We start from the raw sequence: 57,671 nt of genomic DNA on the forward strand, positions 1-57,671 counted from the left end.
TATTGTGCCAACTGCACCACCTTCACTGGCAATATAAATTGCCGTGTTATCAGGAACAAAATTATTAAAGTGATCGGCTGCAAATACAGTTAAGTCTGTAGTCACCCCAGCTTCATTTAGTGATTCTGTATTAAATGTTTGTACTGCAAGCGTAAAACTATCCTGATCTGGCACACCAGTGGTAATGGTTATGTCATTTGACACAATAGAGATCACATTATTTTGTGATGTATCGCCACTCACAACTTGATGTGATGCAATAACAGATAAAACTCCTGCGGCTCTTCCTGAGCGGACATTTACAGTCACTAAACCTTCATTATTGGTAAACTGAAATGCACTGTCTAGCAACGCGCCGCCGGGGTTTTGCGAAAGAGCAAAATCAATCTGCTTTTGACCAACAGGGTTACCATTAATATCTAAAAGTTTAAAGGTAAGCTCTGAGTTTTCAGTGAGAGTCTGACCGCCAGCTCCTTTAATAGCTAACACTTGATTGGTCACACCCATAAACGCGATTGAACCCGTTTGAGCGGCAGCTACATTAATATTAATTGTTTTAGTCGCAACATTACCACCAGTAACCACGGTTGCTGTAATCGTATCTACACCATTACAACCATCCGCTTTATAAGTTGCGCTTGCCGTACCACCAATGCTAGTTACCACACTATCAATAGTGGCTCTAGGAGTAGATTCTTCTGCACATGCCGAGGTAAATTGTACTTCAAGTGGAGTGGTGAATAAGTTATTGCTACCATCTACAATCTGAGCGGTAATAATAGTAGTAGAACCTGCAGACAACACATCACCAGTTGCAATACCCGCGCTTAAATTTACATTTACTTGAACAGCGTTAATTTCAAATAAAGCACTCGCAACGCCGCCCTGAGCGGTTAACTCAACTTGGCCAACACCTGAGCTACTGCCAGGCAATAAATTCAAAATAGCAACACCAAACGCATCCGTTTTAGCCGTTAAGCTTTCAGGTAATAAAATACCTAGCGTTGTTGTCGCTTGAACCAGTACATTACTTGCTGGCGTATTACTGCCAGGTTTTGTGATTTTTGCGTATACAATAGCTTGTTGCCCAAGTAAATTACTATTTTGAGAACAGTCAGATGGATCAAGCTCTATAGAATCTCTGTCTATATTTAACCAGCTATCAGGGCAGTTTTGTAAAATTTTAATGTCAATATTTGCGGTTGAGTCATTCGATTGAGGCTCATCACCTGCCGTGTAAAAGCCAAGTTTACTTGTTGCGTCTTCGTAGCTAGCAACAATGGTTCCTGCTCCTTCAACACTACCCGCGCTAAGCTCGATAGTTGCAACACCGCTGGAATTTGTTAAAGCGCTACCTGTAGCCGGTATAAAAGAACCCAGTGTTGTGGTAAAGCTTACCTCTTGACGCACAACAGGTTGACCATCACTTCCGGTTACCGTTGCAACCACCTCTAGCGGGTTATCGGCAGTAACAATTCTATCTTCAAAATCAAGTTCAACTTGAATTGCTTGTTCGACAACGTCTCCACCGGTGCCTCCAGTATCACCGCCAACGGTTCCACTTTCTTTTTCCAGTGAGCCACCACCGCCACAGGCGATGAGTAATGTGCTGAGCCATATAATGCTGAGCAAACGAGTTAAAGGCATAGGTTTCTCCGTTGCGCTATTACTAAGTTAAACTTATTTACTTAATGTTAACCTATAACTTAGTCTAAAATCTCAGTTTTTTACTCCTTTTTTTGATAAAAATTTTTAAAAAGTTGACGTTTTTTCTGTAAAAAAAATTACATGCTGTTAGTCTATGCCAAATTTATAAAAAATAGATTGGAAATATGTCTAAAATCCGTTCAATGAGTTTAACTACTCGCATCATGATTGGTATGGTGCTTGGTGTTGCAGTAGGCTTTATATTTCAGGCTATATTAGCTGGTGAAGACGATTACCTAATTCCTCTTGGGTTATTCTCTTTGCCAATTAAAGCCTTTTTTGTTGATGGCCTTTTTCATGTAGGTGGGCAAATATTTATAGCCAGTTTGAAAATGCTGGTTGTGCCTTTAGTATTTGTATCGCTGGTATGTGGTACCTGCAGTTTAAGCGATCCGAAGAAATTAGGCCGTTTAGGCGGTAAATCAATTGGTTTATACTTAGTTACAACGGCAATAGCGATTACAGTCGCGATTACCTTAGCGCTACTATTCAACCCGGGTGAAGGCATTGGGTTACCCTCTCAAGCAAGTTATGATGCCAAAGAAGCGCCTACTTTAGCTCGCGTAATTATTGATATGTTCCCTACCAACCCTTTTGAAGCAATGGCAAAAGGAAACATGTTACAAGTAATTGTGTTTGCTCTATTATTCGGTATTGCAATGGCACTTAGCGGAAAGGCAGGTAAACGTGTCGCTACTGTATTTGAAGACTTAAACACCGTTATCTTAAAACTGGTTACTTTGCTAATGAACATTGCCCCTTACGGCGTATTTTTCTTAATGGCTAAATTGTTCACTACCATTGAACTAAACTTAATTGTGAGTTTAGCTAAGTACTTTGGCGTGGTTGTATTAGCCTTATTACTACACGCATTTGTAAACTACACCCTACTGCTAAAAATACTCACGGGTCTAAACCCGCTCACTTTCTTGGCTAAAATGAAGCACACTTGTTTATTTGCTTTTAGTACCTCAAGTTCAAGCGCGACTATGCCTATTACACTTGAAACGGCAACTAAAAAGCTTGGCGCTAATAATTCGGTCGCTTCGTTTACTATTCCGCTTGGTGCAACCATTAACATGGATGGCACCGCAATTATGCAAGGTGTGGCTACGGTATTTATCGCTCAGGTATTTAGTGTTGACTTAACTATTTCTGATTACTTAATGGTGATACTAACTGCAACGCTTGCCTCTGTTGGTACGGCGGGTGTACCTGGTGTTGGTTTAATTATGCTAGCCATGGTACTTAACCAAGTTGGCTTACCTGTTGAGGGCATCGCCATTATTATTGGTGTAGACAGATTGCTTGATATGACCCGTACAGCAGTAAACGTAACGGGTGACTGTATGGTTACGTGTGTCGTCGCTAAAAGCGAAGGTGAACTAGATGAAAGTATCTTTAACGACCCAAATGCAGCAAAAGATTTAGAGGACTACCACAAATCTATTGATTAGTATTTCTGACAATAGTCATAAAAAAAGCCTTGCTACTTCGTTAAGTAACAAGGCTTTTTTGTTGGGTTTAAGTGATTAAATTATTAAGGGTTTAACGCCTTAAACTTTGACATTAAACTTACACCCGCTTTATTCACACCATGGCTCAAACCCATTGCCAGCTTGTCACTTAATCCTTTTTTAATCTTGTATTGCACCTTGTATATTTGATGTTGATGTTGTTGCTCTAACAACGCATCATCGCTGGTTTTAATAGTATCGACTAACCCTTTTTCAATTGCTTGGGTTGCAAACCAATGTTCACCCGTTGCCACTAAATCCATATTTAAACTTGGGCGCTGAGTGCTCACAAAAGTTTTAAACAATACATGAGTTTGCTCTATCTCTTCGCGGAACTTTTCACGGGCTTTATCGGTATTTTCACCAAATAAAGTTAACGTGCGTTTAAATTCACCCGCCGTAATTTGCTCAAACTCGACATCATTTTTCTTTAAAATTTTATTAAAATTTGGAATTTGTGCAATAACACCAATAGAGCCAACAATTGCAAACGGTGCTGCAATAATATGATCAGCCACACAAGCCATCATGTAACCACCACTGGCGGCGACTTTATCTATAGAAACAGTCAACTCAATACCGGCTGACTTTAAACGTTGTAATTGTGATGCGGCTAAACCATAGCCATGTACCACGCCACCACCACTTTCAAGGCGAACTAACACTTTATCTTTTTTTGCATCCGCTATCGAAATTATCGCGGTCACTTCTTCGCGCAAGCTTTCTACTTCATGTGCGTCCATACTGCCATTAAAGTCAATAACATAGAGTCGTGATTTAGGCGCTTCTTTGTCCGCTTTTTTTTGCTCTGCTTTTTGTTGTTTTTGATAGGCTTTTAACTCTTTTTTACCTAGCGTATTATTTAAAAAGCTTTCTTTTATATTGGTCAGCTGCTCTGATAGGTCATCAATTTCAATCTCACCTTTTTTCGCTTTTGGCTTAACAGCCGAGCTTACAATTAAGGTTAAAATCACAGCAATAGCAATAACAAAGGTAATGGTTTTTGCAAAAAATAAGCCGTACTCGTATAAAAATTCCAACTGTGTTCTCCGTTTATAAATTTCAGCCAATTTAGCATGCTTTAAAATAAAAAAAAGCCACTATACAGTGGCTTTTTAGACTTAATTGAGTGGTTGATTATTAATTAGTCACAATATCAGTATCTGATACAGATAATAAACGTCCACGCGATGCTAGATAAGTTGCAATTTGCAATTGCATTTCTGCATTAGCTGCTGCGCTGCCCGCTGCTGTAGACGACTGTCTTTCATCTTGCGCCGGTGTTAATACCGAGCCATGATGACCTGTGTTAAATTTAACTAAATAGCTAGCGCCCATCTCTGTTGGTGCTTGAGATGTACTCACTGTTTCTAACCCCATAAAGTTAGCTAGAGGCAGTGTACCTGCAATTGGGTTGTTAGCAGTCATCGGCGGAATAACTTGGTCTGGCTTGTTACTATCAGTGCCATCACCAACAACAACATTCATATACACAGGTGTTTGTAGTGCTTTAACGGTTGCTGCGTAGTTAGTCGGATCGCCGCTATCTAATGCTGTTTGTGCTGCAAATACAAACTGCGTCATCACGCCCTTGATGTTAGCCAGTTTATCAGCTTCTCCCGCCATCGTTAGCGATGCTGCAAATTCATTAAAGCCACAGCTTAAGAAGTCCTGCATGTCTGGTAACAAGGCGCCACAGTTTGATAACGCACCAGCATTTAAGAATGCATTAAACTCGTCAGCTTCAGCAGTTCCAGCTTGAGAAAGTACAGAGCCTTGAATAAATGGACCAAACGCGGCTGACTCTAATAAGAAGCTAGCAATACCGCCACCGCCGCTTGCCAATGCAACAGCATTAACTTTAAAGAGTGGGTCTACTTGATCAGCCAATGGGCTATTCGCTTGTGCAATAAATGCAGGCGCTACAATTGAGCCCAGTGAATGGCCAATATAAGATACATCTCTAGAATTGAGTGAACTATCACCACTGAAGTTTAAGCCTAAACGTAAACCAAGTAAGTCAGCACTTGACTGGCGTAAGCTGTCTCTAGCGACCAATAACGAGCTTAGGTTCATGTAACTAAGTACAGAGCCTGATGTTGCGTTAAAGTCATCTGTGCCATCAACATCAACATCTATTCCACGCTCGCCATGACGAGGATGGTCAATTGCAACCGTTGCGAAGCCTTGAAGTGAAAGCTGTGCTGTTAGTGTCAACATGCTTTCTTTTTGTGTGGTAATACCGTGTTGCATAATAACCACTGGCCAGCCATTTTCTGGCATAGCAGCAAAAGGCTCTAAACCTAAGCCTGTTCGGTACGCATTAACAACCGGTAAAATAGGCTTAGTAATTTGTACTGGCACAGTCGCCATACTTTGCATTTTAGGAATAACGTTATACTTGGTTAAATGACGCGTGCTATCTAAACCTAAATCACGAAGCTGTCCATCACTTAACGCTGCACATGTTGCATCGTTAACGCTAATAGGATCAGTTGGGAACGCTTCACCCGCTTGCGCTTTATAACCCATGATAGCCACTGCGTTATCACACATACCTTGCCAGTAAGTATCATTTAAATCACTGATTTCTTTACCCTTCGGCGTACCTAAATACATAGGTAACTGAATACTGCCCTTTTGGTACTGTGCTACTTGGAATACGTCAGGCACCGTTACACCTTGTATTGCAAACGCTTGTTGTACATTAGCCATAGGCTGTGTTGGAATTTGCAACGCAGGCGTTGGAATTGTTGGCTCTGTTAAGCTTGCTGCTAAAATCTTTTTGATTGTGCCAAGCACAGGACCTGCTGATTGCATTGTCATGGCAGCTGAGTAAATAATATCGTCTTTGGTGATATTTCCTGAGCTTACCACTACGTTTTCGTAGCTGTTAACAGCCCCTTGCAGCGCAAGTTGTGATGGCGTTACTAACGGCGCTTCTTGTTTAACAGTCGCATATGTTGATGATGGCTCAATTGAGCGACCTTCTGAATCTTTAAGCCCCGTCGTTAATACGTTAATGTATGAGCTACCGGCCTTAAATGGCTTAAGTGGAATAATAGCAACCGCGTCTCCAGAGCCTTGTGTAACAAAATCAACACCAAAGGTTAATTCGCCCACTAATTTACATGCAGCACCGGCTGGTGCTTGTGAGCATTCGGCATCTGTTAGGCTTGCACCCATGATCACTTCAAAAATACGTACTGAGCCTGGTGAAGCTGCAGACGTTTCATCTAGGCTAATGCCCGGTGGAAACGTTAAATCTATTTTAAAAGGAACTTGCGTAGACCAGCCATCAAGTGCCCCTAGTGCAAGTTGCGGATCTGCATACGCAGCGCGAGGGATAGAAACATTTTCGTCATTTAGCTCGCCAGGAATGTTTAATGTGCCATCGCGCGTACCGCTCATCAATAAATCATTAGGAACCGAAATTACACCATTTGCAGGGTCAAATTTTACCGTAGCTTTTGGAATAACTGTAACTGAATCGTTTTTAACATCTTCTAACGTTTCTCCGCCGCCACAGCCTGCTAATGCAGCTGCAACTGAGAGCGAGAGTAGCATTTTTTTCATAGTGTTCTCCGCACAAATCTTATTTTTATAGTGTGTTTATAGTCAGTGTAATTAAGTTAAAATAATGTAGCTAGTATATTAATGAGACATTAGACCAGTTAAACTTAACGTAAACTTTCTAGTTTCGCCACCTAAATTTGTAATAAATTCGATTACTTGTCGATTTGCTATGTTAAAATCAAAAAAAATTTAAACATTGGTACTTTTATGCATACCTATCAAGCAACTGAAAACGCACTTAAAGATAAAGTAATTTTGATAACAGGCGCAGGTGATGGTATCGGCCGTGTTGCAGCAATTACTTATGCTAAACATGGTGCAACCGTTATTTTATTAGGAAAAACAACTAATAAACTAGAATGTGTGTATGACGAAATCGTCAATGCAGGCTACCCACAGCCAGCGATTGTGCCTATGGACTTAAAAGGTGCAACTAAACAAAACTACCGCGACCTTGCTGCAACTATCGAAAGTCAATTTGGCCGCCTTGATGGACTATTAAATAACGCTGGTATTTTAGGTACTTTAGGGCCGTTGGAGCACTTTTGTTCATCAACATTCGAAAATGTAATGAAAGTAAACGTAACTGCACAAGCGATGATCACCAAAGCGTTGTTCCCTGTAATGCGTAAGTCAAAAAGTGCTTCAGTGGTATTTACCTCATCGGGTGTAGGTCGTAAAGGAAGAGAATTTTGGGGACCTTACGCTATTTCTAAGTTTGCGGTAGAGGGTATGATGCAAACATGGGCGTGTGAAGTTGAAAAAACGCCAATCCGTGTTAACTGCATCAATCCAGGCGCAACACGTACATCAATGCGTGCAAGTGCATTTCCAGGTGAAGATCGTGATTTACTAGCAACACCTGAAGATTTAATGCCAACTTACCTGTATTTAATGAGTGAAGACTCAAAAAATATCAATGGCCAATCGTTAGACGCACAAGCTAAAAAGTAATATTTAGTTTTAAACGTAAAAAAGCCGCTATAAAAAGCGGCTTTGTTGTTTTATGCTTTAATTACTTACGTTTAGTCGGTTTTACACGTTGATTGTGCTTTTTAACCGCCTTGCGAATTTGGTTTATTTTAGCGCGCTTGTCTTTACGCTTTTCAGGAATAACCGACAGCTTAGTTTGTGTTTCTTTGCCAAGCTTTACTGTTTTACGTAAATAGTTAACCGTATCTAAATCATACTCAATCCAGCCACCTTGCGGTACACGCTTATCAAGCTCTAATTTACCGTAACGAATACGAATAAGACGTGATACTTCCACATCTTGTGATTGCCATAAACGACGCACTTCACGGTTACGACCTTCGTTAAGCGTTACATTATACCAACGATTAATACCTTCACCGCCCATAGGCTTGATACCAGTGAACTTTGCGGGGCCATCTTCAAGTTCTACGCCACGTAGTAAATTTTTCATTGTTTCGTCAGTGACTTCACCAAATACACGTGCTGAATATTCGCGTTCAACTTCATAGCTTGGGTGCATTAAGCGGTTTGCCAATTCACCGTCATTGGTAAACAGCATTAGGCCTGAGGTATTCACGTCTAATCGGCCTACTGCTATCCAGCGATCGCCATCAATACGAGGTAAGCGGTCAAAAACGGTTCTACGGCCTTCAGGGTCTTTACGCGTACTTAACTCGCCTTCTGGTTTGTTATACATAATTACACGACAAATTCTGTCTGCTTTTTCTTCTATTTTAACGGTATGGCCGTCAACACGAATTAAATCGGTTTCTTCAACCCTGTCGCCTAACTTAGCTACTTTACCATTTACACTCACACGATTTGCATCAATGTATTTTTCCATTTCACGGCGTGAGCCTACACCTGCACGGGCTAGGACTTTTTGTAACTTTTCACCTTGTATACTCATTCGGATGGTTCTCTCACAGAAGGATCACTTAATAACTGGGTAATTTTACTTCGCTGTTGCTCTGGCAATGCGGGTAAATCATGAAGTCCCGTTATCGAAAAATAATCTAAAAATTGTTTAGTCGTTGCATAAAGTGCCGGTTTACCGGGTACTTCTTTATGCCCAACTACTTTAATCCACTCTCTTTCAAGCAGAGTTTTAATAATATTTGAGCCAGTTGCTACACCCCGCACTTGCTCAATTTCACCACGGGTAATGGGTTGCTTGTATGCAATTAACGACAGGGTTTCGAGTAATGCTCTCGAGTATTTAGGGGCACGTTCTTGCCATAAATTACTCAACCATGGGCTTAAACTACTGCACGCTTGAAAACGATAGCCACTGCCTACTTCAACTAAACGTATTCCACGCGTCTGATAGTGAACTTGAATGGCCTCTACAGCATCATTAATGCGCGCCATAGAAATTGCTAAGTCGTTTAAAACCGTGTCCTTAAGATGACGTTTTGATACGGGTTTGCCTGCCACAAAAATCGCCGCTTCAATGATTTCAATTAATTGTTCATCACTAATTCGCCGACCAACCATAATCACTCTAAAGTTAATAAAAACACACAGCCATCTATTATGACAGAACAACGGCAAACTAGGAAAACATATTAATAAAATAACATTTTATAGGTATAAAAAAGCCAGTGAAAAACACTGGCTTGGTATCAAGTGTATTTAATAATGTAATTTAGCTATTTTTAAATTGCTCAAGTGCATCGTCCTCTGCAACAGAATCACCATGCTTTTTGATATAGCTATTAAACTCTTTTTTACTTACTCGTTTATCTTTATTGCTGTCCATGTAACCAAAATGATTTGAAATATCATCATCGTCAGCTTCAGAAACTGAAATAAAACCGTTGCTATCATTATCTAAGCTTTTAAAGTCATTTTCTATTTTATCAAACTTCGCAATATCAGCCTTAAATGCAGACTCACTCACTTCACTATCTGTAGCAACTTTCCCAACATTTAGCTGCATATAAGCATCATATTCATTACGGCTTATTTGATTATCCATATTTGTATCTATATTTGAAAAGTGCTGCCAAATACTATCATCGTCGGCTTCTGTTTTAGAAATAAAGCCATCGCTGTCGTTATCTAAGCTTGCAAAATCACTGTCGATTTTTTCTAAACCTTGATTTGAAGAACAAGCGGCTAAACTCAATGCGGCTAAAACAGTAGAAGCTATCGTTAATTTTTTCATCAGACGTATCCTTGTATTAATAAATTTCAAATCTAGTGATACAAATACGATGCCAAAAAAAATAAACGATTAAAATCAAACAATTAAACAATTAAACAAAAACAACTTCTATTGCGATATTTAATAATGCAATTTTTGCAAGCTACTCTGGTAATTTTTGCAAAAAAAAAAGCTCGGTAATAACCGAGCTATTTATATCTAATACGGTAATTTAGATTGCAGCGTTTTGGTAACGCTTAACAAAATCAGTAACGCTTTGGCCATTACACTTTAATGAATTTAAGTTACCAATTTGCTTACGTACTGGTTGTAAGCCTTGCTTTAATGCAGTCATACATAACTGTGTTTCTTGGTGTGAATCTTTTGCAAATACTTCTACTTTAGACACAACTGATTGCGTTGCTGCTTCTTTTTTTGCAATGTCACGGATGTCTTGACCGTTACATAGGATACTTTTTGAATAACGCGATAAATATACACCGTGCTTTGCTGCCATTTTACGAGCAGCCGAAAACCCCTCATTGGCGCTTACTACACATAAGTTAGACTCTAATTTGTTGTCTTGGCTGTAATACGTATTGCTTTGCGCAGTAGCAGTTACAGAAACAAAAAGAGAGGCGGCTAAAAGTAATTGAGTTTTCATCAGGTAGTCCTATTTGAACGAGTTAAACAAACGATTTTTGCGCATTATATAGACAACTTTTAACATATCAATTGAATATTTTATTTATTTTATTATTTAATATTGCATTTACAATGTTTAAACATTAAGCAAAAATTGATCAACATTTGTGCAGCTATTTTCTCGTTTCAGTCATGTTATGTCGCTCCAAATACTGATACAATTTAGCTAACAATGAAAATAAATTTGAAGGTAAACTTTATGAAAGTGATTTCTTTTAATATCAATGGCCTGCGTGCTCGCCTACATCAGTTACAAGCTATTATTGATAAACACCAGCCAGATATTATTGGTCTTCAAGAGATAAAAGTGCACGATGAAGCATTTCCGCTAGACGATGTACAAAAAATGGGTTATCACGTTTATTTTCATGGACAAAAAGCGCATTACGGTGTGGCAATGTTATGCAAAAAAGAGCCTAAGTCGGTATTAAAAGGCTTTTCCACCGACACAGATGAGTCGCAAAAGCGAATGATCAGCGTTACCGTAGAGCAAGAAAATGGCCGTGACCTGCATGTCATGAATGGCTACTTCCCGCAAGGCGATAACATCAACCACGAAACTAAATTCCCTTATAAACGTCAATTTTATCAAGACTTAATGACTCACCTAAATAGTCATTACACGCCTGATCAAGATGTAATTGTAATGGGCGATATTAATATCTCTCCAACCGATTTAGATATTGGTATTGGTGAGGTAAACGCAAAACGCTGGTTAAAAACCGGAAAATGTTCATTTCAACCCGTTGAGCGTGAATGGCTAGCAACGTTATTAAACTGGGGCTTTAAAGACACCTTTAGAGAGCAAAACCCAGAAACTAACGATCAATACTCATGGTTTGACTACCGCTCTAAGGGTTTTGTTGATAATCGTGGACTAAGGATTGATGTGGTTCTGGCAACGCATGACTTAGCAGCTCGCTGTATCGACACCGGTATAGATTACGAATTACGTGCTATCGACAAGCCTTCAGATCATGCCCCTATTTGGTCTGAGTTTAATTAACGATTATGCTAAGTGTGCAATTACAGGCATTACTGTGGATTGGTGTTATTGTTATTGGCTTTTTAAGTGTTAATAAATCAACATACGCCAATTTATTTAATACGCCAGCTAGGCAAACTGGCGTGTTTGCCTGCGCGCTGGTGCTCGCTTTACTATGGCGTATAAAAGCCGGTATTTTACCTGGGCTTGATCTTCATATACTGGGCATTACTGCTGTTACGCTGATTTTAGGCTGGCGTCTGGCTATTTTAAGTTGTGTATTAGCAACAGCCCTGCTAACTGCTTTTGGACAAATAGCATTCGAGCTGATTGCGGTAAAATTACTAATAAGTGCGTTTATTCCAGTATTATTAAGCTACTTTGTATTTATGCTTTGTTACCACTACTTAGCGCGGCACTTTTTTATCTATATATTTGTTTGTAGCTTTTTAACGGCTGGTGTCGTTGCTTGCGTTAACATTATACTCGGGGGTGTTTTTTATTTCGCAATTGGCGAATATAATTGGCATCAGCTAACAGAAAACTACATTTATCTCAGTCCTATTTTAGCGTTTCCTGAAGCAATGCTAAACGGTATGGCAATAACTGTTATGATCACCTATCGCCCGCACTGGGTAAAAACTTTTTTTGATAAGGACTATTTAGGCTCATGAGTCTTCATTACCATTGCCCTATTTGCAAACTTCCATTGGCACTTAATGAAAAAATATTACGCTGTGATAATAACCACAGCTTTGATTTTGCCAAAGAAGGCTATGTAAACTTACTCCCCGTGCAAAATAAAAACTCTAAACAGCCCGGTGACTCTTTAGAAATGGTACAAGCAAGGCGTTCTTTTTTAGAGCAAGGCCATTATGCATTTTTACAGACAGCCTTAGCTAATTTAGTCAAACCGCTCAATGCAAATATAGTGATTGATTTAGGGTGTGGCGAGGGGTTTTATACCCATGCTATAGCAAATAACACGCAAGCTACTGTGTATGGTGTTGATATATCTAAGTCGGCGGTAAAATACGCAGCAAAACGATACAAACAATGTCAATTTAGCGTGGCATCAATAAGCCACGCGCCCTTTAATGATCACCTTGCTGATGTGTTAATTAGCGTGTTTGCCCCTTTGTTTGACGATGAACTTTCTCGCCTTGTTAAAGAGGATGGCTGTTTAGTGGTGGCAAGCCCTGGGCCTATGCACCTCAAAGAGTTGAAAAAATATATCTATAATACGGTAAATGAACATACTGAAGTTGCTACGCCAACAGGCTTTAAACAATCATCGCAACAGCTCATTACAGAGCAAGTGTCACTCACATTTAGCGACGTAAGAAATTTAATAATGATGACACCCTTTGCATGGAAGTTCAGACCCGAGCATTGGCAGGCACTTGAACAAAAACAGCATCATAAGGTTACCTTGTCATTTTATATTAGCCAATTTGTTAAAACTGCTCTTTAGTAAAGGTTTTATCCATTTTATCAAACATGTCTTTTAACAATTCAGCAAGCTCCAAATAGCGGGGCTTGTTTTTCCCCATTTGTGCGTCGTAACCGTTGGCGACCATTTTTGCAAACAACTCGTTGTACCATTGCAGCATAGCGGGTTCTAATTCTGTTTCCGCACGTTTACCTAGCCATAAAAGCCCTTGTAACGGCAAGGAGATAAAAAATAGACTACTGGCAATAGCTTGAGGTAAAAAATCAGGGCCTAAATAATTAAGCTGAAAAAACAAAGTTAGCATGGCTAAAATAGGCATTACCGTAATCGCAAGCTCGGTTGCTCTGATCACTTTAAACTCGGCAAATAATGGCGCGACCTCTTTACGCATAGGCCATGTTTTAGCATAAGCGCGCCCTAATTGAACTTGTGATATCACACTTTTTTGCATTATAAATCCTCACAATCACGGCATTTAACACTTGTAAAAGCATCTTGCTTATAAAAGTGTAACACAACTCTCACTTTATCGGTAAAAATGCTTAATTTCATTAGTAAAACTCACAAAAAGCATAAATTATAGAAAGAATTCCACAAAGCCCTTTTAATAAAGTCAACTACACTTTAGTCTATACCCATTTAAGCTTACGATGCTTATATATCAACCAAGTGTACTGATTAATATTTAAATGGAAAATGAATCTATGCCAACTCTCCCAAAAAAACCAAACCATGTTTTGGTACTTAATTGTGGAAGCTCAAGTTTAAAGTTTGCAATTATTGATGCAAACACAGGAAAAGACATTATTTCAGGTTTAGCTGAGCGCCTAGGTGCAGATGCTCCCTCAATAAAATATAAATTTAAGGGAGAAAAGACCACTATTAAACTTGCTGCTAATCAGGCACACGCGCATGCCATTGATACGCTGGTTGATTTAATAAAAGATCACAATCTTGATGAGCAACTAGTTGCTGTTGGTCATCGTGTTGTGCATGGTGGTGAGCATTTTACCCAATCAGTATTAATTGACGAACGCGTTATTGCAGGTATCACGCAAGCAGCTACGCTAGCACCTTTGCATGGCCACGCTAACTTACTGGGTATTTCATCAGCGCAAGCATCATTTAAAAACTTACCGCAAGTAGCCGTGTTCGATACGGCATTTCATCAAACAATGGATGAAGTCGCTTATCTTTATGCCCTTCCTTATCAGCTTTATAAAGACTTTGGTGTTAGGCGATATGGTTTTCATGGCACCAGCCATTTTTATGTGGCAGGGCAAACTGCGAAGTTATTAGCACTTCCTATTGAAAACAGTAACTTTATTAGCGCTCACTTAGGCAACGGCTGTTCAGTGTGTGCGATTAAAAATGGCAAAAGTGTTGATACCAGTATGGGGTTAACCCCGCTTGAAGGGCTTGTTATGGGTACGCGCTGTGGCGACATTGATCCGGGCCTATTTAACTTTTTAACCACGCAACTCGATTACACTGCTCAGCAAATTGATGACTTACTCAATCAAAAAAGTGGTTTATTAGGCATAAGCGAGTTGTCTAACGATTGTCGCACCATAGAAGAAGCAGCTATTGCAGGCAACCAGCAAGCTATGCTGGCACTTAATATGTTTTGTTACCGCCTCGCAAAACAAATAGCCGCTTACATGGTCCCGCTGCAACAGCTAGACGCAGTTATTTTTACCGGCGGTATTGGCGAAAATTCCGATATTATCCGTGATAAAGTACTTAAACAATTGGCCTTTTTAGGTATTAATTTAGACCCACAAGCAAACCTTGACGCACGTTTTGGCCAAGCTGGGTTAATTAGTACAGCTGATTCACGTAGCAAAGCGGTTGTTATGCCCACTAACGAAGAATGGGTGATCGCACTTGATGCCGCAAACATCACCAAGGAGTTATAATATGGCTCGTCGTATTATGTTGATCCCCGTTTCTACTGGGGTTGGTTTAACCTCAGTATCGGTGGGTTTGGTAAGGGCGCTGGAACAAAAAACTGTTAAAGTTAATTTTTTTAAACCTATAGCCCAACCACGCGCGGGTGAAACAGGCCCAGAAAAGTCAACACAAATTGTTACCCAAGGCTCGCCTATTGATCCACCCACGTCATTTGCGCTGGATTACGCCGAGCAAATGATTGGCGATGGCAAAGGCGATGACCTGCTAGAAGAAATTGTAGAGCGTTTTCAAAGTAAAATTAACGATGATGAAGTGGCTATTATTGAAGGCATGGTGCCTACTCGTCGCCAACCGTATGCGGGCAGAGTAAATCGCGAAATCGCACAAACTTTAGGGGCTGATATCGTTTTTGTACTTACCCCTGGCAATTACAACATTACTCAAATTGAAGACCGACTTGAAATAGCCGCTGGCAACTATGGTGGCATTGACCACCCTCGCGTGCTTGGCTGTATTTTTAATAAAGTAAACGCCCCCCTTGATGAGGAAGGTCGTGCTCGCGCCGATTTAGTCGATACCTATAAGCCAGAAGCGCTTGATAACGAATTAAACCGCTTAGCTTCTTTACCTATTTTTAGAAAAAACCCGTTTATGTTACTCGGCGCTATTCCGTGGGATTTTGAACTGGTTGCCCCACGTGTTAAAGATTTAAGTGCCTATTTAAAAGCCACTATTATCAACGAAGGCGATATGGTACACCGCCGACTCAGACGAATTACATTTTGTGCCCGCACAGTATCCAATATTTTAAACTATTTTACGCCAGGTGCGTTATTGGTAACCCCTGGCGATCGCTCAGATATACTCGTTGCTGCTTGCTTATCGGCCATGAATGGCACAAAACTAGGTGCAATTTTACTTACCGGTGGTTTTGAACCTGAGCCGCGTATTATGGCGTTATGCGAACAAGCTATGCAAACTGGTCTGCCAATTTTGGCAACCGAAGGCGATACCTGGCGCACCTCTTTATTGCTGCATAACTTTAACCTAGAAGTGCCTAGCGACGATGAGCAGCGCATAGAAAAAGTAAAAGATCATAACGCTGCACATATCGATTCTGATTGGCTGGACACATTAGCAAAAAGTGTGGGAAAAACCCGCAAGTTATCCCCGCCGGCCTTTAGGTATTTATTAACCGATAAAGCCCGTAAAGCGGATAAAACGATTGTACTGCCTGAGGGTAACGAGCCTCGTACCATTAAAGCCGCTGCTATTTGTGGCCAGCGCGGCATTGCTAAAACAATTTTACTTGGCGATCGCGATGAAATATTACGCATTGCGGAGCAACAAGGGATTGAACTGAACGAGCATGTGACTGTAATAGAGCCAAGTAGTATTATTAATGACTACGTAGCACCTATGGTCGAAATTCGTAAAAACAAAGGCTTAACTGACGTTATTGCAAAGGAACAACTGCAAGATAACGTGGTACTGGGCACCATGATGCTAGAGCAAGGAAAAGTAGATGGGCTGGTTTCAGGGGCAGTCAATACCACAGCCAATACCATTCGCCCGCCTCTACAGTTGATTAAAACCGCACCGGGTTCATCATTAGTCTCATCAGTGTTTTTTATGTTATTGCCTGATCAAGTGCTTGTTTATGGTGACTGTGCTATTAACCCTGATCCTAATGCTGAACAACTAGCCGACATTGCAATTCAATCTGCCGATTCTGCTGCCGCATTTGGCATAGAACCTCGTGTAGCAATGATAAGTTACAGCACGGGTAATTCGGGCAGTGGCGCTGATGTAGAAAAAGTCCGCGAAGCAACAAAAATTGCCCAACAAAAGCGCCCAGATCTCATTATCGATGGGCCATTGCAATACGATGCGGCTATTATGGAAAGTGTAGCTATAAAAAAAGCGCCAGATAGCCCGGTTGCCGGTAAAGCAACCGTGTTTATTTTCCCTGATTTAAATACGGGTAATACCACCTACAAAGCAGTGCAACGAAGTGCCGATTTGATCAGTATTGGTCCTATGTTACAAGGGATGCGCAAACCTGTTAACGACTTAAGCCGTGGCGCATTAGTTGACGATATTGTGTATACCATTGCTTTAACAGCCATTCAGGCGGCGCAAGTAGAAGCGCTTAATTAAGGCCTGTAATTAACTTGCCCTTTTTATAGTCTAGCCATTTTTTATTTAATAATTAACTGGTTAGGCTATTTATACCTCACAACCCCCAAGCTTATCCACAGAAATTGTGGACAATTATTTTTTAGCTAATAAAAATATAGCACTGCCTAAACTTGAGCCTTTAATTTAGCTTCAATACTCTATACTATAAAGCTATTATTTTGCTGCTGGCGATACGTTTAATGTCAAAACAAACATTACAATTACACAGCACCGTGTTATCTATTCATAGTTTAGCCCTTGATGCTGACATACCGCCTGCGCTGTTAAAACAACCGTTATTTTTTATCTCAAAAACGCATGATGAACTGTCAGTTGTTTGCCCTGTCGACTTTATTATTGATAGCCAAGATACTGAATCTAATTGGCAAGCACTGGAAGTGATAGGCCCTTTAGGATTTTCGTTAACTGGCATTATGGCAAATCTGTCAGGCGTATTAGCCAGAGCTGGCGTGTCCATTTTTTCGATATCCACATATGATACCGACTATATTTTAGTAAAAAAACAAACGGTCACCAAAGCAATTACAGCCCTTAAAGCCGATGGCTACAACGTGGTAACTGAATAAATAATGAAATCTGAAGACGTTAGCTATTTAACTAAAAATAAAATTGGCCGAAACGCGATACAAATCACGAGTCCGTTCAGTGGTAAAGTGATGCCAATGGAAGAGCATCCACAACCCTTTTTTCGTTTTGGCACACTCGGCCCAGGTATTGTTGTTAGCTTATCGAGTCATAAAGTATTAGCGCCCTTTAATGGCACCTTACTGCAAGTAAAAAGTGCCGGTTGTGAATTTATTTTAAAAGCCAACAACGGCTTAAAAGTATTAATAAATCTAGCGGTGCCCGATTCACAAACTCTTACGCATACTCATATTGCTCAGCTTAACGGCAGCAAAATAACCAAAGGCCAACGCCTTGCCTATTTTGATTTACGTGAGCTCGACTCGCCTATTTTAGCCAGCCTTATAATTCTCAATGGCCATAATTTAGGCACTTTTCATTATTCTCACCCGCAAGTTAATGCCGGTGTAGATACCTTATTAACTATTATTAAAAAGAAGTAGATTTATGATCACTCTCTATGGCATTAGCAACTGCGATACAATTAAAAAAGCAAAAAAATACTTAAGCGATAACGACATTGCATTCACTTTCCACGACTATCGCAAAGACGGCGTTAATAACGACATGGTAAGCGACTTTGCAGAACATATTGATTGGGAACAATTGGTTAATAAACGTGGCACAACGTACAGAGCGCTCACTGATGAGCAAAAACAAAGCTTGACTAAACAAACCGCTATAGATCTACTCGTTGAACAACCGGCGATGATAAAACGTCCTGTTCTTGTTAATAACGGGCAATATCACTTAGGCTTTAAAGCAGCACAATACGATGAGATTTTTAAATAATGACCCATCCAGTAATTACCCTAGCCCAAGCCTTAATTCAGCGAGAGTCGGTTACACCTGAAGATGCTGGGTGCCAACATATGATGAATGAACGCCTAAGCGCCATTGGCTTTGATATTGAATCGCTATTTTTTACCGATACCCTAAACACATGGGCACGAAAAGGCACGCAATCACCGCATTTTTGTTTTGCCGGTCATACTGATGTGGTGCCCACTGGGCCTGAAAAAAACTGGCAGCACCCGCCTTTTGCAGGCCTAATTGAAGACGGCTTATTGCATGGCCGTGGCGCTGCCGACATGAAAGGCTCATTAGCAGCGATGATTGTGGCAACCGAACGCTTTGTGACTAAGCATCCAGATCACAAAGGCTCCATTTCGTTTTTAATTACCTCAGATGAAGAAGGCCCGTTTATTAACGGCACTACCCGCGTTATTGATACTTTAGAGGAGCGCGGTGAAAAAATAGATATGTGCCTTGTAGGTGAACCCTCTTCTCGCGATGTACTCGGTGATGTGGTTAAAAATGGCCGCCGTGGTTCACTCACGGGGTTTTTAACTATAAAAGGCGTGCAAGGTCATGTGGCCTATCCACATTTAGCACAAAACCCAATTCATTTAGCCACGCCAGCTTTAACCGAGTTAAGCCAAACTGTGTGGGATATGGGTAATGACTTTTTTCCAGCCACCAGCTTTCAAATCTCTAATATTAATGGCGGTACGGGCGCAGGCAATGTGATCCCTGGGGAGCTAGAGGTACAATTTAATTTTAGATTTAGTACCGAAGTTACTCATCAACAACTACAACAAAAAGTAAATTCCATTTTACAAAAACACAATTTAAATTATGAACTCAATTGGATTGTGAATGGCTTGCCGTTTTTAACCGATCACGGCCCATTGGTTGATGCCACCGTAGCCGCCATTAAATCGGTAACGGGGTTAACCACTAACTTAGAAACAACAGGTGGCACCTCAGATGGTCGTTTTATCGCACAAACGGGTGCTAAAGTTATTGAATTAGGGCCACGTAATGCCACTATTCATAAAGTGGACGAGTGTGTTAGCACCGACGACCTAATCGCGCTGGCCGATATTTACGAACAAATATTAGAGCACCTGTTAACTTAATGACTGCAAATAAAGAACTCATACAATGCATCACTGGCCAAAGTGATGCACATTTAGTTGCCATACAAAATCACTTTTTGCATGCCGATATTGTAAATGACTTTATTGCACTGCAAACTGCGGCTGCATCAGCAGGCTTTGATTTATGTATTGCATCAAGTTTTCGGGATTTTAACCGTCAATCAGCTATTTGGAACGCTAAATTTTCCGCTAAGCGGCCGGTATTAAACAAAGCGCAGCAACACGTTGATATTAATTCGCTCAGTGATATTGATAAATGCATTGCCATTATGCTTTATTCTGCGCTACCGGGGGCGAGTCGCCATCATTTAGGGACTGATTTAGATATTTACGATAAAAGCGCAGTGAGTGACGATTATGTTTTGCAATTGAGCCCTAATGAATATCAGCAAGGTGGGCCTTTTGCTAAACTAAGCCAATGGCTAGACACTCATCTAGCAGAATTTGGATTTTATCGACCTTACCAGTTCGACTTAGGCGGGGTAGCTCCTGAGCTTTGGCATATTAGCCACATAGCGCAATCAGCGCAGCTTATTCGTCACCTTACGCCAGAAGTGTTGCACGACTGCATTAAAAACAGTGATTTATTAGGTAAAGACGCTATTTTAACCCACTTACCTGCATTGTATGAACGCTTTGTGATCAATGTAAGTCCACCAGTTAAACAGTTTTAGTCTTTTTATTTAAAGTAAAAACTAATACCGCTAGTAAAATGATACTGCTGGGGAGCATAAATTGTACAGTTAATGTCTCTGATAAAAACACTGCCCCTGCAATAGCCGCCAAAACGGGTACGCATAACTGCACTATGGCTGCATGCGTGCTCTTTAATAGTGGCATAGCCACATACCAAATACTGTACCCTACGCCAGATGCGATGGCACCTGAGACTATTGCAAGTAACGCCCCTTCGATACGTATATTTTTAAGCTGGCTCATTCCCACCACAATTAAAATAGGTAGCACTAATAAACTACGAATAAAATTAAAGGCAGTGGCTCTTAGCGGCGACACACACGCCTTGCCACGAATACTGTAAATTCCCCACGCAATGCCACTTATACTCATTAATAATGCAGCCATCAGCGGTGGGGCTGTTTGCGAGGGCAGCATTAAGTAAACAAATGCCGCAAACGCCACTATAAATGCAAGCCATTGCACAGCACTTAAACGCTCTTGTTTATATATGCCCCAGCCAATCATTGTAAATTGCACCGCCGAGAATAAAATAAGCGCCCCCATGCCGGTATCAAGCTCGATATAAGCAACAGAAAAACACAGCGCATATATCAATAAGCTAGCACTGCTTCGCCAACTGCCAGTATCGTTAATAATAGGATTACTTAACTGCGCTTTTTTATTTAACTGCCTAGTATAGAGCAGCATAATAATGGTCAAACACACTGCCCCGCTCAGTAACCTAATAACGGTAAAATTCCACGCATCAATGTAGCCTTGCGCCAACGCTAACCGACACAATAACGAATTTGCAGCAAAGGCAACTAACGCGATAATAGTAAACAGTGTTGCTTTCAAATTAATTCCTAACGTATTGATAAATATGTACCGTATTTATATACCGATTAAATTAACGTCCAATGTTGTAAACGTTACCATGGTTATTTTTTAAATGATAAAGTTTTTATTAAGGGTTTTTGTTCTATGTTTATACACTACGCTTTTTTACAATCTTTCACACTTGTATTTATTGGCAGTATGTTAACCTTACAGAATAAATAAGAAGGAGTGCGCGTGCGTCACATTTTAATTTTTAGTCTTTGCTTTATTGTAAGTGGTTGCAGCACCATTGGCTTTGACGATCTCTTTAATGATTACGCCACTAATACCACCCCTATTAGACAAGCCATTACGAATAATAATATTGAGAGTGCACGCTCCTTAATAAGCAAAAACAGCAAAACACACAGTAATTATTTATTGAGCCAATTAGAACAAGGCCGTATCGCGGATTTAGCCAATAACCCCGATAACGCACAAGTTCATTTTGAAACTGTCTATCAACAAATGCAATCTAAGCGCCAAGCTGCAAAAATACAAGTAAGTGCTGGGCTTGAGCAAAGTAATGCGCTGTTAACCAACGACTCAGCTATTGGTTATACACCGCCCGCCTACGAAATGAGTATGTTGCATAGCTACAAAGCGCTCAATTATGTTTATAAACATGATATTGAAAGCGCCTTAGTTGAAATACGCCGTGCTAATAAAGTACAAGTTGATGAACTATTAAGTAATCAAAGCGAATTTGATAATGCGGTTGCCCAAGCACAGCAACACTATCCCGATATGGATAACTTAATTCGCTCGGTCAAAAATGGCTTTCAAAATGCGTACACGTTTTATTTATCAGGGTTACTATATGAAACGGCAAAGCAAGGTGATGATGCCTACATAGACTATAAAAAAGCACTCGAAATACAACCTAACAATCCGTATTTACAACACGATGTACTGCGTCTTGCTAAGCAGCAAGGTTTTGCCGATGACTATAACCAATTTAAACGCCAGTTTGGTGAAGTTAACAGCTTAGAAAAAAACCAAGGCGAAGTGGTTATATTATTCGAACAAGGCCTGATACCAAAACAACACGAATTTAAATTACGATTACCCATTTATACTTCACAGGGAGACGCCCGCTTTTATAGTCTCGCCATGCCCATTTATATAAATAATGCTTATGTAAGCACCGTTAACAACGTCAAAATTAATGACCATGTATTATCACTAAGCCCGCTAGTGCACTTAGAGGCACTGGCCGCTAAAACGTTAGAGCAGCAAGTTGCTGGGCGCGTATCGAGGCAAATATTGCGCTTAGTGGCGAAAGAAAAGCTGCGCGCTGAGCTTGCCCGCAGTGGCGGTGATGTGGGGAATATTTTAGCAAACTTATATAATCTTGCATCTGAGCAAGCCGATACCCGCAGCTGGCTTACCTTACCCAATCAAATTAGCCTTGCCCGCATTGCAGTGGCTGCAGGCGAACATACCTTAAATGTTGGCTCACAACCGCCAATAAATTTTACCGTTAGTAAGCAAAGGTTAACGTTAATCTACCTAACCTCTGTTAATAACTATTTTAACTCCCATGTAGTGCAACTTTAGGAGCCATCATGAAATATATACTCCCCATTATTGCGTTGTTTATGCTTAGCGCATGTAGCAGCCGACCTGTAACCTCAGGCATTGGAGTTGAACAAACTACCAATGCCTACAAAGAGCAGCTCAATGTTAACAATCCACAGTTAGCAAAAAAGCTATTAATTAGTAATGTAAAAACTCGTCAAACAAATAACCTAACCGACGTGGTAGTCACCTTGGCAAGTACCTATAAAAAGTCACAATATTTACAGTATCAATTTAACTGGTTTGATAAAGATGGCTTTGTAATTAAAGGTAACCACTCGCCGTGGCAAGCCCTCACATTATTTGGCTTTGCTAAAACTCAGCTTGCAGGGCTCGCGCCTAGCCCTAATGCTGTTACTTTCTCTCTAGCTGTAAGAGAAGTGTCTACTGAAGCACAAGAATTTAAAGATTAAAGGAAACCATGATGATCAATAAACAATTCAAATCACTCTCTGGCTATGCAATTTTAGGCTTAGCCGCACTCACACTAACAGGCTGTGCTAATAAAGCAGTCGTTAGCTATGGTGATGCCCAAGCCGTAGAAACCACAGATATAAACTTTGGCTCTACCGACCTACAAAAAGTAGCCTCGCAAATGACCGACTCACTGCTAAGTTCGCCAGTGGTTGGTACTATGACTGCCAATACCCGCCCTGTGGTATTTGTTGAGCGTATTAAAAACAAAACCAGTGAACACATAGACACTGAGTCAATTACCGACTCAATTTCGACTCAATTACTTCGCAGTGGAAAATTTAGATTTGTTGATATGACTCGTGTAGAAGCGGTTCGTGAACAACTTACATTTCAAAATGAAGATGCACTGATCAATCCAAGCACTGCGGTGGCCTTTGGTAAACAAATTGGTGCGCAATATATGCTGTACGGTAACCTATCGAGCATTGTTAAATCCAATGCTGACAAAGCCGATGTGTACTACAAATTTACAATGCGCTTAATGGATATGCAAAGTGGCCTTGTTGAATGGGCTGACGAAACTGAAATTCGTAAAACCCGTGAAAAATCTACCTTTGGTTGGTAACTAACAGGAGCGAACCATGAAAACGCTTAGCTTATTTTTATGCACTTTATTAATATTTAGTGCCCCCACTTTTGCCAAGTATGAACGCAATAAAGCCGTTCCTGTGCAGCAAGTACTATTTGGTAAAGTGAAGTCGGTGCGCAACATTACAGAGCAACAATTGGTTCACGATAAAAGTAACGGTTGGAAAACCTTTGGCGGTGCCCTATTAGGTGGAGTTATTGGTAACCAGTTTGGTGGTGGCAGCGGTCGCACGGTTGCAACTATTTTAGGATCAGTGATTGGTGGTAATGTTGCGCATAATCAGCAACAGACACAACGCTATGAAAACCTCCAATTAGTTGAACTACTTATACAAGTAGAAAATGGTGAACAATTTATGGTGGTACAAGACAGCGATCCCGCTATGCGTTTTCACCAAGGTGATAATGTACGCCTTATTTATTTAACCAACAACACAGTGCGCGTAGATAGCGCTTATTAGAGTCTATTTATGTTTCGAGCTTAATTCTGAAAGTTCCAACAAAAAACCTAACTTAGGTCACTAAGTTAGGTTTTTTTAAATGTATTCACTTTTATTTATTAAGCGGGTTCTTTTGCCCACAGCTGCTCGTTTTCATGCATTTCATATAAACCATGTGCACGGTTAATCAGTAAATTTGCAAAATCAGCTTGGGTTTTATCTCGCGCACCCGCGGTAATAATTTGATCGGCCTTTAACTGCCACTGCAGTGAAAAATAACGCATTGCATCGCGTGCATCTTTTGCTGCAGATGCTTCAGCATGATCGGTTGGTAAACGACCAGTGATCACCCAGTAGCTTTTACCGTTTTGCGCTTTAAATTTCCATAGCGCGCATAAAGGCGCTAAAAAACGGCTTTCTTTTTCAAGCAATGTTTTGGGCATAATGCCTTTTTCAGCTAAATGTTTTTGCGCATTTTGAAAACATTCGCGCTGCCATTGAATTTCTTGTTGCTGAAGTTCAGCTTGCTGCTCTGGTGTTAATGGTTTTTGTTCTTGTTGCTGCATTTTAATAACCTTTTTACTTCTTTGTTTACACTTTAAGGGCATAACAAATAAGGCGCAAGCATAAATAGCGTGCTTAACACCTTATTCGCAGCTGTTTGCTGGGTTTTTAAGCAAACCGATTATTTTATGTTGTGATCAAACGACCCCACATCACCGGGGAACACCACTGGCGATTCAACACCCTGTTTATTCACGCTAGCAACGCCAAAATAGTAGTTATCAATAACCACATTTTTAAGCGTAAACTCGCTAACATTATCAACCCATTGGCTGTATTGCCATTGTGGCTCACTCGTATAGCGCCAGTAAATTTTGTAACCGGCAATATTTTTATCATCCGATGGTTGCCAAGAAAGTGTGGTACTGGCGCGTACGGCACCACTAATTTTCACTTCTTTCGGTGGCGCTGGTGCCCATGCCATTGACGCTAGGCTCACCGCATTCAATGACGTGAGTTTTGCGGCGTAATCAAAATCAACCCCATCAATGGTATCACCGTACACTATGCCATTTTCGGTGCGTAGGTCTTGATGTTGACGGTCGTAATGCTCGTTAGTTTCCATTATACGTACAGCCGCAAAGCCCGCATCATTAAATGGGCGATGATGCCCTCCTCGAGCAAATCGGTCGAGTCTGTATACCAGCATAGTGTCTAAATTTTCAATGTATTTATCGGCAATGGTGTCTATGTAACGCGCTAAATTACGACTCGCTGAGTCAACTTCGCCACCTGTAAAACGACGAGTACGCGCTTGCTCTTTGGTTTCAACCACTCGCGTCCCTTCAGAAAAAATACGTGCAGTGGTGTTATCGGTTACGCCATTAATACCGGTAATATTACCAATCATGTCGTTATTTAAAACACCATGAACCTGCCAATTATTTTTTTGCGCATAAGCGGTTAAAATTTTACCGCCAAATAAACCTTGCTCTTCACCTGAGAGCGCCGCGTAAACAACCGAGCCATTAAATGTATATTTCGATAAAACACGCGCTGCCTCAATAACACCGGCAACCCCTGAAGCGTTATCATTTGCCCCTGGCGCATCGCTGGTAAAATCCATTACATCACTAACACGCGAGTCTATATCACCCGACATCATCACCATACGATTAGGCTCAGTACTGCCGCGCTGAATCGCAATTATGTTAACCACTTCTACAGGATTAGGAATACGCTTTTCTCCTGAAATGGTTTGTTTTACTTCTATTATTTCTAAGCAGCCACCACATTGTGCCGAAATCGCTTCAAATTCTTTTTTTATCCAACGCCTTGCCGCGCCAATACCACGTGTATCAGACTTAGTCTCTGATAGCGTATGTCGCGTACCAAAACCCACCAGCGTTTGAATATCACTCTCAATACGCTGCGCCGAAATTTCTTGTGCAATTTTATGCAATGATGCTTGTTGTGTAGACTCGCCAGCAAAGCTTGTAAGCGTTACAGAACTTAATGATGCCAACACACCATACTTTGTAAGTCGATTAACTAACTTTAAACCTAAATTAGACATAGCATTGTTATCCTCATAATGAATGCCACCAACATGACAGCACAAACCAATAACCGCAAACCTTTTGAGATAGACACTAAAAATCACACGCTTAATTACATATTATTAACACCTTGAATTTTACTTAGAATTTAACCCTCACCAAACAATTCCCCTGTTCAAGCACCCTATTTTAATAAAAATAATCACTTATACTGTTTTGACCGTATATAGTGCTAAACATAATTAATCAGCTATCATTTTATAAAGGCTAATTTAATCAATAAGGTGCTGAAATAACATGAAGAAACACGAAGAATTACCAGAGGATCATGTTGATCCCCTGATGCAGTATTTACATCATGCTATTCGCTTTGCAATTAAAATACTGGCAGTGCTCATGGTGCTGGTTATTTTTTGGAGTATTGCTGATGTAGTGTATGTTTTATACATGCGGTTAAGTTCTCCGCCTTATTTTTTATTAAATATTGAAGACATTCTGCAAACCTTTGGTGCCTTTATGGTGGTGCTAATTGCGGTAGAAATATTTACTAACATTCGGTTATATTTGGGCTCAAGCTCGCTGCCTGTTGAACTGGTTATTGCTACCGCATTGATGGCTGTGGCGCGTAAAATTATTGTCCTCGATTTAAAATTAGTGACCTCAGAGCAAATTGTTGGCCTTGCGTTAGTTACCTTAGCACTGGGTATATCGTATTGGCTGGTAAAAAATAAAACCGGCCACACCAAGCTATAAACGGTTAACTCAACTTGAGTTAACCGACGCACACCTCATTCTCACTGCGCCTTTGTGTTTTACAATGGTATAGTGGGACATCTTTATAAATATTTAATTAAGCAGTTAATATGTATCGACTATTTGAACGGATGACTAAACCGTTCCCAGAGCGTTCTCCATCTCAGCCTCCTAAAACCCTATTTGCATTTTGTCGTCACTACACCAAAGGCATGGAATTGTCGTTAGTGCTTATGTCGCTCAGTGCCGCATTACTCGCTATTTTAGAGGTGTCTTTATTTAGTTATATGGGCCAACTGGTTGACTGGCTTGGCGAATACACACCTGAAGAGCTGTTTTCGCAGCAACAATCCGCGTTAATAAAAATGGGGTTAATGCTTTTAGTCGTCATGCCTGTAGTGGTGTTTTTTAGATCAGCTATTTTACATCAATCGCTATTGGGCAATTACCCTATGTCGATTCGTTGGTTGGCACACCGTTATTTACTGCGCCAAAGTGTCAGCTTTTATCAAAACGAATTTGCTGGGCGTATCGCTACAAAAGTATTACAAACCTCATTAGCCGTTCGTGAGTCAGTCACTAAATTGCTTGATGTACTGATGTACATTGCTGTTTATTTTGGCTCAATGGTGTTTTTAGTGGCCGCCTCAGACTGGCGTTTAATGTTGCCATTATTAGTGTGGCTAGCATTGTATATTTGCGTGCAAATTTACTTTGTACCCCGATTAAAAAGTATTGCCAGTTCACAAGCTGATGCACGCTCAGAAATGACCGGCCGTATCGTCGACAGCTACACAAATATTTCAACCATTAAGCTGTTTTCTTACACCCAACGCGAAGAACAATACGCCAAACAAAGTATGGATGTATTTTTACAGCCTGTTTATAAACAAATGCGCTTGGTCACCAGCTTAAACGTGGTCATTCAAAGCTTAAACTATTTGTTAGTGTTTTCGGTAGCAGCAGTGTCTTTGTATTTATGGTCGTTAAGCGCCATTAGTGCAGGAGCGATTGCCGTGGCATTGAGTTTATCGTTAAGGCTTAATGGTATGGCCCAATGGATCATGTGGGAAATTAGCAGCTTGTTTGAAAACATTGGTACCGTAGCCGATGGCATGCGCACTCTTTCTAATCCTATTGCGGTTGCTGACAAACCAGAAGCCGAAACGTTAAAGGTCACCCAAGGGGCAATCGACTTTAATAATGTACATTTTAACTACGGTAAAGCCGCGAATGAAAATAACCGTGGCCCCGTAATAAACGGATTAAACTTAAACATTAAACCCGGTGAAAAAATCGGCTTAGTGGGTCGTTCTGGCGCGGGTAAATCCACATTAGTTAACTTGTTGCTGCGCTTTTACGACACCGACAAAGGCAGCATTAGTATTGATGGCCAAAATATCACGGATGTAAGCCAAGAAAGCCTTCGCCGCTATATTGCTATGGTTACCCAAGATACATCCCTACTGCATCGTTCAGTAAAAGATAACATTTTATACGGCAGACCCGATGCCACAGAAGCCGAAATGCTCGATGCAACTAAGCAAGCCAAAGCCCTTGATTTTATAACCGATTTAGAAGACAGCAAAGGCAACAAAGGTTTTGATGCGCAAGTAGGCGAACGAGGGGTCACTCTGTCAGGCGGTCAACGCCAACGTATTGCCATTGCACGCGTACTACTTAAAAACGCACCAATCCTCATACTTGATGAAGCCACCAGCGCATTAGACTCAGAAGTCGAAGCGGCTATTCAAGCAAGCTTAGATGATTTAATGACAGGCAAAACGGTAATCGCCATTGCCCATCGATTATCAACCATTGCACAAATGGACAGACTCATCGTGCTTGATGAAGGCGGCGTTGTAGAGCAAGGCAGTCACGATGAATTAATTGCCCAAGGCGGCATTTATGCTGCTCTTTGGGCACATCAAACCGGCGGCTTTATTGGCGTTGAGTAATTAAACTAATTGAGGGCGGGCCATTATTATAGCCTGCTCTTGTTTACTAAAATTAAACTTATTATTTGATTTTAAAGCTATTTATAGTTATTTAGTCGAATTTTATAGTCTACCTCTTGCCCCACTGTTTTTAAAATGTCACATTCGCGGCTGACTTTTTATCATTCATCAAGCAATTCACCATGTCATTTTTAAGCAAACATAAATACACCCTCTATGGGGTGTTCGCTATTTTACTTTGGAGCAGTTTAACTGCCTTTATTCGTGATTTATCAGAACTATTTAGCCCTATTGACGGTGCTGCTTTAATGTACAGCGTCAGTGCGATTTTTTTAATGCTTGTCATGGGTGTACCAAAGCTAAACAATTATCCAAAGCGCTATTTAGTCTTTGGTGGCAGCTTATTTGTGATTTACGAAATGTGTTTGGCTTTATCGCTTGGCTTTGCAAATAGTCGCCAGCAAGCGTTAGAAATGGCGGTTATTAACTACCTTTGGCCAGCGTTAACCATTTTATTTTCGATTATTGTTAACCGCACTAAAGTAAGCGTATTAGTCTACCCCAGCATACTGATTGCGTTTTTAGGCGTTGCATGGTGCATTGCAGGTAATAGTGGTTTATCTGTGGAAGTATTAACCGCTAATATTAGTGACAATCCAGTACCCTACTCCATGGCGTTTGCAGCAGCGTTTATTTGGGCTGTGTATTGCAGTGTAACGGTTAAACTTAGCGAGGGTAAAAATGCCATTAGTGTATTTTTTGCAGCCACGGCAATTTCTTTATGGATAAGTTACGGACTGAGTAATGAACCCAGCTTTGAGTTTAACGTATATTCTAGTTTTACTTTATTGCTGGCAGGGGTGGTTATTGGTGGAGGTTACGCACTATGGAACCAAGCAATAATTGGCGGTGACCTAGTGTTTTTAGGCACCTTGTCTTACTTTATTCCTGTATTGTCTACGCTATTTGCCTCTATTTACTTATCACTATCGCTCACCAACGCATTTTGGCAAGGCGTAGTATTAGTTACATTAGGCTCATTAATGTGTTTTATGGTAACCCGAAAAACAAAGCCAGCCCAATAAAATAAGTAAGCGAAAAGCTAGGGACTGTCTGCTTTTCGCTTTAATCATTTAATTAGCTTGCTAATCGCAGTCCTAACAGCACTAACATCACAATGTTTGCAATCACACCAATCAAAAAGAAGTAACTACGCGGGCTGGGGTTTTTCTCGGTGGCAATGGCGTAATACAGTGCCATATGAATTAAACGTGCAGTAACATAAATCCAAATACAGATTGCAAAAACCGAACTGTGGTAATTAATCACAAAGGCAAATAAAACCGTTCCTATAAATAACGCACTGTTTTCTAATGTGTTATGAAAGGTGCGATGCGCTCTAAATATAAAACTCTCATGAGATAGGTCTTTATCAATTTTTCCTGGTACAGCCCCAGGCTGTTTGGCTTTACTAAACGTTGCCACTGCCCACTGAACTAACATCATAATTAAATATAAATAAGATGCTATAAACGCTGAATGTGCTATATCGGTCATTGTTTAATCCTTTGTGTTGTTATTAGAATAGTAGTTACAGCAACTATCAAGCCAAAGATAAGCCACTGATGTATATAGTAATTACTTTTTAGTAAAATAATTTTTTGTAATAGATTCATTCTTTATATAAAACTTACTCTATCACAGCGTCTTGGTATTTTTTTAGAGTCTGAGCGCAACTTAAAACCAGTACTAATTACGTATTTTATAATTTTTATTTGAGTATTTATTCTAAGTGTTGTTTTATAGTGTTACTGATAACGGAACGGTAAAATGAATATGATGAATAAAATAACCAAATGCTTGGTAACCTTAGCGCTATTGAACTGTGTATCAGCGCCCGCTTTTTCAGCTCAATATGAAATCGAAAAAGGTGAAAACTTGGCTAAGTTGGCGCAATACAAAGACGTAGCCACCATTAAACGCAATTTCGCAAAACAAATAGCGCTTAATTACAGTGTATTAAACGCTGATCTTAAACAAACGCTAAGCCAATATAAACTGGTTTTGAATGCGGATCAGCTACCGTCTTTAGGTATGCACACACAACAAAATACTCGTTTAGCAAACAACGCGTTACAACAACTGAAAGGTTTACCACAAAACACCGGTAGTTTGTTACAAGTGCGTTTGGCAAGCGATAAAATGCTTAGCGCTTGGCAGCAAGGCGAACGCCCTTTATTTGCATTTGCACCCGCTGGTGACGATACGCAATGGAGCGAGATTGAAGCGTTCGATCAGTATGGTGACATTCATTATCTTAGTGTTGACCAAATGCCGACCCAACCTGTCTTTATTGTCGAATTAGATCAACAAAAAGTACAAGATGCGGGTATTGCAGTAATGAGAGGAATTTTATCTACTAACAAATTCAGTAAAACCACGGTTAGTCCAAAAAACCAGTTAAGCAATGAACAACCTCTGCAAACCAGTGTATTGAAAAAAATACGCTTAGAAGATGATAAAGAACCTTGGATCTCAGGTGGTGCTGAAATTTATGCCATTGTAACGGGTATCGACCCGACCCGAGATGAACCAATATTAGATATCGTTGATTTACCGTATTTAGATCATGACAAAACTGATTACAGCCCTAATCAAGTGCTCATTCATTGGCAGCGTTATCGTTGGCAGGCGGTTGATTTACTTTTAATGGAACAAGATGACAACACCAACTATAAAACTCTAGCAATAAAATTATTAGAAATATCAGAGCAAGTAATGGCGAGCATTCCTGATTTACAAGCGCAGGGTTATGCCATTATCCCTAAGCTGACCAATGAACTACTTAAAGCAATGCCGGATGAGTGGTTTACTAATAATGACGATTATGTTGATGTTTTTTACACGCTGTTTGAAAACAAAGACTATCAAGAATATAAAGGAGCAAGCAGTAATGCGACCATTACGCTATCTCCTTTAGAAATTAACCCAAGACTAAACTAAGTCATCCCCATTCGCTTAATTATTATTGCGGATGGTATCACTCCCCCATACTTCAATAGCCACCCATTAGCGCTTTAACGTTAACGGGTGGCTTTATCACAGCCACTTTTTTGAAATTACACGTTATATTTTATTACCCTAACCTTGCGCCACTGATTTACGAAAGCGCATTAATGCAACAGTAAAAAACACACTGCCAATAATAGTTAATGCTAAAAAGTAAGGCCAAACTACATCCCACCCAGCCCCTCGGTATAAAATAGCTTGAGCAAATTTTACAAAATGCGTTGTTGGCGCCAATAACATAATATTTTGCACTACCTCAGGCATACTTTCACGCGGCGTAACACCCCCAGAGAGCATTTGTAATGGTAATAAAATTAAGATCATCAATAACCCAAGTTGCGGCATGGTGCGCGCCTGCGTTCCTAACAATATACCCAGCGATGTGGTCGCAAATAAATGAATAGCAACGCCAAATAAAAATAAGCCTGGCGAGCCATGAATAGGCACTTGTAACAAACCTTCGATCACAATAAATAATGAAAACGTAGTCAGTAATAAAATCACTAACCCATTGGCCCAAATTTTCGCCATCACTATTTCAAAGGGGCTTAATGGCATCACTAATAAATGCTCTAATGTGCCGTGTTCGCGTTCACGGATCACCGCGGCGCCAGTTAAAATAATCGAAATCATTGTGATCACGTTCATTAATTCCATCACGCTACCAAACCATACACTTGTCATGTTTGGATTAAACATAATATGCGCCGATTGCTTTATTGGCAGTGAATAAACGGTTCGATAACCTTGCACAAACTCATTTACTTCTCCGTTAATAATGGTTTGAATATAGTTATCACCAATAAATGCTTGCGACATACGCGTAGCATCTATATTTACTTGAATTGTAGGTTGCTTAGCTGCAAGTACATCACGCTCAAAATAAGGCGGGATATTAAGCACAAAAGTATAACGGCCATTATCCATAGCTGAGTCAACATCGCTTAATGAAATACTGTCTGGTGTTTTAAAGTAAGGCTCATAAAAGGCATTAATAATACGCTTGGATAATTGCGATTGGTCGTGATCAACAACTCCAATCGGCGCATTATTTAACTCTATCGACGTGGCTGAAGCCACCACATAAATCAGCCCAGTAAAAGCAAAAAAAACGAATAGCAGCAAAACCTTATCACGCCATAAACTACGCAACTCTTTAATACCTAAATTAATAATGTTTCCGCGACGTTGCATGGCTATTTGTCCTGCTTTGGAAGTAAAAATACACTGGCCAAAGTCAGCACGGGTATAAAAGCGAATAAAGGCAGTAGCTGGGCTGATAAATCAGAAAAATTAAGCGCTTTATTAAAGACCCCTCGACATGCCTCTAAAAAGTAGGTGGTCGGAAACAGTTTGCCTATAATCGCGCCAAACCCTTCTAAGGAAGAAACAGGGTCAATTAGCCCACAAAAGTTAACGGCAATCATCAACACAACCACCGTAGTGGCTGCCAGTGCTGAAATTTGTGTTTTTGTAAAAGCCGAAATTAACAGCCCCACCCCCGTAGTCGCTGTAACGTATAATAATGCAGCCAAACTAAGCGCCCAAAAGCTGCCTTTTAGCGCCACACCAAACACGGTAATAGCAAGTGCGACTAAGCCAAAAAAGCTGATCATACTCACTAAAATATAAGGCAGCTGTTTGCCAATAATAAATTCCAACCGATTAACCGGTGTTACATATAAGTTTATGATTGAACCCAACTCTTTTTCGCGCACTACGCCAAGCGCCATCAATATTGCAGGAATAAATACCAATAGTAGTGGAATAACCGCCGGCACCATGGCCTCAATGCTTTTAAAATCTTGGTTATAACGATATCGAGATTCAATATTAGCTGGCACTAAGTTTGGTACTTGTGCATAAGTGCGCAAAGATAATTTGGTTAAATAGCTGTAATACACGCCGCTCATATAACCATTAATCGTTTCTGCCCTAAACGGCATAGAACCATCAATCCACACTACAATTTCAGGTTTACGGCCGCGTTTAAATTGCTGAGCAAAGTTAGGTGGAATTTCAACGGCCACGCTTAACTCACCACTGCGCATTCGTTTATCAAGTTCTTGCGGGCTTCTAATATCTGCTCTTTGAATAAAGTAACGCGAACCTGCCATATTTTGAATGTAGTTGCGGCTCTCGGGTGATTGGTCTTGATCTAGTACCGCAAAGCTTAAATCTTCAACATCAAATGTAATGCCATAACCTAAAATAAACAGCAAAATTATCGAGCCCAGCAAAGCAAACGTTAGGCGAATAGGATCGCGCCATAACTCTAGCGTTTCGCGATGCGCATAACCAAATAACCGCAATAAACTGAATGCGGGGTTAGTGTTATTTTTACGAGTAGCGGGCGCTTTAGCCAATACTTTGGGTTTATCCGTTATCGATGCTTGTAACGCCGAGCTTGCTCCGGCTGCATTTACTGCTTCTTCTAAATAAGCAATAAAAGCAGCTTCTAGTGTGTCGGTATTACGCGCTTGGCACAGTGCAGCTGGCGTATCGCTGGCAAGTATTTTACCTGCATGCATTAACGAAATTCTATCGCAACGTGCCGCTTCATCCATAAAGTGAGTCGAAATAAAAATAGTCACGCCTTGTTCGCGCGAAAGCTCAATGAGTAGCTGCCAAAAGTCATCCCTTGCAACGGGGTCTACCCCCGATGTGGGCTCATCAAGTATGAGCATTTCAGGGCTATGTACTACCGCAACAGCAAGCGATAAACGCTGGCGAATACCTAGGGGCAAATCGGTAGGAAAATCGTCACTGTATTTTTTAAGGTTAAACCGAGTAATTAAATCTTTAACGCGCGGCTCTATTTTCTCTGCAGGTAAGTGAAATAAACGCGCATGCAATACCAAGTTTTGCTTCACTGTAAGCTCGTTATAAAGCGAAAACGCTTGTGACATAAAACCAACGCATTTGCGGCTTTCTATGTTATTGGCATCGACCTTTTCACCAAACAATTTTGCTTCGCCACTGGTTGCCGGTTGTAACCCCGTAAGCATTTTCATTGTGGTAGTTTTTCCACAGCCATTTGAGCCTAAAAAGCCAAAAATTTCACCTTGTTCAATACTCAAGCTCACCTTGTTAACGGCGGTAAAATCGCCAAATGTTTTACATAATTCATTTGCTTCTATAGCGAACTGAGTTGTGTTTAAGTCTTGTTTACGAGGTGGCACAACTAACCGTTGATGATCATGGCGCTTTTCTTCAGGAAGTAATGCTATAAAGGCTTCATCAAGCGATTCTTTATTAGTTTGCGCTTTCAGGTTTTGTGGACTGCCCGTACCGATTACTTTTCCATCGTCCATAGCGACTAGCCAATCAAAATCATCGGCTTCTTCCATGTAGGCGGTCGCAACCAGTACGCTCATTTGTGTATTTTCAGCGCGAATACTGTTTATTAATTGCCAAAATTGACGACGCGATAGCGGATCAACCCCGGTAGTTGGCTCATCTAAAATTAATAATTGAGGGTCATGGATCAGTGCGCAGCACAAACCGAGTTTTTGTTTCATCCCGCCAGAGAGCTTTTCTGCGGGGCGATCGGCAAATGCCTCTAAGCCTGTACTTTTTAAAAGGTTATTAATTCGTTGTTTTCGCTCGGCTTTATTTTGAGAAAATAGACGACCAAAAAAATCTATATTTTCAAACACAGAAAGTGTTGGATACACATTTTTGCCAAGCCCTTGAGGCATGTAAGCAATGCGTGGCGACACCGTATTACGAAAACCACTGCTGCGCATATTGCCGTTTAATACCTCAACCTCCCCCTCTTGAATCGCCCTTGCCCCCGCTATAAGTGCCAGCAAGCTTGATTTTCCTACGCCATCAGGGCCTATAAACCCGACCATTTTCCCGGCAGGTAATGAAATACTAATGTTGTCCAGCACGCGATTATTAGCATAGCGATGGCTCACCTTAGTAAGCGTAACCACACTTTCAAGAGGTGGCTGTTGCGCGTTTTTATCGGTGTTATTATTAGCGTTATCCATTATTCAGGTACTCGTACCTGTAACGACGTAGGCCAATTTTTTTCAGGTGCTAACAACACATAAGCAAGCCCTGGCACCCCTGTTTTTACTTGTTTGATATGATCTTTTAATAACTGCGAGTCGAGCTTTACCTTAACTCTAAACATCAGTTTATCGCGCTCGTTTCGGGTTTCTACCGATTTAGGGGTAAATTGCGCCTGTGCAGATACAAACGTCACTTTAGCCGGCAATGTATACTCGGCAACAGCATCAATAACAATGCGCGCTTGTGAGCCTATTGTTACCTTGCCCGCTTGCGCTGTTGGTAAATATATACTCATATAAACATCGGTTAAATCCAATAACGATAAAACCTTACCACCACTACCAAGCACTTCGCCAGGCTCAGCTAATCGATACAATATGCGTCCATTGATTGGTGCTGTTAACGTGCTGTCGGCTATGTTGCTTTGTAATCGCTCAATACGTGCCTGCGCTGCTTCTATTTCAGCATCCGACTGCACAACTTTTACGTTTGCCGCGGTTAAAGCAGCTTGGGCAATAGCAGAGGTGGTTCGTTGTTGATCTACCACTTCTTTTGAAATATGGCCTTTTTCTAATAATTTTGCAGAGCGGCGCAATTCAGTTTGTGCAAAATTAAGCTCACTTTTATGCTGCTCTACAATCGCTAATGCGTATTTACGAGACTCACTGGCAACACGAAGCCCCGCCTGAGCTTCACGTAACTGTGCGTTTAAATCATCAGTATCAATAACCGCTAACGTTTGACCCGCTTTGACCATATCGCCTTCTTGCACCATAACGTCAACTAAGCGGCCCGGTAATTTTGTAGCAATATCGTACTCAGTCGCTTCAATTCGCCCATTCCCATAGGCAACACTGTCAGGGAGTTGTTCAGCAAATGATGTAGGCTGCAAGGTTTGCCAAGCATACCAGCCAGCCCCCCCCACAATGACCAATACAGCGAGCTTACTCAAAGATTTGAACGTTGATTTAATTGTCATGTGCTAAAACTCCATGTATGTATAAAGTAATGTAAGTGAGGGTAGTTAAGGTAAAAATTTTTAGGATACAGCACGCTATTTGTTATATGAAAGCAACCCTGCTTTGTAAGTACAACAAGGGTAGTTGTAATAAGCGATTTAAACGAACTTAAAAATCCAGCTTCACTAATCTACCACCCTCACCGTTAATAAAGATGATGTGGATCAATATAAATTAGAGTTAATGCACTAATTATTAGTGATTTTTTAAAACAGCAGGATAAAAGAAAGAGAAAACATCAAGGCACCTACTGAGCGCCTTAATATTAATTATGTCAGCGGCAGATTAGCTTACTATTTACAGTAACAAAACCCGCTACGACCTTAATGCTAAGCTAATCAATACCACGCCATGATCTGTGCTTAAATCATCACGCTCAAATTCAGGGTTAATTAAATGACGATCGTAAGTATGGTAATGGCTCACCTCAAAAAAGCTGTCGTCGTAACTTGAGTCAAACTCGCAAGACAACAAAATGTAGTCAAGCACTGAGCTGCTCGCGCCAAAATAATGGGTAGGCTTTCGCTTTAAATCCACTGTATTTTCATTATTTTGATTAGCCAAATTTAATTGCGACCTTGCAAATAACTGCCATGCGTCGTTAAGGCAATATTTTGCAAGGTAAGTGTTACTGTCAAACGTGGGGGCAAAGCGCAGTGTATTTGTTAGTAAATGGCTTAAAACGCCATCAGCTAAGTCGTTGTTAAAATCGCCCATTAAAACCATTGGATTTTGTGTAGATTCGCGGCGCGCAATGATGTCTATCATCAGCAATGTAGCCTCACTGCCGCGCTGAATAGTTGAGCCCCAACTCCCTGCTATATCGGCTTTTAATAGCTCGATAATATTTTTTTCGGGTGTGAGGTCTTTGTTTTGCTCATCAAGCTCTATCATTGAGCGCTTAGACTTAAAATGCACCACATAACAATCCGTGTTGCCGATATGCGGTAAGGTTATTGTAGCTCTAAGCACCTTTCGGCTAAATGTAAAATCCTCAGTTAAACCAAGGGTTTCAGCAAGCTCATGGTCATGCTCAACAGTTGCCACTTCAGCAATTGGGTATTTTGCGGCTATTGCCACAACAGGGCGTTTGTAAATAAAGTCGTCGATTACCTGGGGCTCATCTACCACGCCAAAGTACGTATAGCCTTGATCTTTAACTAATTCTTTAAGCGACTCAATACTAAATACTTCCTGAAAACCAATCACATCAGGCTGATGTTCGGTTAAGTAATTTACAAGCCAACGCTGCTTTCTAGCCCACTGCTCTGCGGTGTATATGCGTTCAAATTCATAATAGGCATTAGGCGGCTCAAGGTAATTAAACAAGTTAAAAGTGGCAATTTTAAGAATCGTATCAGTAATAACCGAATCGTCTGCTTTGGTGTTTAAAGGTGTTTTAGTGTGTGATTCAAGGTTGCTGATAAGGCTGCCCTACTTAAAATATGAAAAACGATTATAGCGGGTTATGGCTATAGTAATCTAATCGGTGAAAATTTTTCAATATCAAATTCATAGTGTTAATTTACACTAACTTATCATTTTTTAAGGCACACGGTCATTATGGATTACTCAAACTTCGGCACTAAATTTACTCAACCTAATGGTATTACTCAGTTAATGGAAGATTTAGGCGATGCTAAAAACAGTAATAATCCAAATATTGTTATGCTCGGTGGTGGTAATCCGGCCCTAGTGCCTGAGGTTAATGATATTTTTATCAATGAGTTACAAAAGCTTGTTGCTAATAATACACTTTCCAACGTATTTGGACTTTACGATGGCCCAACGGGTAATGATGCATTTCGTGCAGCTCTGGCCAAGCAACTAAAAAGTGAATACTCATGGGATTTAACCGCAAATAATATAGCGCTTGGTAATGGCAGCCAAGCCAATTTTTTTGTGTTATTTAATCTGTTAGCTGGCAGTATGCCTGATGGAAGCCATAAAAAGGTTTTATTTCCGCTGGCACCTGAATATGTAGGCTATGCAGATCAAGGCTTAACTGACGATATGTTTGTAGCAATAAAGCCCGATATCGAAATTTTAAATACTGAAAGTGGCTCAAACCAATTTAAATATATCATTAATTTTAAAGCTGTTGAGCAAGTATTAGCAAGCGACAGCAGCATTAGCGCACTGTGTGTATCGCGCCCGACTAACCCAACAGGCAATGTCATTACTGATGAAGAAGTACAACATCTCGATTTATTGGCTAAGCAATATAATATCCCACTGATCATTGATAACGCCTACGGCGACCCATTCCCTGGGTGTATTTATACCGACGCAAACTTAACATGGAACTCAAACATTATTTTATGCATGTCACTTTCAAAGCTTGGCCTACCGGGTTTGCGAACCGGTATTGTAGTAGCTAACAATGACATAATTAAAGCCATTGGCCGTGTAAATGGCAGTATGGTTTTATCGCCAAACAGTTTTGGCCCAAGTTTAGTAACACGGCTAATTGATGAAGATGAACTCCTTCCGCTGTGTAAAAATTCAGTGCTGCCTTTTTATCGAGAAAAAGCACAAACAGCAATGAACTTGTTTGATGAAATATTTGCCCACCTTCCCGTTTACTTACACAAAGTAGAAGGCGCATTTTTTATGTGGCTGTGGTTTAAAGAGGCAAAAATAACCAGCGAACAACTTTGCCAAAAGCTCAAAGAGCAGGATGTTTATATTATTCCCGGGCATAATTTTTTTATTGGTATTGATGATGCTTGGGCACACAAACACCAGTGTATTCGCATCAATTATGCAACCGATGCCAGCACTTTGCGAAAAGGCTTAGAGGCCATTAAAGCAGTGATGGCATAAATGGGTTGATATTTAGGGCATTCAAACCCTTTGCTTGAATACAGTGCGTGCAAAGCGTTTATAGTGCCTATAGTTATTGGCATAAACCTGTGAACAATTTAAGGTTATTCAGTCATCCCCTAAGCCGTTAAATAAGCCCTAAACTGAGGTAAGCGGTTATTACTGTTATTTATTGATTGTATTAATTTTGTGCAAACGCGCCACACCCCCTTTAAATTTATATATAAGTTGGTATGCTACGCGACCTTTTTTAACATATGATTATCATCAAAAAAGGGTTTGCCAAGGGGCGGCTATCGCTGCAAGGCACTTAATATAAGTGGCAGCAATAATACAGGCATCGCGTTATAAAACGTTAGATGTAACTTTAAATAGCAATATACAAAAGTACTATTAAGGTCAATTATGCGATTAGGACCAGGACTACTCGTCACCGCTGCCTTCATTGGACCAGGGACTATTACGACTGCCAGCGTGGCAGGTGCAAACTTTGGTTTTGCACTAATATGGACACTACTGTTTTCAGTTATTGCCACCATATTATTACAATCTATGGCGGCGCGCCTTGGCGTAGCCACCGGGCAAGATTTAGCGCAAGCGCTAAGAGCTCACATTGAAACGCCCCTATTTAAATCTCTCGCTATATTTTTAGTGATCAGCGCCATTGGAGTAGGTAGTGCCGCCTACGAGGCTGGCAACCTTAGCGGTGCCAGCATGGGATTAATTGAAATATTTCCTCTTGTTAATGCCCAGCTTTGGACGCCACTCATTGCATTTTTAAGTGCGGTGTTACTTTACAGCGGTAAACACAAAGTCGTTGAAAACGCGCTTATTTTATTAGTGATTTTAATGAGCCTAGTGTTTATCTCTACGTTAGTTATGGCTGCTCCCTCGCTGAGTGATGTGTTAGCAGGCTTTATTCCTAGTATGCCTGAGGGTTCAATTACCACCGTATTGGCATTAGTGGGCACCACCATAGTGCCGTATAACTTATTTTTACACTCAGGTGTTTTAGCTGCAAGACACGACAGCAAAAGTGATAAGCAAAAAGTTATTAAGCAAACTAATGTAGATACGGGTGTGTCTATCACCTTAGGTGGCGTGATCACGCTGGCAATTTTATCAACCGCGTCAGTGGCATTTTATGGCACAGATGCAGGGCAAATTAGCGCTGCCAACATGGCGGTACAACTTGAGCCATTACTTGGCGATGCTGCCCATTACTTTTTTGCTATTGGCTTATTTGCAGCAGGTTTAACCAGCGCAATAACAGCTCCCCTTGCCGGTGCATATGCAGTATGTGGCATGTTAGGTTGGTCAAATAAAATGGATAACACCCGCTTTAAAAGTGTCGCCATTGTTATTTTATTATTTGGTGCCGCCGTGGCGTCTCTGGGTTTAGACCCTGTTGCCGTGATAATTTTTGCTCAAGCCGCAAATGGCTTATTACTGCCTATTGTCACCACTTACCTAGTGTGGCTGGTTAACCAAAAAACAGTAATGGGCAAATACACCAACTCAATGTTGGTAAACTTACTTACTTTACCGGTGTTAGTGCTTATTTTTGGCTTAAGTGGTTACAAGCTGTTTAGTTTAATTTTTTGATATCACTAGGTAATTTATACACACAAAAGCCGCTATATTAATAGCGGCTTTTTACATTGCAGACCAATACTGACTTAAAAGCCGTGATGCGCTGCCTTGTGCTTATTTTCCTTAATGAGTTTTGCAAATACATAACCCCCTACTGCACCTGCACACAATTGCGCATAAAAACCCCAACCTCTTGCACCTGCAATAATAGTAATATTCATAATTGACTCAATTGCAATTAACGCCGTTGCAAACGCCACCACACCAGCAATAACAAATAGTTGTGTACCTTGCTTGTTCATTTTTTTAGCAATAAACCAAGTAACCAAAAACGCGATAGCAAGTGCAACAGCAATAATAGCGCCATAGGTCGGTAGCAAGCCAAGCCAATCTTCAAGGATTAAGTTAACACGGTCATTAAAGCCCACTACAACACCTACATTAACTAATTGATTGACAACGTATTGACTATGAAACAAGCTAGCAAGAGTGAATGTAAGTAACCAAGAAACTAAAAATGACGGGAGTATACTTGTTAAAAACTGCATGGTTATCTCAACTTAAAATAAAACTTTTTCCTTACACTAGCAAAGGCTTGCAGGGTAAACAATCTCTATATTGTATTACGCTACTGTCACTTTTAGCGTTTTCTTGTCACGCCAGTGCCGAGTTACAAACACAGCAATACACAGCTAGTACTTTAGCAACAGGGCTCAATTCACCGTGGAGTATGGTTAAACTCCCAAACAATACCTGGTTAATCACCGAGCGTGATGGCCATATTGTTATCATTAAAAACAACCAACAAACCCGAGTTAAACTAGATTTCGAGGGCTTATACGTTGCAGGGCAAGGTGGTTTACTTGATGTAGTGCTTTCGCCTAATTACAGTGATTCAAAAGACGTTATTTTTACCTATGCCCAAGGCGAGCTTGATGCAAACAGGCTAGTAATAGCCAAAGCCACGTTTGATGGTGCGCAATTTTCAACGCCAAAAGTTATTTATAAAGTCGCCACCGATAAGGGCACACCGCAGCATTATTCTGGCCGCGCGCTTGTATTGCCAGATAGTACCTTATTATTTTCAAGTGGTGATGGTTTTGACTACCGCGAGCAAGCACAGGTTATTACCAGTCAACTTGGCAAAACATTACGCATAAATTTAAACGGCACAATACCAAACGATAACCCGTTTATTAGTCACAAAAACGCTAACGCGCATGCTATTTATTCACTCGGGCACCGTAACTTGCAAGGCTTGGTTTATGATTACGATACACAGCAAATTATTAGCCACGAACACGGCCCCGCTGGCGGTGACGAACTCAATTATTTAACAGCTGGCACCAATTACGGCTGGCCGGTAATCACTAACGGTGACGATTATTCACAAGCACGTATATCCCCCTTTAGAGACTACCCTGGAATGGCTAAACCAACCGTAGATTGGACGCCCTCAATTGCGCCATCAGGCATGGCGTATTATGGCGATAACCATGCAGCCTTCCCTTCACTGCAACGCCACGTGCTTATTACTACTCTGGTCGATAAAAAGCTCTACAGTATTAATTTAGCGAATGATGAATACACCCAGACTCATATTTTCCCAGAAGCCACAGGTAGGCTCAGAGATGTGTTTGTCACTGCTGAAGGTAATGTAGCGATATTAACGGATGGCAAAGAGGCAAAGCTGATGCTGGTAACGCCAAAGTGATATTCACTTAAATGAATGGTGATTGTCTCGTAGGATTTATTTTAATGTTTAACTTTTAAAATAAATCCTACGAGACTAAAAGTAGCAGCAAGCTAAATTTATACTTAAGGTCAGACCCTTTAGGGAAGCTTTACAAAAGATTTTTATGGTGTGTTTAAATTAACTTTCCTCTCGCAGGCTTTTTGAAAATCATCAGGAGAAATTACGATTTGCCGCGTTGTATTTTTAACCTTCTTTTTTATCTCTTCTTTATTAAAGACTAAGTAACAGCCACTGCCGTCACTTATCTCAATTGAAGATAAATATTTATCCATTATTTTTGATTCACTTGATGACTGTTCATATTGCCAAACATTTACTTCACCTGCTTTTAATGGCATGTCCATTACCTGAGTACCGTGCTCAGTTTTAAACACCACTTTAACCATTAACTCTTCAGCCGTAGAGTTTTTAACACTAGCCCAATAAATACTTGAACATGAGCTCAATACAAAAGTTATTAGTAATCCAAAAATTAATACCTTTAATCTTTCCATAGAACCTCAGAACTCCAAATTAATCTTTTTATATCAACTTCAATCGCTTCACTGCGTGTAATGCGTTGCTTCAGATTAGCGGTATTTTTTGTGTCATTGTAATACTTCATGAGATCAATCTTTCCTTGATTTGGATAACCTGGAGAAGACGCTTTAACATTTTGAAGGAGAACATTTGTACTACCTTTATGACCCCAAGATAAATTAATACCTCCTACATACATAAGTATAGAATGGCCAAACTCATGCGCTGAAACCAACTTAAACTCATCATCAATCAATTTTGATGGTATACCAGCTGTTACAGATCCTCTTTGATAAATAAAACTCGCATCAATACCTAATATAGCTGGGTTCATTGAACGACCATAACTTTCACTTTCCTCTATCTCTAGGTCTACAGGAATGGCATCAGAACTACTTTTATGTAAAGGATTAACTATTACATTAAAACGCACACCCGCCACTGTAATTGTATTTGACCAATATTGTTTAATACCAGCTATAGCCAACGTTTTTAATTTAAGATAATCGCCTTGTTGCAAACTGTTTTGTTTAAAATTAAGATAAACATCAATATTGATGGTTCTTAAACGACTATTAATGGTCGTTTTAGCCCAAGTTGCTTTATGAGCCCCGTTATGAACTTTTAGCTTGGTAACTCGGCCATTTCGAGAGGGCCCTACCCGTACCATACGATAATTAACAGTGGGTTTATCAATTGCTTTATGAAGATGCTCTTCAAAAATATCGAGCGTAAGAGAGTGTTTTTGCGGGTTCGCAGCTGTTGAATCCATTTTATATTCCATTATCATTAGTAATAATTGCTAAAATGCTTTTGTTTAACAATTCTATTAGTTCCTCTAACTAGTCCAATATACTTTTCAAAGATTTTAGTGTCAAGAGTACCTATCTCAACATCCAACTTTTAAAACCTAATGCGTCACCTTTAGCCGATGAAATTCAATAAAGCATTTGATTACTTGATTTGCCTGTTCTAATTGGGGGTAATGGCCTACCCCTTCCAGTTCAATAATATCTGAATTAGTGATTAGCTCGCGATAGCGTTTAACCATGTGGCGACCCGAAACGGGGTCGTCCATACCGCAAATTAAACGCATGGGTATTTCAGCGTGCTGTAAAGCGCCAACCCAACGAGCACGATGTAATTTACGCTCTGTGATGTAATAAATCAGTTTTGCCATTACAGGCTTACCCTGTTTGTATTCAATTAACTGCCACAATTCGTATAGCTCTTTTTCAGCAAGTGGTATAGAACATATATTGTCAAAATTACGCTTAAAACTTTTATAGTTCGCAAGTCGCGACACAAACCCGCCAAGTGGACTAAGTAGCAGCTTTTGCAGTAATACCGGTTTATGTGTTTCAGGGAATAGCCCGCCGTTGAGAAAGCAAACGCTTTGTATTTTTATGGCATATAGCTCATTTAAGTTGCTTCGAGCAAGTAGTTCCTGCGCTATCGTATCACCGTAATCGTGGCTTAAAATATGCGCTGCTTTTACATTAAACATCTTTAAAAAATATGTCAGTAAATCCGCTTGCATATTTATGCTGTAAGTAACATTTTGAGGTTTGTCACTAAAACCAAAACCCAGCATATCTAGGGTAAATACCTTAAAGTGTTGAGCCAGCGCAGCCCATTGATTATGCCAATCCCAACTTGCGGTTGGGTAACCATGGATCAGCAATAAACACGGCGCGCCCTCTTCCCCTTGCACATGATATGCAATGTCATGACCTTGAAATTCAAACGTCGATTGGCTCTTATGCCACGATGCTAATGAGTCAGTGATTATTGTAGTGTTACTAATGACATTCATGACAATTTCGCTGCTTTTATAGGGTTATAAACACATAAATTAATTAACTACCATAATTGAGTCTTCAAGTTGTATCACTTAAATAAGTAATGAAAAATATACATAAGTCGATTATTTGCGGGTAGCCATTTCCATGGCTATTATATTGAAGAAGGATGAGAGTAGTTAAATTTAGGAGAGCATGTGAAAATATTGTCCGTCGATGATAACCCTCAAAATAGAAATATCATGGAAATGGTCCTATCTAAGCAACATGACATTACCTCATCTGATGGCAGCGAGCCTATATTAGCTTTAATGGAGGAACATCAGCCTCAAGTAGTCCTAATGGATATTTTACTTAGTAATGATTTCACGGGTTACGACTTGGTTAAAGAAATAAAAGAATGTGGTGCGTATGACGACTGTGAAATTATATTTATTTCAGCCTTAACATCGAGTGAAGACAAACTAACAGCGTATGGCTATGGCGGTGATGATTATATTGCCAAGCCAGTAGATTTTAAGGAACTTAACGAAAAATTAAAGCGTGTAGAGCTGCGCATTACAGAGCGAAATAATCTAAAAGAAATGTTCGAAGTCGCTTCATCTACCGCTTTCACATCAATGCAACAAGCAAGCGAACTTGGAGAATTAGTCACATTTTTTACTGACAATCTTGAGGTAACGGATTTAGACACATTATTTGCTAACGTACAGCGCTATTTTACTAATGCAGGCGCCAGCTGCTGCGTAGAGTTTAGGGTAGCAAACCAATATCACCAATTCCCAAAACAAACTATTTCTGACTTGGAAAAAGAAATTCTAGAACTAGGCAGAAGAGCCAAGCGAATAGTTCCATTTAGCTCTAATTTATTATTTAACGCGCCTGCTTGTTCAATGCTTGTAAAAGGAATAAATACAAAGGATGAAGGCTTACTCGGTCGCCTTCGAGATAACTTCGCTATTTTGCTTACCATTATAGAAAGCCGGATAGAATTTATTGAACAACAATTAGAAAAAGCCAACATTCGCCAACAAGCTTTAAACACTCTAAAAAGTCAACTTGCTGATGATTTTAGTACCATAAAAAAGCTATGCTCAGAGCAAGATAAACAAATAAAAATACTCGTAAATGACTTATCTCAAGCTATACAATCAAAAATGATCACTCTAGGCTTAGATGAAGAGCAAGAGTCGGAGCTAGTAGGGTTAGTTGATGAAACGAAAGAAATTGTAGAAGAAACCTTAATCCTGTCTTTTACACTAGAAGATAAATTACAAGCCATAACAAAACGCTTAAAAGCTGTTGAATAATATAAGTACAATTTATATACCAAGCTCGACAGAACCATGACGTTAAAACTTCAACCTTACTTCGCTCTTTTACAATTAAGCTCAAGAGTCAGTGATTATTGTAGTATTACTAATGACATTCATGACAATTTCGCTGCTTTTAGAGGGTTATAAACACATAAATTAGTAACTAAATTAATTAAATCATCAACTTGTGTCACCTAAATTAGAACTCTGTTGGGTGGCGCCTTCGGCTTAACCAACCTACCTTTTAACGTAGGTCGGATAAGTGGCGAAGCCACGTCATCCGACAAAAATGATAAATTTACTTGGGGCAACCCGATTTATCACGCTGTGCTTAATATGCAATATAACGGCTTTTAAGCCGCTTTTGTAAATTTAAGTTCTGATATGTGAAGTTAATATTTGCTCATTTTGGTCTTCAACCAAATAATCTTTAAATAAATCATTACACTGCGTAGTTTGCATCAACTAGTTGACTAACAACAATATTTGAAATGTTTTCTTTAGACTTTAACCAAAGCTCAATGTCTGCTCTATCTTGGTTAGTCGCCGAACCAAAACGATGAACAGAACAAATAAAGCCACTGAATGACTTACAATCACCTCCACCAGCAATACAAAGTTTTCTTTTATCGATGAATTCTAAAAGCTCATCTAGCAATAAATCAAACTCTTCCTCTGTTACATTTAAATTACAAGTAAATTCAAAACCTAGAATAGCAAATTCATCTAAATACAATTTCTTACGTAATCGTCTACTTTTAGTACTCATAAATATCCTTTGGCATATGACGCCAACTTATTAATCTGTCAATGAAGTGGCTTAGAATAAATTATAAAGGAGCAAAAGCCAAAGATAACTTACTATTTAACATATAGTTAGAACATAACTAACTGTTAAGTTGTTATCTGAGTGCTTTTTAATGAAGAGATTTATTCACAAAGAAGATAAGAGACGCTGCGCTTTTAGAGGAAAATAGCGGCTTGAATTAAGCCACTTTGAAGAATTTATGTTCTGATGTCTGAAGTCAAGATTTGACCCCTTTGGTTTTTTTGCTGCCAGAACGAACACTAGTAAAAAAAACTTCAACACTTCAACAATCCTTCGAGAGCTAACGCCACCAGCAGGGGTGACAAAACCAGAGCGAAGCGGCGGTTTTGGCATCCCTCTGGCTGGCCTTGTTAGGCATTTTCTCTGTTACTTGGATGAATACGCTCTTTAAGAATGCGGCATAGGTCATCAACAGATAATGGGCCAAAGTTCATATTTTTTCGAATCTCTTCGAAAACGGAAAGCATTCTCCCGTGCCCATCTAAAGATGGACAATGAGAATTGAAATTTCTACCTTTGAATTCTTCGAATCGCTCTAAATCATTAACAATAAAAGATGCAATTCCCATATAGGAAGATTCATTATTTCCATCAAACCCAGGAAACTTAGGGTCTTTTCCAAACGGTTTTGCCGCCTCTTCTAATTGTACTTTTTCTCCGTCCGACAACTGCTTATAACTATGCTCAATAAAGCTCCACATATCCAATATATCAAGAACCTCTTTAACAATTTCTGGATCATCTTGATCCTCAAAAGGTATCCCAGAATATTTCCAAGGTATTGCCCATAAGTTATTACTGAATATTGCGGACTGGATAAATTTCGGTTCAATTTCACCGTCTATTTCAAGATTCTCATACAGTTCACTCAGCATCAGGAGTATTAGTTTTTCACCATCTGATATTTTCATATTACCTTCCATTTTATTTAGCTGAGACAGGACGTTCCTGACGCTCGTCAGCGAGATCTTTGACAAAGGGCATGAAGCTATTAATCTTGTAGTAAATCCTCTTCCCAACTTCTTTAATAGATTCGGGGTCAGATGCATCTGATAATGCTTCAATATCCTCATTTAGCTCACCACACAGAGAACTAGCTTTATTTACAAAGAGTTCGGAGAAATTTGAGCTTTGCTCATTAAGAAACCTTGCGTACTCTTCCACTTCCTTTGCAATACCATGAAAGTCGACGCCTTTTAGCTTTTTGATATTACATGACGGCCCTATCTTAGATACGACGGATAAAATTCTATCTGTTTGCGCATGAACTTTTGAAACTTCAACTAAACGTCTACGATCGATCATCTCGTCTCTAACTTGTACTGCCTGAGACGCAGAATCAGCGGCCTTACCAGCTTCGATAAAAGCCCATATCGCAGCCCCGATAGATGCAACCGATCCTAGTATTGATAATATACTTTCCATTTATTCCTCAGGTTGTTCTTCAGGGTTGCCTAACAATTTTGTCTACGACATTTGTCGGTTTATAAAACGACAAATGTCCATATATTACAATGCATTTATCTTAGCCCTCAAATAAATACCTGTAAACAATTAGTTAGCTTCACTCATGGTTTATAAATGGCGCAACACACCAAAATGGTGGAGATCAGTAATATCAGACAAAAAGTGTTGTGCAAATAAACAATAGAGGCAGGTTTACTATTTTTAGTGACAAATAGCGTAACTTAGACTTTTACTTTCGCCTTTAACCTTTTACCCACAAAAAAGCCACTGTTCATTACAAACAGCGGCTTTCTTTATTAAAGCTTACAGCTAAAAACTGACAGCTTACAGCTTACAGCTAGTACTTTAAGCTTTACCAATCACTTCAAGTCCACCCATGTATGGGCGTAATACTTCTGGCACGACTACTGAACCGTCGGCTTGTTGGTAGTTTTCTAGTATTGCTACAAGTGTACGGCCAACCGCTAAACCTGAGCCGTTTAGTGTGTGTAAAAGCTCTGGTTTTTTAGCACCTTCACGACGAAAACGTGCTTGCATACGGCGTGCTTGGAAATCAACCATGTTTGAACATGATGAAATTTCACGGTAGGTATCTTGTGCTGGTAACCATACTTCTAAATCGTATGTTTTAGCTGCGCCAAAGCCCATGTCGCCCATACATAAAATCACTTTACGGTATGGCAATTCTAGCGCTTGTAAAATTTGCTCAGCATGGCCTGTTAGCTCTTCGAGTGCTCGCATTGAATCTTCTGGTTTTACAAGCTGTACAAGCTCTACTTTATCAAACTGGTGCTGACGGATTAAACCGCGTGTATCGCGACCGTAGCTGCCTGCTTCACTTCTAAAACATGGCGTGTGCGCTGTTAAGCGAATTGGTAAATCGCTTTCTTCGTAAATTTCATCACGTGCGCTGTTTGTAAGCGGTACTTCTGCCGTAGGAATAAGGCTAAAGCCAGCTTGCTGCTCGCCATCATCGTTCACTAGCCCTAACGTGTGGAATAAATCGCCCGCAAACTTAGGTAATTGGCTGGTGCCGTAAAGGCTTGCGCTATTAACTAAGTACGGTACATACATTTCTGTGTAGCCGTTTTTATCTGTGTGGGTGTCTAGCATGTATTGGGTAAGTGCACGGTGCATACGTGCTACTTGGCCGCGCATTACGGTAAAACGTGCGCCACTAATTTTAACGCCCATTTCAAAGTCTAGGCCGTTTAGGTCTTGCCCTACGTCAACGTGGTCTTTAACTTCAAAATCGTACTTTTTAGGGGTGCCCCACGTTAAAATTTCTACGTTGTCGTCTTCGTCAGCGCCTTCTGGTACCGACTCGTCCGGTAAGTTTGGAATTGCTAAGGCAATTTGTTTAATTGCTTCTAACACTTCGTCTTGCTCAGCTTTAGCCGCGTCTAACTCGCTGCCTAAGTTAGCAACTGCGTCTAGCAATGGTTGTGCGTCTTCGCCTTTTGCTTTTGCTTGGCCAATGGCTTTAGCACTGGCGTTACGTTGACTTTGAAGTTCTTGCGTTTTTACTTGTAATGTTTTGCGTTTTTCTTCAAGTTCAGTCACTACCGCTACATCTAGCTCATAACCACGTGCGGCTAAACGTGCTGCAGTTTGTTCGACATCTTGACGTAAATATTTAGAATCTAACATGTTAGTTTTTTAACCTTTTTGCATTACTAGCTGAAGGCCCAGCCAAGCCATAAAAATACACACCATCACGTTTAAGATGATATTGAGGGCCATTTTAATAAAGTGACCTTGTTGTAATAACAACAACGAATCCATTGAGAATGTTGAAAAGGTGGTTAACGCACCTAAAAAGCCAATTCCGATGAGGGTTTTAGCAGGACTGACGGCAATAACTTGTTTATCTATTAAACCGTATAAAATGCCCATCAACAATGAACCCAGAATATTAACCGTCAACGTGCCAAAAGGGAATCCCCTACCGAGGAGTTTTAGCATGGTTTCGCTAATAAAAAACCGTAAACAGGCTCCTGACGCTCCGCCAAGGGCTATCATCATGTAAAGTTTAATCATGCTCATAACGTTTTATTGGGCTTTGTGCGTCGCGCTCTTTTAAATAATCGAGCTTTTGTTTAATTTTTTGCTCAAGTCCACGATCACTTGGCTGGTAGTATTGTTTTCCATCCATTTCTGGCGGTAGGTATTTTTCGCCAGCAGCAAATGCGCCTTCTTCGTTATGCGCGTAACGATACTCTGCGCCATAGCCTAAGTCTTTCATTAAATTGGTGGGGGCATTACGTAAATGCTCTGGTACCGGGTAGCTTGGCTCGTTTTTAGCGTCTTGTTTGGCTTGATTAAACGCCATATAAACCGCATTACTTTTAGGTGCACTAGCCAAGTACAAAGTGGCCTGTGCAATGGCGCGCTCACCTTCGCTTGGGCCAACACGCTGAAAAATATCCCATGCGTTTAAAGCCACTTCCATCGCTCGTGGATCGGCGTTGCCGATGTCTTCTGTGGCAATTGCTAATAAGCGCCTTGCAACATAAAGCGGGTCGCCGCCACCGGCTAAAATACGGCAGTACCAGTAAAGCGCACCATCTGGCGAACTGCCTCGCACCGATTTATGAAACGCCGAAATTAAATCGTAAAATTCATCGCCGCCTTTATCGTATTTAGCTAAATGCGTGGGAAGAACTTGGCTGAGTACCTGTTCGTCTACGTTGTACTTGCCGTTTTGCTCAGTGGTTAAATCGACTGCTTGCTCGAGTAAATTAAGCACTTTACGAGCATCGCCACCGCTTGCTTGGCACAGCGCTTGTTTGGCGTTATCTGCAATCACGATTTGCTTTTGGCTAAGTTGTTCGTCTTGTTTGAGTGCGCGCTCTATTACTGTGTATAAATCGCTTTCTTGCAAGGATTTTAATACATACACCCTTGCGCGAGATAAAATCGCATTATTAAGCGCAAATGAGGGGTTTTCGGTGGTGGCACCAACAAATATAAAAGTGCCATCTTCAATATGCGGTAAAAACGCGTCTTGCTGAGATTTATTAAAGCGGTGTACCTCGTCAACAAACATCAAAGTGCGCTGACCACGGCTTTGTAAGTTATCGCGCGCTTGGGTTACGCTATCGCGAATATCTTTAACGCCAGCGGTTACTGCCGACATTTGAATTAGTTCAGCGTCTGCATGGTTAGCAATAATTTGTGCCAGCGTAGTTTTACCTACCCCCGGCGGCCCCCATAAAATTAAACTATGGCAGCGCCCTGCTACTATCGCTTGATGAAGAGGTTTATCAGCGCTGAGTAAATGTTGCTGCCCTATGTAATCGTTAAGCGATAAAGGGCGCATACGCGCAGCGAGTGGGCGCACATCGGGCCCAAAGTTAAATCCTAAATTACTCACCGTTACTCTGATCGTCTATTTCTACACCCGCTGGCGGGGTAAATTCAAAAGTTGTTTTATCAAGCTCAGTATTAACCTGTGCATTGCTAAATGTAAACGCAGATAGCTGGCCTGAGTTATCTTTAACCACCAGTTTTGCAAGCCCCTGCTCGTTATCAGCAAAAGTAATATCAAGCTGCTCTACTTGGCTTTCTACGCCTTTATTTGGGGTAATGCTAAAGCCTAAGTCAGTAGCGATCACGCTGTATTTTTCCCATTGCGCAGGGTCTTTAGAGGTGAGCAATATAAACGGTGTAGAGTCAATTAAACCGCTAGTTTTCATAATGGTTACTTGCTCAGCAAAGCTATCAAAGTAATAGGTTTTATCGCCGTTTGACACAAATAAGGTGTCGTCTGGGTTAGTTTGCTGCCAGCGGATCATTAAAGGCTGTTGCAAGGCAATATTGCCTTGGCCTTGCATTACCAGTTGGCCTTCACCGTCGGTTACGTTTTGTTTAAATTGTGCTTTAAAGCTTTTTAAGGTCGATAACTTATCTTGTAATGCTTGGCTGTCGTCAGCAAAACTTGGCATAGCAACTAAACTGCCCAATACCAATAATAAACTACTTAATTTTTTCATTAATTTGCTCCATTAGGTACTAATACATCGCGCGCGCCGTTGTGTCCTGGTGCACTCACGATACCTGATGTTTCCATTTGTTCTACTAAACGTGCAGCACGGTTATAGCCTACACGTAATTTACGTTGCACTGATGATACCGATACTTTACCGGTTTCTATTACAAAGGCGACCGCTTCGTCGTATAACGGATCTGACTCTTCATCGCCATTCTCGCTGGCTTCCCCTGGTAATAGAATATCTTCCGTGGCATCGCCATTTAAAATTTCGTCTATGTAATTTGGTTTAGCACGGGCTTTCCAATCGTTTACCACAGCATGTACTTCATGGTCGTCTACAAACGCGCCATGCACACGCTCTGGCACACTGGTGCCTGGCGGTAAATAAAGCATGTCACCCATGCCTAATAAGTTTTCTGCGCCTTGTTGATCAAGTATGGTGCGCGAATCTATTTTACTTGATACCTGAAACGCCATACGTGTAGGTATGTTCGCTTTTATTAAACCGGTTATTACATCAACCGACGGACGCTGTGTTGCCAAAATTAAGTGAATACCCGCAGCACGCGCTTTTTGCGCAATACGAGCAATTAACTCTTCAACTTTTTTACCTACAATCATCATCATGTCGGCAAATTCGTCAATAACCACCACTATGCTAGGTAATTTATCTAGCTCATTAGGGCCGTCTTTCATGCCGTCGGTGTCTTTAAATAATGGATCCATAATTGGGTAGCCCGCTTCTTTGGCTTCCATTACTTTTTGGTTGTAACCTTTTAAGTTACGCACACCTAATGCCGACATAAGCTTATAACGGCGTTCCATTTCACCTACACACCAACGCAGTGCGTTAGCCGCTTCTTTCATGTCGGTCACAACTTCACATAATAAATGCGGAATGCCTTCGTAAACAGAAAGCTCAAGCATTTTCGGGTCAATCATGATCATACGAACATCTTCAGGGCCCGATTTATACAGTAAGCTTAATATCATTACATTAACGCCCACTGACTTACCTGAACCGGTTGTACCGGCCACTAATAAATGTGGCATTTTACCTAAGTCGGCACACACAGGTTGCCCTGCAATATCTTTACCTAGCACCATGGTTAACGGCGATGGGTTTTGCTCAAACTTAGGTGCGTTTATGACTTCTGATAAACGTACAATTTCACGGTATTTATTAGGCAGCTCAATACCGATATAGGTTTTACCAGGAATAACTTCAACCACGCGCACACTAATTGCCGAAAGTGAACGCGCTAAATCTTTTGACAATCCTGTAATTTTAGACACCTTAATACCCGGTGCTAAATCAAGCTCAAAACGAGTAACAACAGGCCCGGGATAAACCCCAACCACAGTGGCTTGCACGTTAAAGTCGAGTAGTTTTGTTTCTACAAGGCGTGATACGCTATCGAGCTCTTCTTGCGAAATTGGGTTTTTTGCTTTGTCGGGTCTGTCGAGTAAATCCAGTGACGGCAATGGCCCCGGAGGTGGCTCTTGCTCTAATAATTGTTCAAACTTCTCTTTTGCAGTTGGCGGCGGTTGAAACCCTGATTTTGGCTTGTTAATTGGCCTTGCTGGTGAAACCACGGTTGTTGCTGGTTTTTCAGGTTCAACCACAGGGCTTTGATCCAGCGCGTTAAGTGCTGCCTCGGTGTCCATCGGTTCATCGTCTATGGCGCTGAAACTAATTTCTTGATCGAGTATTTGGTCAAGCTCGTCAAACGGCATAAATTCGTCGTCTTGAGGGGCATTAACCTTAGTTGCTGGTTTATCAATTGCTTTTGGTTTGTCTGCTACTTTATTAGCAAGTTCAGGTTCTTGTTGGCGTGTATCGTCTTCAAAATAAGCATCAGGTTGCTCGTCTTGTACTTTACCTGCAATGCGTTCACGTTGCATCCAGCCTCGGGCATAGGTCACCAAAAAGCGGTATAACCTAACAATTAAATCACCTAAGTAATCAACAAATTGTACCCACGACACACCTGTTAATAGGGTTAACCCTGCAAAAAAGAAACACAGCAGTAAAATAGAGGTACCGGTAAAATTAAACGCTGGCATCATGGCTGATGCAATCACATCACCCACTACCCCACCGGATGAAAAATTATAAATATCATCAAAATTAATACTGCTAATAGCGGTGGCTGAGGTAATAAACAGCGCAAAACCAATAATGCGTAATCCAAGTGTGGTGTAATCGAGTTGTAAAATACGGTGTGGCTGCTTAAACACCAAGTAACCTAGCAGCTGAATAGCCGCTGGCACAAAATAGGCAAGCCAGCCAAAGGTAAGTAATAGTATGTCGGCCACCCACGCGCCCGCTGTACCCGTAATATTTTGTACGTTGGTAAATTCACCCGTTTGCGACCAAGCTGGATCGGCAGGATGAAAACTAATTAAAGCACATAAAATAAATACCGCTGCAAAGGTGCTGACGATGAGCCCCGTTTCTAATAGTCTTTGTACACCGTTTAGGCGCATAATTACCTATCCCTCATTATTATTTTTTACACTCACTTGGCAATAGAATACCTTAGCAGGAAATGTATTTTGATGCACTTTATCTTAACCATGATGGCCTGATTATGAACAAGTTTTTATTATTTAGTCGCACACTTATTAAAAAAGCAAAGTTGGCTGCAACAACAAAAGTATATTAAAGGCTGTTACTCTATCATTAAGCAACAAAAGGACGGATCACCACGCCCTCTTCACCTTTTACTTCTTCCATGACTACATAAGTGCGGCTTTCACTCACATTAGGCAGTTTTAATAATATATCACCGAGCACGCCTCGGTATTCTGACATATCGTTAACCCGGGTTTTTAATAAAAAGTCGAAATTACCCGAAACCAAATGACATTCTATAATTTCTTCGTGCTTTCTAACAGCGGCACTGAACTCTTCAAATACGTCGGGCGATGTTTTGGTAATGGTTACTTCCACATACACAGAAAGCCCTTGACCAAGCTTGGCAGGGTCAACCACAGCTTTGTAGCCTAAAATATACCCTTCTCGTTCGAGCTTTTTCACTCGCTCTAGACAGGGCGTGGCGCTTAGGCCAACTCGTCGGGCCAGTTCAACATTTGACAGGCGGCCATCGAGTTGTAATTCGACTAAAATCTTGCGATCAATACGGTCTAATAAGTTATGCATAGCTTTTTAGTTTTTTATTCTAATAAAATCGATTTAACAGATACTAACACTACAAAGACCTTAAAAAAAGGTGAGACACACTACCCTAGCATGAATATAATAGTGAAAAATTTTTATCCCGTTCTAACAAGGCAAAATTATGATTATTGGTGTACCTAAAGAAATTAAAAACCATGAGTACCGTGTAGGTATGGTTCCTGCGAGTGTTCGCGAACTTGTAAATCACGGCCACCAAGTGATTGTTGAAACTAACGCTGGTATGGGCATTGGTTTTACAGATGATGATTATGTTCAAGCAGGTGCTGAAATTTTAGAAACAGCTGCTGACGTTTTTGCAAAAGCAGAAATGATCATCAAGGTAAAAGAGCCACAAGCTGTTGAACGTGCAATGTTACGTGAAGACCAAATTCTTTTCACTTACCTTCACCTTGCACCGGATCTTCCACAAACTGAAGACCTTGTTAAAAGTAAAGCAATCTGTATTGCTTATGAAACAGTGACTGACGCACGCGGCGGTTTACCACTATTGGCACCAATGAGTGAAGTAGCGGGTCGTATGTCTATTCAAGCAGGTGCACAAGCGCTAGAAAAAGCAAACCACGGTCGTGGTATGTTACTAGGTGGTGTACCAGGTGTTGAGCCAGCTAAAGTTGTTGTTATTGGCGGCGGCATGGTTGGTCGTAGCGCTGCACAAATGGCGGTTGGCTTAGGTGCTGAGGTTGTTGTACTTGACCGTAACATCGACGTACTACGTGCACTAGACGCACAGTTTGGTAACAAAGTTAAAGCTATTTACTCAACAGCTGACGCGCTTGAAAAGCACGTACTAGAAGCTGACCTAGTAATTGGTGGCGTACTTATCCCAGGTGCTGCTGCACCTAAACTAGTGACTGCTGAACACATTAAAGCAATGAAGCCAGGTGCTGCTATTGTTGATGTTGCGATTGACCAAGGTGGTTGTATTGCAACCTCTAAAGCAACTACGCACGCTGATCCTACTTTCATCGTTGATGAAGTTGTTCACTACTGTGTTGCTAACATGCCTGGTGCTGTTCCACGTACATCGACGTTTGCACTTAATAATGCAACATTACCGTTCATCATTAACCTTGCAAACAAAGGTTA

The 57,671-nt window shown here is 40.6% G+C and carries 54 protein-coding genes (2 of these 54 only partly in view); 25 read left to right on the forward strand and 29 right to left on the reverse strand.

Translation table 11 applies throughout. The features are described from left to right. Positions 1-1,647 carry the 5' portion of an autotransporter outer membrane beta-barrel domain-containing protein gene (locus tag BM380_RS02735; protein WP_090492766.1) on the reverse strand. It extends 1,065 nt beyond the left edge of the window, so the window shows 1,647 of its 2,712 coding nt (coding positions 1-1,647); it begins with the start codon at positions 1,645-1,647; its stop codon lies beyond the left edge, outside the window. A gap of 185 nt (positions 1,648-1,832) precedes the next feature. On the opposite strand from BM380_RS02735, the gene BM380_RS02740 reads away from it, so the two are divergent. Beyond that, positions 1,833-3,164, forward strand: a complete 1,332-nt coding sequence (locus BM380_RS02740) for a dicarboxylate/amino acid:cation symporter (RefSeq protein WP_013464802.1) — start codon at positions 1,833-1,835, stop codon at positions 3,162-3,164. Positions 3,165-3,247: 83 nt separating this feature from the next. Here BM380_RS02740 and sohB read toward each other — a convergent pair whose 3' ends face one another. After that, on the reverse strand, positions 3,248-4,264 hold the full coding sequence (sohB, locus tag BM380_RS02745; RefSeq protein WP_090492767.1) for a protease SohB: 1,017 nt from the start codon (positions 4,262-4,264) through the stop codon (positions 3,248-3,250). Positions 4,265-4,364: 100 nt separating this feature from the next. Further along, the gene (locus BM380_RS02750) at positions 4,365-6,800 is read right to left on the reverse strand and encodes a VolA/Pla-1 family phospholipase (RefSeq protein WP_090492768.1); all 2,436 of its coding nucleotides are present in this window, start codon (positions 6,798-6,800) and stop codon (positions 4,365-4,367) included. A 207-nt stretch (positions 6,801-7,007) separates the two neighbouring features. On the opposite strand from BM380_RS02750, the gene BM380_RS02755 reads away from it, so the two are divergent. Then, positions 7,008-7,754, forward strand: a complete 747-nt coding sequence (locus BM380_RS02755; RefSeq protein ID WP_090492769.1) for a YciK family oxidoreductase — start codon at positions 7,008-7,010, stop codon at positions 7,752-7,754. 61 nt (positions 7,755-7,815) lie between these two features. Here BM380_RS02755 and rluB read toward each other — a convergent pair whose 3' ends face one another. From rluB to BM380_RS02775, 4 genes are all read right to left on the reverse strand, one after another. Then, positions 7,816-8,685 carry a 23S rRNA pseudouridine(2605) synthase RluB gene (rluB, locus tag BM380_RS02760; RefSeq protein WP_008110001.1) on the reverse strand — a complete coding sequence of 290 codons (870 nt, stop codon included), beginning with the start codon at positions 8,683-8,685 and terminating at the stop codon, positions 7,816-7,818. Then, a complete protein-coding gene (gene scpB, locus BM380_RS02765) occupies positions 8,682-9,272 on the reverse strand; it encodes an SMC-Scp complex subunit ScpB (RefSeq protein WP_090492770.1) in 591 nt (196 codons plus the stop codon). The genes rluB and scpB overlap by 4 nt, the downstream gene beginning before the upstream one ends. A gap of 151 nt (positions 9,273-9,423) precedes the next feature. Continuing rightward, positions 9,424-9,945: an EF-hand domain-containing protein gene (locus BM380_RS02770; protein WP_090492771.1), complete on the reverse strand. Its 522-nt coding sequence runs from the start codon at positions 9,943-9,945 to the stop codon at positions 9,424-9,426. Between the two features lie 211 nt (positions 9,946-10,156). Continuing rightward, positions 10,157-10,588 (reverse strand): hypothetical protein, encoded by a 432-nt coding sequence (locus BM380_RS02775; protein WP_013464796.1) that lies wholly within the window; start codon positions 10,586-10,588, stop codon positions 10,157-10,159. 240 nt (positions 10,589-10,828) lie between these two features. On the opposite strand from BM380_RS02775, the gene xthA reads away from it, so the two are divergent. The 3 genes from xthA to rlmA are packed head-to-tail and all read left to right on the forward strand — an operon-like array spanning position 10,829 to position 13,088. Then, positions 10,829-11,635: an exodeoxyribonuclease III gene (gene xthA / locus BM380_RS02780; protein WP_013464795.1), complete on the forward strand. Its 807-nt coding sequence runs from the start codon at positions 10,829-10,831 to the stop codon at positions 11,633-11,635. 5 nt (positions 11,636-11,640) lie between these two features. Continuing rightward, positions 11,641-12,288: an energy-coupling factor ABC transporter permease gene (locus tag BM380_RS02785; protein WP_090492772.1), complete on the forward strand. Its 648-nt coding sequence runs from the start codon at positions 11,641-11,643 to the stop codon at positions 12,286-12,288. Next, entirely contained in the window at positions 12,285-13,088 is an 804-nt protein-coding gene (rlmA, locus tag BM380_RS02790) for a 23S rRNA (guanine(745)-N(1))-methyltransferase (protein ID WP_090492774.1), read from the forward strand. Before BM380_RS02785 ends, rlmA begins: the two co-directional genes overlap by 4 nt. On the opposite strand, the gene yfbV is transcribed toward rlmA, so the two are convergent. Further along, positions 13,072-13,518 (reverse strand): terminus macrodomain insulation protein YfbV, encoded by a 447-nt coding sequence (yfbV, locus tag BM380_RS02795; protein WP_090492776.1) that lies wholly within the window; start codon positions 13,516-13,518, stop codon positions 13,072-13,074. The genes rlmA and yfbV overlap by 17 nt on opposite strands. 253 nt (positions 13,519-13,771) lie before the next feature. Between yfbV and BM380_RS02800 the strand changes: the two genes are divergently transcribed. The 7 genes from BM380_RS02800 to BM380_RS02830 all read left to right on the forward strand — a co-directional run bounded on the left by BM380_RS02800 (position 13,772) and on the right by BM380_RS02830 (position 20,424). Beyond that, positions 13,772-14,986, forward strand: coding sequence for an acetate kinase (locus BM380_RS02800; RefSeq protein WP_013464791.1), 1,215 nt, complete (start codon positions 13,772-13,774; stop codon positions 14,984-14,986). 1 nt (position 14,987) lies between these two features. After that, a complete protein-coding gene (gene pta, locus BM380_RS02805) occupies positions 14,988-17,141 on the forward strand; it encodes a phosphate acetyltransferase (protein ID WP_090492778.1) in 2,154 nt (717 codons plus the stop codon). 221 nt (positions 17,142-17,362) lie between these two features. Beyond that, the gene (locus tag BM380_RS02810; RefSeq protein WP_024602576.1) at positions 17,363-17,749 is read left to right on the forward strand and encodes an ACT domain-containing protein; all 387 of its coding nucleotides are present in this window, start codon (positions 17,363-17,365) and stop codon (positions 17,747-17,749) included. A 3-nt stretch (positions 17,750-17,752) separates the two neighbouring features. Then, positions 17,753-18,250: a PTS glucose transporter subunit IIA gene (locus BM380_RS02815; RefSeq protein WP_013464788.1), complete on the forward strand. Its 498-nt coding sequence runs from the start codon at positions 17,753-17,755 to the stop codon at positions 18,248-18,250. Between the two features lie 4 nt (positions 18,251-18,254). Then, entirely contained in the window at positions 18,255-18,599 is a 345-nt protein-coding gene (locus tag BM380_RS02820; RefSeq protein WP_013464787.1) for an ArsC family reductase, read from the forward strand. Next, positions 18,599-19,729 (forward strand): succinyl-diaminopimelate desuccinylase, encoded by a 1,131-nt coding sequence (dapE, locus tag BM380_RS02825; protein WP_033102505.1) that lies wholly within the window; start codon positions 18,599-18,601, stop codon positions 19,727-19,729. Before BM380_RS02820 ends, dapE begins: the two co-directional genes overlap by 1 nt. After that, positions 19,729-20,424: a M15 family metallopeptidase gene (locus BM380_RS02830; protein WP_090492781.1), complete on the forward strand. Its 696-nt coding sequence runs from the start codon at positions 19,729-19,731 to the stop codon at positions 20,422-20,424. Before dapE ends, BM380_RS02830 begins: the two co-directional genes overlap by 1 nt. Here the strand turns inward: BM380_RS02830 and BM380_RS02835 are convergent. Next, entirely contained in the window at positions 20,411-21,286 is an 876-nt protein-coding gene (locus BM380_RS02835; protein WP_090492783.1) for a DMT family transporter, read from the reverse strand. The genes BM380_RS02830 and BM380_RS02835 overlap by 14 nt on opposite strands. A 216-nt stretch (positions 21,287-21,502) precedes the next feature. Here BM380_RS02835 and BM380_RS02840 point away from each other — a divergent pair, with 216 nt between their 5' ends. Genes BM380_RS02840 through BM380_RS02855 form a run of 4 tightly spaced genes read left to right on the forward strand, consistent with a single transcriptional unit; the run spans position 21,503 to position 24,414 of the window. Further along, positions 21,503-22,867, forward strand: a complete 1,365-nt coding sequence (locus tag BM380_RS02840) for a COG3014 family protein (RefSeq protein ID WP_090492789.1) — start codon at positions 21,503-21,505, stop codon at positions 22,865-22,867. A gap of 8 nt (positions 22,868-22,875) precedes the next feature. Continuing rightward, on the forward strand, positions 22,876-23,301 hold the full coding sequence (locus tag BM380_RS02845; protein WP_090492790.1) for a YcfL family putative periplasmic lipoprotein: 426 nt from the start codon (positions 22,876-22,878) through the stop codon (positions 23,299-23,301). An 8-nt stretch (positions 23,302-23,309) separates the two neighbouring features. After that, positions 23,310-23,930, forward strand: a complete 621-nt coding sequence (lpoB, locus tag BM380_RS02850; protein ID WP_013464781.1) for a penicillin-binding protein activator LpoB — start codon at positions 23,310-23,312, stop codon at positions 23,928-23,930. Between the two features lie 16 nt (positions 23,931-23,946). Next, positions 23,947-24,414, forward strand: a complete 468-nt coding sequence (locus BM380_RS02855) for an outer membrane lipoprotein (RefSeq protein WP_090492791.1) — start codon at positions 23,947-23,949, stop codon at positions 24,412-24,414. A gap of 98 nt (positions 24,415-24,512) precedes the next feature. Here BM380_RS02855 and BM380_RS02860 read toward each other — a convergent pair whose 3' ends face one another. Both BM380_RS02860 and BM380_RS02865 read right to left on the reverse strand, forming a co-directional pair. Further along, entirely contained in the window at positions 24,513-24,959 is a 447-nt protein-coding gene (locus tag BM380_RS02860) for a DUF4826 family protein (RefSeq protein ID WP_008110031.1), read from the reverse strand. 119 nt (positions 24,960-25,078) lie between these two features. Beyond that, the gene (locus BM380_RS02865; RefSeq protein WP_090492792.1) at positions 25,079-26,473 is read right to left on the reverse strand and encodes a M28 family peptidase; all 1,395 of its coding nucleotides are present in this window, start codon (positions 26,471-26,473) and stop codon (positions 25,079-25,081) included. A gap of 280 nt (positions 26,474-26,753) precedes the next feature. Here BM380_RS02865 and BM380_RS02870 point away from each other — a divergent pair, with 280 nt between their 5' ends. The 3 genes from BM380_RS02870 to yddG all read left to right on the forward strand — a co-directional run bounded on the left by BM380_RS02870 (position 26,754) and on the right by yddG (position 30,252). Next, the gene (locus BM380_RS02870; protein WP_013464778.1) at positions 26,754-27,209 is read left to right on the forward strand and encodes a phosphate-starvation-inducible PsiE family protein; all 456 of its coding nucleotides are present in this window, start codon (positions 26,754-26,756) and stop codon (positions 27,207-27,209) included. A 110-nt stretch (positions 27,210-27,319) separates the two neighbouring features. Then, positions 27,320-29,167, forward strand: a complete 1,848-nt coding sequence (locus BM380_RS02875; RefSeq protein ID WP_090492793.1) for an ABC transporter ATP-binding protein — start codon at positions 27,320-27,322, stop codon at positions 29,165-29,167. A 182-nt stretch (positions 29,168-29,349) separates the two neighbouring features. Further along, positions 29,350-30,252 (forward strand): aromatic amino acid DMT transporter YddG, encoded by a 903-nt coding sequence (yddG, locus tag BM380_RS02880; protein ID WP_090492795.1) that lies wholly within the window; start codon positions 29,350-29,352, stop codon positions 30,250-30,252. A 52-nt stretch (positions 30,253-30,304) separates the two neighbouring features. Here the strand turns inward: yddG and BM380_RS02885 are convergent, their stop codons facing one another. Beyond that, positions 30,305-30,724 (reverse strand): MAPEG family protein, encoded by a 420-nt coding sequence (locus tag BM380_RS02885; RefSeq protein ID WP_090492796.1) that lies wholly within the window; start codon positions 30,722-30,724, stop codon positions 30,305-30,307. A gap of 279 nt (positions 30,725-31,003) precedes the next feature. Here BM380_RS02885 and BM380_RS02890 point away from each other — a divergent pair, with 279 nt between their 5' ends. Further along, positions 31,004-32,170: a DUF3103 family protein gene (locus tag BM380_RS02890; protein WP_175527439.1), complete on the forward strand. Its 1,167-nt coding sequence runs from the start codon at positions 31,004-31,006 to the stop codon at positions 32,168-32,170. 138 nt (positions 32,171-32,308) lie between these two features. Here BM380_RS02890 and BM380_RS02895 read toward each other — a convergent pair whose 3' ends face one another. The 4 genes from BM380_RS02895 to BM380_RS02910 all read right to left on the reverse strand — a co-directional run bounded on the left by BM380_RS02895 (position 32,309) and on the right by BM380_RS02910 (position 38,607). Further along, the gene (locus tag BM380_RS02895; RefSeq protein ID WP_090492805.1) at positions 32,309-33,430 is read right to left on the reverse strand and encodes an ABC transporter permease; all 1,122 of its coding nucleotides are present in this window, start codon (positions 33,428-33,430) and stop codon (positions 32,309-32,311) included. A gap of 2 nt (positions 33,431-33,432) precedes the next feature. Next, the gene (gene rbbA / locus BM380_RS02900) at positions 33,433-36,234 is read right to left on the reverse strand and encodes a ribosome-associated ATPase/putative transporter RbbA (protein WP_090492806.1); all 2,802 of its coding nucleotides are present in this window, start codon (positions 36,232-36,234) and stop codon (positions 33,433-33,435) included. Next, on the reverse strand, positions 36,234-37,238 hold the full coding sequence (locus BM380_RS02905) for an HlyD family secretion protein (protein WP_090492807.1): 1,005 nt from the start codon (positions 37,236-37,238) through the stop codon (positions 36,234-36,236). Before BM380_RS02905 ends, rbbA begins: the two co-directional genes overlap by 1 nt. A gap of 355 nt (positions 37,239-37,593) precedes the next feature. Further along, the gene (locus BM380_RS02910) at positions 37,594-38,607 is read right to left on the reverse strand and encodes an endonuclease/exonuclease/phosphatase family protein (RefSeq protein ID WP_090492808.1); all 1,014 of its coding nucleotides are present in this window, start codon (positions 38,605-38,607) and stop codon (positions 37,594-37,596) included. A gap of 234 nt (positions 38,608-38,841) precedes the next feature. Here BM380_RS02910 and BM380_RS02915 point away from each other — a divergent pair, with 234 nt between their 5' ends. Together BM380_RS02915 and BM380_RS02920 are read left to right on the forward strand one after the other, a co-directional pair. Continuing rightward, on the forward strand, positions 38,842-40,104 hold the full coding sequence (locus BM380_RS02915; protein ID WP_090492809.1) for a valine--pyruvate transaminase: 1,263 nt from the start codon (positions 38,842-38,844) through the stop codon (positions 40,102-40,104). 405 nt (positions 40,105-40,509) lie between these two features. Beyond that, complete coding sequence (locus tag BM380_RS02920; protein WP_090492811.1) at positions 40,510-41,709, forward strand: Nramp family divalent metal transporter; 1,200 nt, start codon at positions 40,510-40,512, stop codon at positions 41,707-41,709. A gap of 74 nt (positions 41,710-41,783) precedes the next feature. On the opposite strand, the gene BM380_RS02925 is transcribed toward BM380_RS02920, so the two are convergent. Continuing rightward, positions 41,784-42,245, reverse strand: coding sequence for a hypothetical protein (locus BM380_RS02925; RefSeq protein WP_090492813.1), 462 nt, complete (start codon positions 42,243-42,245; stop codon positions 41,784-41,786). Here BM380_RS02925 and BM380_RS02930 point away from each other — a divergent pair. Further along, entirely contained in the window at positions 42,230-43,411 is a 1,182-nt protein-coding gene (locus tag BM380_RS02930; protein ID WP_090492814.1) for a PQQ-dependent sugar dehydrogenase, read from the forward strand. The genes BM380_RS02925 and BM380_RS02930 overlap by 16 nt on opposite strands. 143 nt (positions 43,412-43,554) lie before the next feature. Here the strand turns inward: BM380_RS02930 and BM380_RS02935 are convergent, their stop codons facing one another. The 3 genes from BM380_RS02935 to BM380_RS02945 form a co-directional block, all read right to left on the reverse strand. Then, positions 43,555-43,947 (reverse strand): hypothetical protein, encoded by a 393-nt coding sequence (locus BM380_RS02935; protein ID WP_016899893.1) that lies wholly within the window; start codon positions 43,945-43,947, stop codon positions 43,555-43,557. Continuing rightward, positions 43,935-44,744 (reverse strand): hypothetical protein, encoded by an 810-nt coding sequence (locus tag BM380_RS02940; RefSeq protein ID WP_090492816.1) that lies wholly within the window; start codon positions 44,742-44,744, stop codon positions 43,935-43,937. Before BM380_RS02940 ends, BM380_RS02935 begins: the two co-directional genes overlap by 13 nt. 138 nt (positions 44,745-44,882) lie before the next feature. Next, positions 44,883-45,788 (reverse strand): alpha/beta fold hydrolase, encoded by a 906-nt coding sequence (locus BM380_RS02945; RefSeq protein ID WP_090492818.1) that lies wholly within the window; start codon positions 45,786-45,788, stop codon positions 44,883-44,885. Positions 45,789-45,971: 183 nt separating this feature from the next. Between BM380_RS02945 and BM380_RS02950 the strand changes: the two genes are divergently transcribed. Further along, the gene (locus tag BM380_RS02950) at positions 45,972-47,084 is read left to right on the forward strand and encodes a response regulator transcription factor (RefSeq protein ID WP_252190555.1); all 1,113 of its coding nucleotides are present in this window, start codon (positions 45,972-45,974) and stop codon (positions 47,082-47,084) included. Positions 47,085-47,532: 448 nt separating this feature from the next. Here the strand turns inward: BM380_RS02950 and BM380_RS02955 are convergent, their stop codons facing one another. The 9 genes from BM380_RS02955 to lrp all read right to left on the reverse strand — a co-directional run bounded on the left by BM380_RS02955 (position 47,533) and on the right by lrp (position 56,546). Beyond that, positions 47,533-47,859: a YggL 50S ribosome-binding family protein gene (locus tag BM380_RS02955; protein WP_064663113.1), complete on the reverse strand. Its 327-nt coding sequence runs from the start codon at positions 47,857-47,859 to the stop codon at positions 47,533-47,535. A 410-nt stretch (positions 47,860-48,269) separates the two neighbouring features. After that, a complete protein-coding gene (locus tag BM380_RS02960; RefSeq protein ID WP_090493056.1) occupies positions 48,270-48,830 on the reverse strand; it encodes a YfbU family protein in 561 nt (186 codons plus the stop codon). A gap of 13 nt (positions 48,831-48,843) precedes the next feature. Further along, positions 48,844-49,344, reverse strand: a complete 501-nt coding sequence (locus BM380_RS02965) for a hypothetical protein (RefSeq protein ID WP_090492822.1) — start codon at positions 49,342-49,344, stop codon at positions 48,844-48,846. A 387-nt stretch (positions 49,345-49,731) separates the two neighbouring features. Beyond that, the gene (serS, locus tag BM380_RS02970; RefSeq protein WP_090492824.1) at positions 49,732-51,036 is read right to left on the reverse strand and encodes a serine--tRNA ligase; all 1,305 of its coding nucleotides are present in this window, start codon (positions 51,034-51,036) and stop codon (positions 49,732-49,734) included. A 9-nt stretch (positions 51,037-51,045) separates the two neighbouring features. Beyond that, positions 51,046-51,426, reverse strand: coding sequence for a fluoride efflux transporter CrcB (gene crcB / locus BM380_RS02975; RefSeq protein ID WP_010389726.1), 381 nt, complete (start codon positions 51,424-51,426; stop codon positions 51,046-51,048). After that, positions 51,419-52,762: a replication-associated recombination protein A gene (locus BM380_RS02980; protein WP_013464762.1), complete on the reverse strand. Its 1,344-nt coding sequence runs from the start codon at positions 52,760-52,762 to the stop codon at positions 51,419-51,421. The genes crcB and BM380_RS02980 overlap by 8 nt, the downstream gene beginning before the upstream one ends. Next, on the reverse strand, positions 52,755-53,381 hold the full coding sequence (gene lolA / locus BM380_RS02985; protein ID WP_024601693.1) for an outer membrane lipoprotein periplasmic chaperone LolA: 627 nt from the start codon (positions 53,379-53,381) through the stop codon (positions 52,755-52,757). Before lolA ends, BM380_RS02980 begins: the two co-directional genes overlap by 8 nt. Beyond that, a complete protein-coding gene (locus BM380_RS02990) occupies positions 53,381-55,870 on the reverse strand; it encodes a DNA translocase FtsK (protein ID WP_090492825.1) in 2,490 nt (829 codons plus the stop codon). Before BM380_RS02990 ends, lolA begins: the two co-directional genes overlap by 1 nt. A 196-nt stretch (positions 55,871-56,066) precedes the next feature. Continuing rightward, positions 56,067-56,546, reverse strand: a complete 480-nt coding sequence (gene lrp, locus BM380_RS02995; protein WP_008110073.1) for a leucine-responsive transcriptional regulator Lrp — start codon at positions 56,544-56,546, stop codon at positions 56,067-56,069. 139 nt (positions 56,547-56,685) lie between these two features. On the opposite strand from lrp, the gene ald reads away from it, so the two are divergent. Continuing rightward, on the forward strand, positions 56,686-57,671 hold the 5' portion of the coding sequence (ald, locus tag BM380_RS03000) for an alanine dehydrogenase (protein ID WP_013464758.1). Its footprint extends 136 nt past the window's final position; the window shows 986 of its 1,122 coding nt (coding positions 1-986); the start codon lies at positions 56,686-56,688; its stop codon lies off the right edge, out of view.

The sequence above is a fragment of the Pseudoalteromonas sp. DSM 26666 genome, from assembly GCF_900116475.1.
GTDB classification, from domain to species: domain Bacteria; phylum Pseudomonadota; class Gammaproteobacteria; order Enterobacterales; family Alteromonadaceae; genus Pseudoalteromonas; species Pseudoalteromonas tetraodonis.

What these genes read in the sequence shown, in the direction of transcription:
- BM380_RS02885 (WP_090492796.1), bottom strand. Translation starts at nt 30,724, where the DNA reads ATGACCGATATAGCACATTCAGCGTTTATAGCATCTTATTTATATTTA.
- BM380_RS02990 (WP_090492825.1), bottom strand. Translation starts at nt 55,870, where the DNA reads ATGCGCCTAAACGGTGTACAAAGACTATTAGAAACGGGGCTCATCGTC.
- xthA (WP_013464795.1), top strand. Translation starts at nt 10,829, where the DNA reads ATGAAAGTGATTTCTTTTAATATCAATGGCCTGCGTGCTCGCCTACAT.
- scpB (WP_090492770.1), bottom strand. Translation starts at nt 9,272, where the DNA reads ATGGTTGGTCGGCGAATTAGTGATGAACAATTAATTGAAATCATTGAA.
- rluB (WP_008110001.1), bottom strand. Translation starts at nt 8,685, where the DNA reads ATGAGTATACAAGGTGAAAAGTTACAAAAAGTCCTAGCCCGTGCAGGT.
- BM380_RS02920 (WP_090492811.1), top strand. Translation starts at nt 40,510, where the DNA reads ATGCGATTAGGACCAGGACTACTCGTCACCGCTGCCTTCATTGGACCA.
- BM380_RS02870 (WP_013464778.1), top strand. Translation starts at nt 26,754, where the DNA reads ATGAAGAAACACGAAGAATTACCAGAGGATCATGTTGATCCCCTGATG.
- BM380_RS02785 (WP_090492772.1), top strand. Translation starts at nt 11,641, where the DNA reads ATGCTAAGTGTGCAATTACAGGCATTACTGTGGATTGGTGTTATTGTT.
- rbbA (WP_090492806.1), bottom strand. Translation starts at nt 36,234, where the DNA reads ATGGATAACGCTAATAATAACACCGATAAAAACGCGCAACAGCCACCT.
- BM380_RS02820 (WP_013464787.1), top strand. Translation starts at nt 18,255, where the DNA reads ATGATCACTCTCTATGGCATTAGCAACTGCGATACAATTAAAAAAGCA.
- BM380_RS02895 (WP_090492805.1), bottom strand. Translation starts at nt 33,430, where the DNA reads ATGCAACGTCGCGGAAACATTATTAATTTAGGTATTAAAGAGTTGCGT.
- BM380_RS02965 (WP_090492822.1), bottom strand. Translation starts at nt 49,344, where the DNA reads ATGGAAAGTATATTATCAATACTAGGATCGGTTGCATCTATCGGGGCT.
- BM380_RS02815 (WP_013464788.1), top strand. Translation starts at nt 17,753, where the DNA reads ATGAAATCTGAAGACGTTAGCTATTTAACTAAAAATAAAATTGGCCGA.
- yddG (WP_090492795.1), top strand. Translation starts at nt 29,350, where the DNA reads ATGTCATTTTTAAGCAAACATAAATACACCCTCTATGGGGTGTTCGCT.
- BM380_RS02875 (WP_090492793.1), top strand. Translation starts at nt 27,320, where the DNA reads ATGTATCGACTATTTGAACGGATGACTAAACCGTTCCCAGAGCGTTCT.
- BM380_RS02800 (WP_013464791.1), top strand. Translation starts at nt 13,772, where the DNA reads ATGCCAACTCTCCCAAAAAAACCAAACCATGTTTTGGTACTTAATTGT.
- yfbV (WP_090492776.1), bottom strand. Translation starts at nt 13,518, where the DNA reads ATGCAAAAAAGTGTGATATCACAAGTTCAATTAGGGCGCGCTTATGCT.
- BM380_RS02935 (WP_016899893.1), bottom strand. Translation starts at nt 43,947, where the DNA reads ATGGAAAGATTAAAGGTATTAATTTTTGGATTACTAATAACTTTTGTA.
- BM380_RS02955 (WP_064663113.1), bottom strand. Translation starts at nt 47,859, where the DNA reads ATGAGTACTAAAAGTAGACGATTACGTAAGAAATTGTATTTAGATGAA.
- BM380_RS02960 (WP_090493056.1), bottom strand. Translation starts at nt 48,830, where the DNA reads ATGAAAATATCAGATGGTGAAAAACTAATACTCCTGATGCTGAGTGAA.
- lrp (WP_008110073.1), bottom strand. Translation starts at nt 56,546, where the DNA reads ATGCATAACTTATTAGACCGTATTGATCGCAAGATTTTAGTCGAATTA.
- rlmA (WP_090492774.1), top strand. Translation starts at nt 12,285, where the DNA reads ATGAGTCTTCATTACCATTGCCCTATTTGCAAACTTCCATTGGCACTT.
- pta (WP_090492778.1), top strand. Translation starts at nt 14,988, where the DNA reads ATGGCTCGTCGTATTATGTTGATCCCCGTTTCTACTGGGGTTGGTTTA.
- BM380_RS02915 (WP_090492809.1), top strand. Translation starts at nt 38,842, where the DNA reads ATGGATTACTCAAACTTCGGCACTAAATTTACTCAACCTAATGGTATT.
- dapE (WP_033102505.1), top strand. Translation starts at nt 18,599, where the DNA reads ATGACCCATCCAGTAATTACCCTAGCCCAAGCCTTAATTCAGCGAGAG.
- BM380_RS02855 (WP_090492791.1), top strand. Translation starts at nt 23,947, where the DNA reads ATGAAAACGCTTAGCTTATTTTTATGCACTTTATTAATATTTAGTGCC.
- BM380_RS02925 (WP_090492813.1), bottom strand. Translation starts at nt 42,245, where the DNA reads ATGCAGTTTTTAACAAGTATACTCCCGTCATTTTTAGTTTCTTGGTTA.
- BM380_RS02905 (WP_090492807.1), bottom strand. Translation starts at nt 37,238, where the DNA reads ATGACAATTAAATCAACGTTCAAATCTTTGAGTAAGCTCGCTGTATTG.
- BM380_RS02755 (WP_090492769.1), top strand. Translation starts at nt 7,008, where the DNA reads ATGCATACCTATCAAGCAACTGAAAACGCACTTAAAGATAAAGTAATT.
- lpoB (WP_013464781.1), top strand. Translation starts at nt 23,310, where the DNA reads ATGATGATCAATAAACAATTCAAATCACTCTCTGGCTATGCAATTTTA.
- serS (WP_090492824.1), bottom strand. Translation starts at nt 51,036, where the DNA reads ATGTTAGATTCTAAATATTTACGTCAAGATGTCGAACAAACTGCAGCA.
- BM380_RS02830 (WP_090492781.1), top strand. Translation starts at nt 19,729, where the DNA reads ATGACTGCAAATAAAGAACTCATACAATGCATCACTGGCCAAAGTGAT.
- BM380_RS02770 (WP_090492771.1), bottom strand. Translation starts at nt 9,945, where the DNA reads ATGAAAAAATTAACGATAGCTTCTACTGTTTTAGCCGCATTGAGTTTA.
- BM380_RS02810 (WP_024602576.1), top strand. Translation starts at nt 17,363, where the DNA reads ATGTCAAAACAAACATTACAATTACACAGCACCGTGTTATCTATTCAT.
- BM380_RS02865 (WP_090492792.1), bottom strand. Translation starts at nt 26,473, where the DNA reads ATGTCTAATTTAGGTTTAAAGTTAGTTAATCGACTTACAAAGTATGGT.
- BM380_RS02945 (WP_090492818.1), bottom strand. Translation starts at nt 45,788, where the DNA reads ATGAATGTCATTAGTAACACTACAATAATCACTGACTCATTAGCATCG.
- BM380_RS02860 (WP_008110031.1), bottom strand. Translation starts at nt 24,959, where the DNA reads ATGCAGCAACAAGAACAAAAACCATTAACACCAGAGCAGCAAGCTGAA.
- BM380_RS02775 (WP_013464796.1), bottom strand. Translation starts at nt 10,588, where the DNA reads ATGAAAACTCAATTACTTTTAGCCGCCTCTCTTTTTGTTTCTGTAACT.
- BM380_RS02845 (WP_090492790.1), top strand. Translation starts at nt 22,876, where the DNA reads ATGAAATATATACTCCCCATTATTGCGTTGTTTATGCTTAGCGCATGT.
- BM380_RS02940 (WP_090492816.1), bottom strand. Translation starts at nt 44,744, where the DNA reads ATGGATTCAACAGCTGCGAACCCGCAAAAACACTCTCTTACGCTCGAT.
- BM380_RS02750 (WP_090492768.1), bottom strand. Translation starts at nt 6,800, where the DNA reads ATGAAAAAAATGCTACTCTCGCTCTCAGTTGCAGCTGCATTAGCAGGC.
- crcB (WP_010389726.1), bottom strand. Translation starts at nt 51,426, where the DNA reads ATGATTAAACTTTACATGATGATAGCCCTTGGCGGAGCGTCAGGAGCC.
- BM380_RS02740 (WP_013464802.1), top strand. Translation starts at nt 1,833, where the DNA reads ATGTCTAAAATCCGTTCAATGAGTTTAACTACTCGCATCATGATTGGT.
- BM380_RS02890 (WP_175527439.1), top strand. Translation starts at nt 31,004, where the DNA reads ATGATGAATAAAATAACCAAATGCTTGGTAACCTTAGCGCTATTGAAC.
- lolA (WP_024601693.1), bottom strand. Translation starts at nt 53,381, where the DNA reads ATGAAAAAATTAAGTAGTTTATTATTGGTATTGGGCAGTTTAGTTGCT.